This is a genomic window from Ruegeria sp. SATB027 (genome assembly GCF_059613825.1).
In genome coordinates, this window is the sequence record NZ_JBXWTH010000077.1 from 1 (window position 1) to 56306 (window position 56306).

The window sequence follows — 56306 nt, forward strand, 5'->3', positions numbered from 1 at the left end:
GTCGACCCGCTGGTCTCGATATTGGTTATGGCGTGGCCGGTCTGGCCGTCATTGTTCAGATCAACACCATAAAAGGCTTCGACATCCACGACATTGGCGATGCCGGTCCCGCTAACATATTGCCCCGAGGCATCCGTGGTCCATTCAGCATATGACCCGTTCACATTTTGCCACAGCACCTTGTAGCCACCGCCCGACGCTTCGGCCTGAAGCGCCTGCCAGCCCGGCAGGCTGTCTGGCCCAATTGTATTGCCATTATACGTCAGGTTGATGGTACCGTTGATCAGGTACTCACCGCGGGTTGAAGACGCGAGTGTGGTCGACCCGCTGGTCTCGATATTGGTTATGGCGTGGCCGGTCTGGCCGTCATTGTTCAGATCAACACCATAAAAGGCCTCGACATCCACAACATTGGCGATGCTAACACCGCCTTGGTATTGCCCCGAGGCATCCGTGGTCCATTCAGCATATGACCCGTTCGCATTTTGCCACAGCACCTTGTAGCCACCGCCCGAGGCTTCGGCCTGAAGCGCCTGCCAGCCCGTCAGGCTGTCTGGCCCAATTGTATTGCCATTGTACGTCAGGTTGATGGTACCGTTGATCAGATATTCACCGCGGGTTGAAGACGCGAGTGTGGTCGACCCGCTGGTCTCGATATTGGTTATGGCGTGGCCGGTCTGGCCATCATTGTTCAGATCAACACCATAAAAGGCCTCGACATCCACAACATTGGCAATGGTAACGCCGCCTTGGTATTGCCCCGAGGCATCCGTGGTCCATTCAGCATATGACCCGTTCGCATTTTGCCACAGCACCTTGTAGCCACCGCCCGAGGCTTCGGCCTGAAGCGCCTGCCAGCCCGCTAGCGAGTTCTGCCCAATAGACTGGCCACCATAAATCAACGCAATGTTCGAACTTCCACCATCCAGCACATAAAGCCCTTGGCTGGCATGTTGTAACGTCGTTCCCTGTGTATCAATATCTGAAAGCTGCATTGCAGACTTGATATTCGACCGGGTATACTGCTGTAACCCGTCAAGAAACTGGACCAACTCTACGTCGTCTGCAATCGTGAAGGTTGTACGCGTTATGACGTCCAAAAACTCATACAAGACGCCGTTTTCAAAGAATAAATAGTTACTTATCGCGCTGACAAATCTGACAGTGTCTGTGCCGGTTCCACCTGTAAACGTACCTGCGTTGCTCTGCACAACAGCCAGATCATTGCCCTGGTCCCCAAAGACCTGGTCAGCGCCGGTACCTTGGGCCACAAAAATGATATCGTTGCCTTGGCCGCCATAGATGGTGTTGTTATTGCTTCCGTTGGACAGCGAGTGAATGGTGTCGTTTCCGTCGTTCCCGCGCAAGACGTTCTGAGCGGTATTGCCGACAATAGTATCAGCACCCGATCCGCCAGACGCATTTTCAATCACAACACCATGCGCGATTGTGAAACCACCTTTTATTCCAGCCGCATGCGAAATCAGCCCACCTCCGGTGACGGAATAGTCCAATGTGGCGGCCCGGAGATCTATGTGTGCGTTCGAACTGCCAACATGTTGTATTGTGTCAATCCCGCCAGTATCCCAAATGGCCTGATACCCAGTTCCTGCGACGTTTGCAGAGGGAAGTGTGTAGGTATTGCCCCCGGAATTATATGAAGTATTCGCCCCATACATGGCCTGCAACGCGGCAATATCCAAAGCCCCAAGCCCCGTTGAACCACCGTACGTTGCGTTAAAGTGTAGCCCCCCGTTTTGTGAAGTCCATCCATCGTTATACGACATCACAGTGTAGACACCCTGATTGAGGCCCGCCGCCCCAAACGAGTCGAATGGCGACGTTACACCGCTCAACACGGTTGTACCCAATCCGGTGTCATGAGGATGCCCCAACCCAAGGGCGTGACCTAATTCATGGACCAAAGTAGTAAAGAAATACCCGCCCGGATCACCGTTTCCGTTGAAAGAAGCAGTCCAGTATGATGTGTTGAACGCGCCATAGGATGTCCCGCTCGATGGCGAATAATGAAATCCGAGAGTTCGCGGGTTTTCAAAGAATGAAGAAGGCGCGAGAACCTCAACCAAGTCAGCGAAACCAGAGGTGACTTCGACAAAAGTAATGTTTGCAACGGCTTCTATTGCGGCCAGCGCCGCACGGAACTCCGCCTTATACTCTGATGACCAAGCCTGCGTATCAGAGAAGTGCCCGAAACTGTAGGAAATCACCGTCGCGGTCGACGGATTCCCGTCACCATATGCATAGGTTCCCTGGATAGAGCTGAGCGGAGAACTTACAGACGGTCTGGGGATTGTTGTAACGGTGGCCATTTTTCTGTCTTAGAAATTAGGTGTTATTGATTGCGCTGAAACTGCTCGAACAAAGTGTTCTTTTTGGGGCAAACGCGTACTGGAGTGTCTCCTGCAAACTACAATATTAACGGCGATTCAAGAGTTACCTTCTAGAGGGACAGACCCATTTTTATTAAGCGCATACATGAATAAGAATATTTCCAAAAAACCGGTCGGATAGCGTGCATAGGCCGACTTAATACACGCAAAATTGATTTTCCTGGCGGTCCATACCTACGACAGTTTTGAGCACCTGTAGTGACAGAAGCAAAGACGTGCGGATCTTTTCTTTAGTCCCGAGTCGTAATTCTTCTCAGATCCCAAAAGTTTGGTTCGAACAAGGTGCCTTTCGTTCGGGACTTCGAACCCAAGCGCGCGCCTGCACAAAGGGCCCAATTACCCTGAGGGTAAGGCCCTAGCTGTGACGTCCAACACCGCCGCTCATGTGCGAAGCAAAGCCTTGCCATGGGTCAGACCATTCACCTTCTCCAGGATAGCGTCCGCGTCAATGCAATGGTGCCGATAGAGGTCGCCGATTGTCCCTGTCTGACCAAAATGTTCGACCCCCAATGGGATGGTCTGATGTCCCTGTACGGCACCCAGCCAAGACAATGTCGCGGGGTGGCCGTCAATCACGGTAACCAGCTTGCAGTGGCGCGGCAGACCGGACATCAAAGTTTCGATGTGGGACCGAGCCGCCTGATTGCCGCGCGATCGCGCCCGTTGCGCTGCCGTCCACCCGGCGTTTAGCCGGTCTGCCGAAGTCACCGCCAGCACTCCGATGTCTTTGCGTCCTTCGCCCATCACGCCAGCGGCTTTGATCGCTTCGGGTGCAACGGCCCCCTGATAGGCGATTACGACCTCGCAATTCGGCCCCGGTTTTCGCAACCAGTATGCGCCATCAATAGCACCTTGACGGAACTCATCGTCCACGCGTTTGCCAGGCTGTTCAATCGGGTTTGTCGTCAAGCGCAGATAAACCGAACCGCCTGTTTCGTCACGCAGCCAGGTGCGTTCGTCCGGTTGCCCTTCGCCATCACGCTGCAGGTAGTCAAAGGCCCACTCCATGATCACCGCCAGTTCATCAGCAAAGGCTGGCTCAAAGGCCGCCAGCCCGTCCTGGCTCATCCCGATCAAAGGTGTGGCAATGGATTGATGCGCGCCGCCTTCTGGGGCCAGCGTTATGCCCGAAGGCGTGCCGACCAGCATAAAGCGCGCATCCTGATAACAAGCATAATTGAGCGCATCGAGGCCACGGCTGACAAAGGGGTCATACACAGTACCGATCGGGATTAGCCGCTTGCCGAACAGGGAATGCGAAAGGCCCGCAGCGCCCAAAAGCAACATGAGGTTCATCTCGGCAATACCAAGCTCGATATGTTGCCCTTCGGGAGTAAATTCCCATTTTGCCGTCGAGGGGATACGATGCTCAATAAAAGCGTCGGCTTGCTCGGATCTGGCAAACAGTTTGCGCCGGTTTACCCACGGGCCAAGGTTTGTTGTGCCTGTGACATCAGGAGACGTCGTCAGGATGCGCTCGGCCAATTGGCTGTCGCCTTTCGACAAGTCATCCAAAATCTTGCCGAAAGCCATTTGGGTAGAAATTTCGCGGCTTGTGTCAATGTCAATGGATGGAACATCCAGCTTGTCATCGAAATAGCGTCGCGGACCTTTGGCAAAGAAGGGAACTTTCGACAGAAAGTCTTTCAGCGCCTCCGGGTCCTGCACTGCCGCAAGCGGCTCCCATTCCTCGCCGGCGGGCACGCCCATATGTTCTTGCCACGCGACGAACTGGCTGTTGTTCATCAGCCCGCCGTGGTTGTCCTTGTGGCCCGCAATTGGCGTGCCCCATCCCTTTACGGTATATGCAAGGAAACAGGTTGGGCGGTCATGTTCGATGGCGGCAAAAGTTTGGGCCATGGTCTCAACGCAGTTGCCGCCGAGGTTTTCCATCAATGCAGCGAGTTCGGCATCTGTGCGCCGTTCGATCAGCGCCGTCACATCCCCCTGATCCCCAAGATCGTCCATGAGGCGCTTTCGCCAAACCTCGCCACCCATGAACGTCAGGGCCGAGTATTCCTGGTTCGAGCAAGCATCAATCCAGTCTCGCAGCCGATCGCCGCCAGGTTCTTTGAAGGCCGCGCGCTGCAACACGCCGTGCTTCACGCGCACAACATCCCATCCGAAGGCATCAAAGATTTTTTCGATCCGTTCGAACAATCCTTCACGAACGATGCCGTCAAGCGACTGCCGATTGTAGTCGATAATCCACCACGTGTTGCGCAGGCCGTTTTTCCAGCCTTCCTGCAACGCTTCGTATACGTTGCCTTCATCCAGTTCAGCGTCGCCTACAAGCGCCACCATGCGCCCCATCGGGGCATCTGCCCCCCAATTTTTGGCCTTGACGTAGTCCTGAATGATCGAAGCAAACGAGGTGATCGCGACACCCAAACCTACCGAACCTGTCGAGAAGTCGACATCATCGATATCCTTTGTCCGGCTGGGATAACTTTGCACGCCGCCAAACCCGCGAAAGTTTTCCATCTTTTCGCGGGTCTGGTTGCCCATGAGGTACTGCATCGCGTGGAAAACCGGTGACGCATGCGGTTTGACCGCAACCCGATCTTCGGGACGCAAAGCCGAAAAGTATAGCGCAGTCATGATCGAAACCATCGACGCGGACGACGCTTGGTGACCACCAACCTTTATCCCATCAACCTTGGGCCGGATATGATTGGCATGGTGGATCATCCAATGCGACAACCACAGCAGACGCTGTTCAACGATTTTCAACAGCTTGGGATCATATGGCATGGTGGTCTCCGGGTTCATGCGGCACTGCGGGCAGGGTAGGGCAGAGCTTGCTCCAAGTCCGCAAGGATGTCATCAACGTCTTCCAACCCGACGGAAAGACGGATCAGACCGTCGCTGATCCCATGTTCTGCCCGTTCTTCCGCAGTATAAGTCGAATGAGTCATGGATGCCGGGTGCTGGATCAGGGTTTCTGCGTCCCCCAAGGACACGGCGCGCTGGATCATGTTCAGGCGGTTCATGAACTCGATGCCACCGGACAGGCCAGACTTGATTTCAAAGGCGATCATGGCGCCGGGCTGCGACATCTGCCGTTGTGCGACATCGTGCTGGGCAAAACTCTCAAGCCCCGGGAAATAAACCTCACTGACGGCCGGATGTGCCTGAAGGTAATCGGCAACCACCTTGGCGGACGCACAGTGGCGATCCAGTCGCAGGTTCAGTGTCTTCAGTCCACGCAGGATCAGCATTGCGTTGAAAGGTGCCATCACTGCGCCTGTCATGTCCTTCATGCCGACAAGCCGGATCTCAGAAATCTGCTCGACGGTTCCGACCACAAGACCCGCGACCACATCGCCATGCCCGCCCAGATATTTGGTGGCGGAGTGCAGGACGATATCCGCGCCGTGCTCGATCGGGCGGGTCAGATAGGGGCTGGCATATGTATTGTCGACCACAACCTGCGCACCAACAGAATGTGCAATCTCTGAACTGGCGGCGATATCCACCAAGCGCATGTTTGGATTGGCTGGGGTTTCAAAATAGACGACGCGGGTTTTTTCGGAAACAGCGGCTTTCAGGTTCGCAGGGTCCGTCATGTCTACATGGGTAATAGTGACACCCCATTTTGCCAGACCGTGGCGCATGAAAGCGAATGTGCAGCCGTAGAGCGTCTTGTCGACAATGACTTCGTCACCTGGCGACAGCAGGGTCCAAAGTACGGCGGTAATTGCGCCCATCCCGCTGGACAGTGCAAGCCCAGCCTCGGCACCTTCCAGCACGGCAATACGCTTTTCAAGAAGGTCACAAGTAGGGTTCGATATCCGACTATAGATATGACCTGCGCGCTCACCAGCAAACATTTCACCGCCGGCCTCTGCGGTTTCGAAGGAGAAGGTTGAGGTTAAGTGGAGGGGCGGGGTCAGCGCACCATCGTTTTCAAATGGGTTGTAGGCATGATGAATGGCGCGAGTGGCAAATCCGGTTGTGTGGGTCACGGTGAGCTCCTGATCTAAGTTGTTACCACTTTGCGCCTTTACTTTGAGCAATGGGTTGCAAAAAATGCCACATTAGTGGTTAATATTGGCATATTATGCTAAAACAGGAAAGAAAATGGACGCCAAAGACAGGCAGATCATTCGAGCATTGCAGCGGGACGGGCGTATGACGAACCAGGATCTTGCTGATGAGGTCAATCTGTCTCCTTCGCCGTGTCTGCGACGGGTCAAAAACCTTGAGGCCAGCGGTGTCATAAAAGGATACAGCGCCGATGTGGACGCTGCCGCATACGGGATGGCGATTACCGTCTTTGTCCGCATCCGGCTTGAGCGGCACAATGAAACAGATGTGCAGAAATTCGAAAAACGCGTTCGGATGATCGATGAAGTTCTAGAATGCCACGTGCTGACCGGCGCAATGGATTACCAGTTGCGGGTATTGGTATCAGACCTCGAAGCATACGAGGACTTTATTCGAAACCGAATTCACCCGATCGGCGGAATAGCTTCGATCGACACCAGCTTTGTTTATGGAACAGTCAAGAAAACATCGGTTTTTCCGGCCTGAGAAAGTTTGAATTCTCGAAAGTGACCCTTAATATTGAGTTCCAGATTGTTAAGATGCGGAAGAACCGGATTCGAGGTTCCGAAACTGTGAGAATTTGCCGTTAAGCGAAAACTGCCAACTGGATACATCCCCGTAAAAACAACATAATCATTGTTATGCGCGTTCGCCTGAGAGTTGTACCCGTCCTTTCTTGTTCATCCGCTCGTTATTCGTCCTTAATGACCGAAATTTTATATACTTTCAACCCCTCCTTCAGCTCGCGGATCTTGCGCCGGCCGTCAGCTGGTATCGGTATATAAGAAAAAAGCCGGAGCAATCGCCCCGGCTTCGTCATTCTCGGTCTGAGTTAACCCTCAGAAACGAATGCTGAATTTCTTTTCGGCTACGGACAGCGCCACGCCACCCAGCGCCATTGCGCCGCCTGTCACAGTTTGCCACGTGCTTTCATCAACGTAGCCATCTGCGATCAGATAACCGCCTGCAACGGTCATACCGTGGCGGATCAGTGACCCTACGGTCTGGCGAACCATCATTGATTGGACCAAAGCTTTCATCATGTCTGTTTACCTCCTGAGAATACATGATTTTCGAGATTTCCGATGCGCCGCCCGTGATCGTCATGACCACGGGAAAAGACGCCAAGTCGAAAGAATATGCCGGTCAACAGCCCTGTGTTTGCCAGAGCCGCCGCGACAAGAAGTCCGGTGCCTGCGTCGATCATTTCAACGCCCCCGACGATTTCAGGGCCAGATAGGACACGTACACCGCGCCGCCAGCCGCGCCCCATTTGGCCAGCTTGGCGGTGCTTTCCGCCGCATTTGACGCCTGACCGAGAACATAGCCCCCGGCCAGCAAGCCGCCGATCCAGATCAAAGGCGCGACCATTACGCCGCCCCCACAATGGCATTGAGAACCGCCGCCTGTGTTGTCCCGGCCCTATTCAAGCCATCGCCAGCGTAGTAACTTTGCCCGTTTGCCGGACGCCCGCGCTTATCTTTCGTGATGGCGGGCAAAGACGCCCATTCCTTGCTGAGGTTTTGAGCGAATTTGTACTTGTCGATCCGACCGGCCTTATAGGCGCTCAGGCCGCGACGGTCCATCAGGTGAACCGCAAGCCGATCCTGTGTCGCGGCATTGAATTTGGCGTTAGGATTGACAACGCCGCTCCGAACCATACCCCGCAAAGTATCTTCAAGAATTTGATAGCGGCCTGCCGCTTCCGAATTGTAGCGATGATCTATACTGTCCTGCCACGCCAAAACCTCCGCCACTGTCATGGACGTTAAGCGCTTTGGCGGTCGATCCTTCGCGCCAATACCACCCCAAACCTGATCGTATCCTTGCGGCGCTTCCAGCCGTCCAATCAGGTTCAGCAAGCGGCCTTCCAATCCGTTCGTCCTGGGCGCGCTGTGTGGCTGCGGCGAATACGCGGCTGGGATGATCGTTCCAGACGATTTGCCACCACTGGCGGGACTGTCATTGCCGCCACCAAACAACCCGCTTAGGAAGCCTTTGACGCGGCCCCCGTCGCCCTTTTCCGAACTATTCCAACGGTTCACGATTTCTTCCACTCCGAATTCCAACAGCGGGGCCCAAAGCGCCGCGTTCTTGTATCCCGGCTTTTCAGCCTCTGGCGGGGGTGGTGGAGGCAGTTGCGCCGCCGCCTTGTCCTTCTCAATTTCGAGATAGAGGTAAGCCGCCCCGGCCAATGCGCCGCCCGTCACCAATGCGCCGAACGCGCCCATCAGATGAACACCTCTTCAAGGATGGCGATATTCACCACGGTTCCGGTCGAATTTGAGACATAGACCGGGCCAGTTGTTTCAAGCGCGATCCGATCACCGCCATATATCGGCAAGCCGCCTTGCTGGACCGGATCACCCGTGACCTGTCCGCAGATATTGACAAAAACGGTATTTGCCGCGCCGACATACAGCCAAACACGCCGCCGTTTTGCGTTAGGTCCGACAACCAGCACTGTTGAGGATGCCGCTACGGTCACATAGCCATATGGCCCTTGCATTCCATCTGGAACTTTCGGCGCTACTGCAAGCTCGTTGCCAACGTCCACGGTGCCGCTCACCGTGACATTTCCCGATTGAACGGTTGTGACGATATCGCCAGACAAAACAAGCCGCGCATCGTCAATATCGCCCTTACCGAACCCGAGTTCTACCGTAAGAGGGTTTGCCGGGTCTGGGTTGATCACTTCAACCAGATTGAACACTTCGCGGAACTTCAAACCGGCCTGAAACTCGGAAGTTGCACCATCGCCAAAGCGCACCCGGAACTTGTGGCTTGCCGAGTAGCAAATCAGGAATTCAGCCGCGCGGTTGATCTGAACGGAACCGCTTGCCGGGATTGTCAGGGTTTGGGTTGAATATGTGGAACTCATTTTTTCAAAACGCTCGCTACTGCAAAGGCGATTGCCGCCGCTGGAATGCCGATCTTGATCAACTGTTCGGAAATCTGACCGGCTTCTGATTTCCCGTTCTGTTGAGCCGCCACAAGGGCGTCGGAAAGGGTCTTTCCGACCAGTTCCGTGTTCTTGTTCAGGGTGCCGACAACAAGCCCCGAGTTTTCGGACAAATGCTTGGCGAGTAACTCGCCGTTTTCATGCCCGAGCCGCGCGATATTGTCGGCGCTATCCAAGGCCCGCTGGATAGCGTCTTGCCCGAGTTCAAACGCCTCATCCGCAACCACGTTCAAATGCACGTCACCTTGCGAACTGATGCCGTAGGAACCGTTATCAGCGGCGACGCGGCCATCGGTGTTGTAGTTCGTGTTTGAACTGCTACTGCTGCTGCTACTGCCGCCCATTTAGTTCAATCTCCATTACATAGCGCTTGGTCGCGCCCATTTTTTCCAGCTTGCGCCGCATACCTTCGCGGACGGTCCAGCACCGAATGCAGCTTGCGCCGATCTGCCGCCCGATCATGCCGAAAGTGTCCGCAATGACCGCTGTCAGATTTAGGCCAGGTATCGCTTGGCAAGCCGCCGCGTTGATCACCACCGCGCACCCGTCGCCCTCTTGCTCAACCGTCCAGATGATGCACCCCTTGCGTTCCCCGCGGTGAAGAACATCAAGCAATTGAAACCGCCCTGCCCCGACCGCCTCCGCAAATATGCGGACGTCCGTTTGGTCCAGATCCGCAATCAGCGCCAAGTCACGTGCGGCCAGCATTGACCAACTGGCCGCACGAAAGGTTATTTCCGGCGAAAGATCAGCCATGCCACCGCGCCCATTGCCAGCAAAGGCAACGCCTGTTGCACAATGTTTGGCCCTGATTTGAAGCTGAAAGACCCGGTGTAGGTCCGATTGCGGCCACCCGTAGCCGTCGCATCCGACGCGCTGGGGCCACCGCTAAAGGACAGAGGTGGAAGGCCCGCCACGGTGCTTTCCTCCTCAAGACTTGGTGGCATAGTAAACCACCGCCCCGGCAAGACCGATCATTGCGACCATGCGCAAATCTACGCCGCCGGAACCGCCACCGTAGGACGCCGGAACCACCTGCGGCTGACCCTCCGGCTTGCCGCCGATAGACGAAAGCAGGTCGCGCCCAAAGTCTGAAAGCTTGTTCAGAAAGTCCGACGAACCGTCCACCTGTGCCGTGTTCACCGTAGGGGCTCCGCCCGTGTCCAGAACGCCAAGTTCATAGCCCTTTGCACCGCCGCCCTTCAATGACTCCCAGATGCTGGCAAGTCCGTAAGGCTGCTTAGATCGGTACTTTTCCGGCAACTGATAAGGCGAATTGTTGATTGCCCCCGGTCGCAATTGATAGCCATCTGGCAATTGCGAGTTTGGGTGTGCGAGTTTTGCTGTCAAAGTGAAGTCTCCCGATTTGGCGGGACGGGCCAAGGCCCGCCACGCTCATTCAGATCAACGCGCGATGGACTCGGCGTAGATCGTGTAATTGCCAATCGCGGTGAAATCGAGTTTCAGGCGGAAATCAGCAACGTTCATGGGCAAAGCTTCAACCGCGCGGTTCTCGGCTACAAAGTCCATATGCGTAAAGCCTGCCTGCTCTGTGCGGCCCGCAATCCGGTTGTGGGTGCGGCGAACGGATTTGCCGTAGTCCAGAACCTTGTTGTCATTGACCAGCACTTCAGCCCGGTCAATCGCATCCGTGTTCACGTGCATTGCCAGCATGTGATAGGCCGAGCGCGGAATGTCCGAAATCTCGGCAATGCCAACCAGTGATTGCGGATGCGTGTAACGACGAACACGCAGGTGAGTTCCCCAAGGGCGCGAAGGCGACTGTTTGGCGTACACCTGCAACGAATTGAACTGTTTGCCTGCCTTGAGGTCCATTTCAATTGTGAAGGTCGAAACCGTGTTTTCGCCAGTGCCGTAGGCTGTTTGATCCTCGCCATCCATTGTCCGCATCCACGGGCGCGACAGGAAGATAGGCAGGGTTCCGGCAATCATCGGCTGATTGTAGAACTTGTTCAGCGCAACAATGTCTGCCGCGTCCATCTGGTAGGTGACTTCACCGTCAACCAACAGGCGGATTTCACCGACATAATCGCCCCACTCAGCGACAGGAATGTCGCGCGGCGTGCTGTCAACGTTCAGTTCAATGTAGAACCGCTGATAGGTCAGGCCGATAGGCAGGGAAACGGTTGCCGTTTGACCGGGGCCAACGCCGCCCGGTGTTGGCATTTTCTTGACTTGCTGGGTCATGTGCGCGGCCTCAGTAGTCGAAGCCGTTGCGGGCTTCTTTGATGCCCGGAACGTCGCCAAACTGGCTCATCACCAGCCCCGCGCCGATCACGCCGATCACCATCAGACCGACAAGTTTCAGATCACCTTTTTTAAGCATAATACTCTCGCGTTTTGGCCTTCGTTGGAATGAAGGCGGTTTGTTGAGAGGGTGCCAAGTTGCGCATGATGACAGCGACTAGAACGCCGGACACAACGCCAGCGGCTACGGTTGTCAGAAAGGTTTTTCGCATGAAGGCTGGCCCTCTCGGTTTCGAACGAGGGCCAGCAATGAACCGCATTTGCGCGATCTCAAAACCTACATAAGGTAACGTTACCTTACATAGGAAAATTCAGGTCAGGCCGAAATAATCGCCCTGCCCCCTTTGAAGGTAATTTTACCCTTATGTACCGCGCCTTTGTTCTCGTGCAGGAATTCGAGATTTTGCAACCCGGTCACACGGGATTTGTCACCGCCTGTCTCTTGCGTGGCCGCGTCCACATCGCGCGGCCCTTTCTGCGCCAGAACAATCGTTTCCGTGCAGTTGTTACGGAATCGGGTTGCCACCTCGGCAATCCGCTGACTGATGCCGATCACTTCAATGCCGTAGTGCCGACCGCGCGAACAAATCTCTGCAAAGCCCGGACATTTCTCGACGCCGCCAGCGACCGGAAACGACAGGTTCATTTCCTCGACAACAAGCGTCATAGGCAGCGCCCCGGCCTGCCGATCCTTGAACGGCTGTTGTGCCGCCAAGAGCAACCGACAGAGCGCCGAAAGGGCGGCAGGTTCGCGGGCTGTTGGCGGGACATAAGCGACCCGAAACCCGGCCCAATTGGACACCATCTTTTTACGGACATCATCCAGCGCGGCGCGGTGATTGTGGCGCACGGTTGCCACGTGTGAAAGTTCGCCTTGGTACTCGTCCAGCGGGTCAAAAATCACCATGCGTTTCCGGTCACGGATCAGGGCCTTTACATAGGATGATTTACCCGATCCAGAGCGGCCCCAGACGCCTATGCGCCCTACGTTAGATAACGCGCTCATGCTGCTACCGGCTCCCGTTCATTTTGCGCCCATGCTGTGGGGTCAACCATGCCATCAGGCGGGGGTGCATCCGTATTGGCGGCGCGTGGCTCTGGCGCGCGCCTCTGCGCTACTGGCGGGGGTGCCATGCGGGCGCGTCGGCGCTCCATCAGGATCAATCGCAGGATCATGATTTTGCCAGCAATGAACGATCCGGCCACCATCAGGCGGGCGAAGTTATCGCCACCCGGCATCAGGGCTTTGGGATAGTAGATTTCAAGCAGTTCATAAGTTGCGTTTGAGGCTTCGCGGGCGGTCGATTCCTCCCCCGGCTGGATTGCCAATGGCTGCAAGTCCAGACTGACAAAACCCGGCGCCTGAAACGCGGTGCGAAATACCACGTAAAAGGCTTCCTTGCTCATCAGCTCAACCGCCTTGTCGACGTTCAGCGGCGTTCCGCCTTCGTCAACCTGCACAACCGCATCCTCGCCGCCTTCGCCCGTTTCCAGTTCAGGCGCGCGGATTGCAGACATGTGCGACAGGTCAAAATCGCCAGCGGGGCCGTTTTCCGGCCCGTCAGCGGGCTGAACGTCAATTTCGGGGGTGTCAGGCTGTAAGCTGTTCATAGAGGCTTCCACCGGGCTTATTTCCGTCTCTGGCTGTTTCTGGGGGTCGGTTGTCGTTTGCGGCGATGGCGTCGGCTGGGGCTTCGGTCTCTTTTGGCGCGGCATTGTCATTGGCTGGGCGTCCTTTCAGGAAGTCGCGTTGGAATTTTTGGCTGTGGGCTTTGCCCCAGCGCTCATGGTGGCTGCACGGGTGCCCCATTTCATCCGACCACGGACAGAAATAGTAGGCGTTGCCGTTCTTGTTCAGCAGGATATGGACGGTCTTTCCGCATCCACCACACGCCCCGTCCGCAACGTGGGTCTTAGCTGCTAGGTTCGGCATGACTTGGCCTTTCTCTTTTGATTTTGAATGCGCGTTTTCAGGTCGTTCAAACGCGCGCTCTTGCGCTTCTGGTTTGCGATGCCCCTAGCGATGCGAATTTCTTCCTTCGCATCCTGCCGCGTGGCATATCCCGGCGAAGGCGTGACCGTCATGCCACTTCGTCCACGTAGGGCGTCAGAGCGTCCAGCCGCTCACATACGGACACCAGCAGGTCGGCTGTGTCTTCAATCAGCTTCGGCCCCTCGGCAATCTGTTTCATAGTTCCAGCGGCTTTCAGTGCTTGCCCCCGGTCGCGCAACTGTTTGGCGAGTGGTGCCAGTTCTTTCGTACCCATCGTTTGTTCCTTTTGTATGTCGTATGTATATACGTAAGGTATACGTTGCAGACACACGGTTAGGTTGCAAGGCCATTAACTTCGGATGTGGCACTTTGGCCGATGTCAAAAATGACGCGCTTTTTGTCCATTTATGACATTTGACAGGGTTCAAGCATCGCAAACCCCCCTCCCCTGCCGTGCAAAAGGGCAGAGGAACCCCCCTGCCCTACTGAATTCGTTTCGAATCTGGAAACCTACAGATCCGATCGACTGCGCATTGTTTCCGATTGGCCCGAAAATCAGTGTAAAACGCGCGCTCTCGTCGCGTTCGTGGTCGCGGGCTGGGTCTTTGCCCGATCAAGTTGACGAGAAAGCGCCTTTTGCGCGGCTTCAAAGGCGCGGCGCTTCAATCTGCACTCCCCTGCCTCGACCTGTTTCCCGTTCACGCGGTCGCGGCGCGCGTCGATCACCGCCCAGGTATATCGGGATGGCGTGATCTGGATCACCCTAAGCAACCAATCGTCCACCTTGCGCACCCAGATGTTCCGATGTTCCCAATCCATATACTGCCTTTCCGATTTCCCTTTGGTTGACCTGAAGGACGAAATTTTCCGCCCTTCCACTATTCTCAGCGGGCCGAAGGCCCCCAAAACTCCGCACTCTCAGGCGGGCGCATCATCCCGCGCCAACCCCTCCCCACGCGGGCCGTGCGCCTGCCTCTACTGCGACCTCTCCGCCCCCGTGCGTATCGTCCGTGTGGCCCGACTAGGGCCACTCACCCTATCGACAGTTCACAGAACTGGCGTGGTGGTTTTCGTGGAAAACCATGGATGGGGGGTCCAATTTGCACCCCCTTTTTGGTCCAATTTGCACCCCCTTTTTGGTCCAAATTGCACCCCCTTTTTTGCGGTGTGAGAACTTATCCACAGGCTCACTCATCCGGCTCCCCCATCAGTTCCAGCGCCTTCACCGGGCCGTACTTGCCCTTTAGGAACTGCCACGCGGCCTCTCGCTTGCGCTTGGCTTCCATTACTTCAATTTGATTGTCTGCGGGTGTGGTGTTTGAACCCGGCACACAGAGCTTCCATGTAGTCGCTACACCACTTCCGCCTTGCCAGTTTTTTGCTGGGCGAATGCTGCCTTCTTCGCGTAGTTCCTTCAGGGCACGTTTGACGCTGCTTAAGCTACACGGTGCCTTTGCCATGATCTGCTCTTTGGTGATCGTCACGGTTGGCCGGTCGAACTCCGCCGCGCGCCACATAACTTGCAAGACCCTAGAGGCGCTATGATTGGCCTTCGATGCGGCCATAGCCGCCCGTTCAGTCTTCTTTGTTGCAGAACACGCGGCCCGATATTCGGCCTCGTTCTGGTAACCTTTTTTCTTCCATTTTGGGTCGCGATTTGAACTCATGGCCGATCTGCCTTGCGAATCGCTTCGGCTATTTCGTCAGCGATAAAGCAGAGGGGCAAATCACCTATGGTTCCATCGGCCTCCATTGCCTTTATGTGGTTGTAAACAACCATTTTACCACGCTTCAGAAAGCGGGCGATTGTCGGCGCTTTGTGGCCATTTGCTACACCGATGCGCATAACGTCGCGCTCGAAGTCGCTAATATACTTTGCTTTTGCCATCCCTACTTTACGGGCAGCTAATCAGGGTCTATATATGGAGATGCGGAGTCAGACCGCTTAGGCGTCGGTTCTGATCCCTTGTGGCCCTAACAGGTTCCGTCCCGATTTGATCACGGGAATGAGAAAACCTGTTATCCGCATCTTTAGAAAGCCCTTGCCCAGCAAGGGCTTTCTCTACTTCGCACATAGTCATTGTTACGCGCGCCTTCTGCAAGTCAACGCTGCCCATTCGCTCTGCCAAAAATACGCTTTACTTCAAAATCCTAAGGTCGGGTCACGACAAAGTCCGGCACGATCGCTGCTTGTTTGATCGCTTCCTCGACATCATGCCCGGCGAAGAACCCAAAATCCGAGACAAGTGCGGAAGCCACTCCGGCATGACGCGCGCCCAGAATGTCAGTATGCAGACTGTCACCTACCATCAGAACGCGGGATTTGTCGACGGGCCCAAGTCGCTGAAAGGCAAGATCATAGATATTGCCGAAAGGCTTTCCATAAAACTGCGGGGCTACACCCGTTCGGTCGGCCAAACGGTGCGCGAAAAGACCGGGCTCTTTGGAAAAGCCGTACTCGCGTGGGGCAACGATGTCCGGGTTGCCAACCAATACCGGGCGGGGGCGGCTTAACAATGCCGCCTCCAACATCGCTTGTCGGGCTTCAGTCCAGGCGGCTGACCCGATCATCAGAAAACCATCAACGGTTTCGTAGGGCTGCGGGTCATCCTCCAGATAGGTTAGTTTCAAATCTTCCAAATCGCGAAGACCGGCGCTGGGTGTCGCCATCAAACCCCAGTGCAGCCCACGTCTGCCATTCAGCCCGGACAGCAACGTAGCCCGACTGGTAATCACATCCTGCGGAGCGAAGTCGTATCCCAGCCTGGTGTATTTCTCCAACAGCGTGGCGTGGGGAAACCCGGCGGCATTCGACACCACCAGGACACGTTTGCCCGCAGCCGTTAGTGACTTGATCCGTTCAGGTGTTTCGGGGATTGCTGTTTCTCCGATATTGAGAACCCCGAACGCATCCAGAAGAAATACGTCAAACTCATCAATAATTTCGGAAAGGGTCTCGATACGACGATAACTCACGTCGTTCGGTTCAATATCTGGAAGGCGGTGCCGGACGGCTTCGTATGCCTTAAAAGCCTCCTGCGCTGAGAATCCGGTCAAATGATCGCTCCTCGTACTTTTGCCGAAACCCATTCGCTGATCATGACCGCAAAAAGAATTACAATCAGGATGAGGCTGACTTGCGGCCACGCCAGAACATTAAGCGAGGCCGAGAGCTGCAACCCGATGCCACCGGCACCAACCAGACCAAGCACTGTAGACTCGCGAATATTGATATCCCAACGAAAGACCGCAATTCCGGCAAAAGCTGGCAGGATTTGCGGAACGATCCCATATGCCATGACTTGCCACCGCGAAGCACCGGTGGCTGTGATCGCCTCGACCTGACCGTGATCAATCTCTTCAATCGCTTCATAAAGAAGTTTAGCGCAGAACCCGATTGAACGGATGGCGATTGCTATGACACCGGCGAACACACCCGGTCCGATGATAGCGATCAATAGCAGCGCCCATATCAGCGAGTTGATTGAGCGGGTCGAGACAATGACCAACAAGGCAATGGGGCGGATGAACAACGCCGACGGGGTAGTATTGCGGGCCGCCAAAAAGGCAACCGGCACGGCCATGAACAGAGCGATGATCGTCCCCAGTGTAGCGATGTTCAGTGTATCCCAGATCGGGCGACCCAGCTGGGTAATATAATCCCATTTCGGAGGTGTTGCGCGGGTCCAGATATCGTTGGCGATACGGGGTGCGTCCCAGACGAAAAACCAGGTTGTCGATTCCGAAATGAGCTGCCAACAGTAGACAAAAACCGCTACTCCCAGAAGCCATCCAAACCAGCGAACCAGGCTTTGGCCCGTCGTCCGCCTGCGCCAGATTCGTGTATCGTCGCGTTCAAGAACCGGCATTACTGAACCCTCGCTCGGATTATTCCGGAAAGGTATTCAAGGGCCATGACGATCCCGATGATAAGGATCAGAATGGCGGCTGCCGTATCATATTCATATCGATCAAACGCGGTGTTGAGTGTCGCGCCAATGCCGCCTGCCCCCACCAGCCCGAGAATAGCGCTTTCCCGGAAATTGATGTCGATCCGGTACATGGAAAGACCCACAAGCCTAGGCATGATCTGAGGCTGAACCCCGTAGTTGATCCATTGCAGCCATCGTGCACCAGAGGCCTGAATCGCCTCAGCCTGAACTTTGTCCATCGCCTCGATATCTTCTGCCAAAAGCTTGGAAAGAAACCCAATGGTTGCGAAAGACAGCGTCAAAAATCCTGCCAGCGGGCCAAAGCCAAAGATGGCCACAAGCAAAATGGCAACGATAATTTCCTGCAATGCCCGGCTTAACGCGACAATGCCGCGGCACATTATGTAGATTGGCAACGGGGCGATATTACGTGCAGCCCCCAATCCAATCGGGATCGAAATCAGGATACCGACAACCGACGCGGCCACGGTCATCACAATGCTTTCCAGAAGGCCGGCCCAGATATCTGACCACCGTGAAATGAAATCCGGGCTGGTAAAGGCAAGGACGAACGCCCATCCCCTGTCCAGTCCCTCATAGACCCTGCCCCAATCAACATCGATGGTCATGAAAGCCGCAATCAGGTAAGCGAAGAACCCAAGTATCAATGCCCTGCGCAGCAACGTGTTTTTAATAAAGGCCGGTTTGCGCCAACCTTTTCCCAGCATGTCGTCAAGTTCTCGATGGCTCATTCTGCAGCCTCGACATCTTCATCCTCATCCACTTTTTCGATGGTCGCTTCCCAATCTTCCTCACCGTAAATCTCGGTCAGCTTTTCCGGGGTGAGCCCTGTTGGAAGACCATCAAACACGATTTCTCCAAAGCGGAGGCCCACGACACGGGGAACGAACATCTGGGCTAGTGCCACGTCATGGATGTTGATGATGGCTGCCAGCCCGCGCTCCTGACACAGCTCGGTGATCAACCGCATGATCTGACGACTGGTCTTCGGATCCAGCGACGCGGTCGGTTCATCGACCAGCAACAACTTTGGGTCCTGGATCAGGGCGCGGCAGATGCCGACCCTTTGGCGTTGACCACCCGACAACTCGTCCGCGCGTTTGTCAGCCATATGCAACAGCCCCACCCGGTCCAGCAGGCGGAAAGCCTCGTCCACATCCGACTGCGGATACCGCCGTAGAAAACTGCGCCAGAATCCGACATACCCCAACCGACCGGACAATACGTTTTCCATCACGGTGAGGCGTTCGACCAGAGCATATTCCTGAAAGATCATACCCATTTCACGGCGTGCTTTCCGCAACGCACCCGACCCGAGTTTGGTCAGGTCCATGTCATCCAGAAGAACACCGCCACTTGTAGGCTCAACCAAACGGTTGATGCAGCGGATCATCGTCGATTTTCCCGCACCCGAGGGCCCGATCAGTGCAAGCACCTGCCCTTTGGGCACCTCAAGATCGATGGCCTTCAGTGCCTGATCTCCGGTCTTGTAGGTTTTCGTCAGCTTTTGAAGACGCAGCATAAAATGCCCCCGATTAGGGTGGATAGCGGGCCTTTTCAGGCCCGCCTGATTAAGCAAGGCTTATTGGCAGGCGTAGGAGACGCCGTTTGCCGCGTCAATTTTCCGAATGACGTCCCAGAATTCCTGGTAAGTCATCTCCAGAAATTGGCCTTCGTTCGACTTGGAAAACTCTGCTTCAAGCGTCGTCCCTTCCCACTCGAAGTTGAAGAAAGCATTGCGGATTTTCTCCTGCAATTCGGGCGTCAGGTTGTAGACAGTGCCAAATCCGGTGGTTGGGAAGGTCTGCGATTTGTAAATCGTAACAACATCTTCCTCCTTAATCACATCCCGCAAAATCATCCGTGCCTTTACCGAATTTGCAATCGATGCCGCTGGATAGTCCTTGTTCGCCACACCAAGGATCGAGTTGTCGTGCTTTCCCGAATAGACGGGTTCGAAGTCGCGATCGGGCAGAAGATCGAAGTCACTTTTCAGGATCGCCGACGGTGCTTTGAAGCCCGAGTTGGAAGTGGGTGACGTGAAGGCAAGTTGCTTACCTTTGATATCCTCAACCTTTTCGATGCCCGAGCCTGGGTAGGTGATGATCTCCATTTCATAACCGAAATTACCGTCTTTTGAGGCCATAATCGTAAACGGTCGGAACCCGGCACAGTTTACTGCCAGTGGGTTGGACCCGGTGTTGAAGCCCGCAATATGCAGGCGTCCCGACCGCATCGCCTCGATCTGGGCGGCGTTGTTTTGGACCGGAAAAAATACCACATCCTTGCCTGTCTCAGCCTTCAGATGCTCTAGAAAGTCTGACCATGCGGTTTTGTATACGGCTGGGTCTTCGACCGGTGTATAGGCAAAAATCAGGGTGTCAGGATCAATTAGCTGGGAAGAATCTGTGGGGATATCCGCAATCAAATCCCCATCGACGTCGCAAAACCGCTCGTCCAGATCACCCCTCGGGCAATCTTGCGCCGAAGCTGTCCCGGAAAGCGACATGAGCGCAATTGCCGATGCCCCAACCAATAATCTGATGTCTATCTTCATGTTTTCCTCCCAGTCATGCGCGGTCATTTTGCAGTCCGCTGTTCGTCATTCATTTCAGTGTTTACGGGGCGACGAGAACATCAACCTCGGCACCGTTGATCGCGTTAAGCAACTCTCCTGTTGGTTTCGTGTCGGAAACTATGGAATCCAGTTTGGTCAGGTCTCCGACCTGAGACAGGCCTTTACGACCAAATTTCCCTGAATCGATTAAAAGATGTCGATTTGCTGCGCGCGTCAGCATCATTCTTTTGACAGCCGCAAAGCCGCGCACGGTTTCTGAAGGGCCTTCGACCGAAAAACCTGACGAGCCGATCATGCATCTGTCGACATTGAACCGAGACAGGAATTCCAGCGTTTCGGTTCCGATCGTCGCAGATTCGGTTGCCAGATATTCTCCTGGACAAAGCAGAACCTCGGCAGCCCCATGGCCGAGGGTCATTGCCACCGGGATTGAATTCGTAATCACTGTGCAAGGAGTGCCGAGATAGGCCAATGCACGGGCCATTTCGATTGTGGTCGAACCGGAATCGATCATGACCGTTTCACCATCACGAACCAGTCCCGCCGCGCTGATACCTATGCGTTCGCGCTCCTCAATCCGCGCGTTGGCTCGCTCGTCCAGACCTGGATAATGCCCTTGTGCCGGGGCAGATGCCCCTCCGTGCGCGCGTGCGATCAGGCCGTCATTCGACAGGGCGTCAAAATCCCTGCGCACCGTCTCGTTAGAGACGTTGAAACGCTGAGCCAATTCATTGATGCGAACGTGCGGGCGAAGCTTCAACTCCAGCAGTATTTGCTGGCGCCGGTCGGATTTTTTTACCCTACCCCGTCCCTTTTCAATCGTTTTGGCACGTATTTTCGTTTTGGACATCCAACAACCCAATCAGGTTTCAAACCCCACTTTTGTGGGATTTCGGGCATAATGCAATAATTTTTGTTGCATAACCCTCAGTAGGTTGTGACAATTCAGAAGAGTCCAAAGCGCAAGGCAAGAATGTGTGAATTGCACCGTTTCAAAGTGAAAACCCAAGAACCACCGTTAACGACTGAAGGTTATTCTGGGTGCGCTATTGATACCGTGTCATTGAGGGCAGCATGAGCGACGGCAACATAACAGACCAGATTGCAGCACTTCCGATGCGCTGGGACAGGGATGGAAAACTACGCGTTCTGATGGTGACCTCGCGCGATACAGGGCGGTGGGTCATCCCAAAAGGTTGGTTGATGGAAGGAAAGAAACCTTGGCATGCCGCCGAAATTGAAGCCCTGGAAGAAGCAGGTGCAGTCGGGGCAATCTCGAAACAGCCGATTGGCCAATTTTTCTACGACAAGCGCTTTGAGGGCGCGAATAGCGTTCGCTGCCGCGTTACCCTCTATCCCATGGTCGTTGAAAAACTGAAGCGGCGTTGGAAAGAACGGGACGAACGGACGCGTCACTGGTTTTCACCGGGGAAAGCGGCAAAGCTGGTGGAAGAAAGATATCTGTCAAGTTTTCTGAGAAATCTGACGGGCAATCAGAACGCCCAGTCTGTCATTAACAAGCTACGAAAAGCTGGATGAGAAAGCGCCTGACAAAACAAAAGATACTGGTGCACGATAACCAAAGGGAGGAATGATAATGAAAAAACTTACATCCACGGCCGTCGGGTCGCTGATTGCAATAGCCGCATCTGTGTCGGCAGCGCAGGCAGACAAGCTGACACTCTATTGCTCTGCGCAGGAAGACTGGTGCCAACTCATGGCGCGCAGTTTCGAAGATGCAACGGGCATCGACGTCAACATGACGCGTAAGTCGTCAGGCGAAACCTTTGCCCAGATTCGTGCCGAAAGCTCGAACCCGAAAGGAGACGTGTGGTGGGGCGGCACGGGTGATCCGCATTTGCAGGCCGCCGAAGAGGGCCTGACAATGGAATACATGTCGCCAATGCGCGACCAGCTTCATGATTGGGCAATTTCCCAAGCCGAAAGTGCCGGAAACAGAACGATCGGCATTTATTCCGGCGCACTTGGGTATGGCTATAACGCAGACCTGCTGGCGGCCAATAACCTACCCGAACCCGTCTGTTGGAAAGACCTGCTAAAGCCTGAATACAAGGGTCACGTTCAGATGGCCAACCCTAACTCGTCTGGTACGGCCTATACAACGCTGGCCTCGATGGTGCAGATCTTTGGCGAGGATGAAGGTTTTGAGTTCATGAAAGGCCTGCATTCGAATATCAACCAGTATACAAAATCCGGATCTGCACCAATCAAAGCAGCCGGTCGAGGCGAGAACACGATTGGCATCGTCTTCATGCATGATGCGGTAAAGCAGGCTGTATCGGGTTTCCCGATCAAGGTAGTCGCGCCATGCGAGGGTACCGGATACGAAATTGGCTCGATGTCCATTATTGAAGGCGCCCGCAACGAGGAAGAGGCGAAGAAATTCTATGACTGGGCGCTGTCGCCCGAGGCGCAGAACCTTGCTCTTCAGGTCAGCGCGTTTCAGGTGCCATCGAACAAGAGCGCAGAAACGTCGGAAAGCGCGCCTGACATGAGTCAGATCAAGCTAATCGACTATGACTTCAAAAAGTATGGTTCCTCAGACGAACGGAAGCGTCTGTTGCAGAAATGGGACGAAGAGGTTTCGGTTCTGCCGCAGTAAATGGCCAACCATATTACAAAAAAGACCCGTCCGGTTCTGATCTTTTGGGTCATCGCCGGGTGGGTCGGGTTTTGCCTGCTGCCGTGGTATATGGTCGACGGAGGCCTGTGGTCATTCGAATGGCTTTTTGACGGCTACCCGTTTGACGAAGATTATGCCCCCGCTGCATTCCTGATCGCACAGGGTGAGAAGCTTTGGCTTGCCCCACTGTTGATCGCTCTGACCTTACCCCTTCTGGTGCTGAAGCGAGCCAAGTCTGACCCGCTCTATGCCCGGGTTCTGATCCTTTCCGGTGCGCTCGGCTTCGGCTGGTTGATCGCACAGGGATTCGGGATTGGCATCAGGGGTTTCAATTTCAATTGGTTGGAAGCCTATTTTGGTGAACTTGGTGATCGCCAATTCGGTATGGGCTATGGCGCAATGATTTGCGCTTCAAGCTTTCTGTTCCTGTTGACCCAAGGCATTGCGGCAAGAGGTGCCATCAACGGTGACGTCTTTGTTGTTAGTGCGATTGGCGGTGTGATTACCATCGTCACCGTCTTTGTCTTTTTTCCGATCGCCAAGATGCTGTTCGCTGCCTTCGTCACTGAAGATGGCGCATATTCCATTGCTGTCTTCTTTTCAAAGTTCTTTGATGCCCGGCTTTGGGGGTTGGGGTGTTTTTATGGTGCCAGGTGTGGCGCGGCATGGAACTCGCTGTTTCTTGCCATCCTGGTTGGCTTCGTCACGACTGCCCTGGGTTTGTGCTTTGCACTGGTCGTGACCCGCTCGGGCTTTCGCTACAAACGCGTGTTGCGGGCTTTGACTGTTCTTCCGATTATCACCCCGCCATTTGTGATAGGCCTCGCGCTGATCCTGCTTTTTGGCCTGTCAGGCTCAGTCACACGGTTCGTCGCCGAACTGTTCGGCACGCAGCCAACGCGCTGGCTGTACGGAATGCCAGGCATATTCATCGCACAGGCCCTTGCGTTCACACCCATTGCATTCCTCGTTCTTATCGGCGTGGTGGAAGGCGTCTCGCCATCTATGGAGGAAGCGGCCCAGACTCTCCGCGCCAGCAGATGGCAAACGTTCAGGACAGTGTCCCTGCCCCTGATGCGCCCCGGTCTTGCCAATGCATTTCTTTTGGGCTTCATCGAAAGTATGGCCGACTTCGGAAACCCGCTTGTTCTGGGTGGGAATTTCGACGTTCTATCGACCGAGATTTTCTTTGCCATCGTCGGGGCGCAATATGACCAAGGGCGGGCCGCCGTTCTGGCCATGGTATTGCTGTTTTTTACTCTTTCGGCCTTTTACGCACAGCGTGTTTGGCTGGGCAAGAAAAGCTATACCACCGTAACAGGCAAAGGCGACGCAGGCGTGCACCCTTTGATGCCTACGGGTCTTTCTGTTCCCGTGCTGGTAATCGCTCTTGGCTGGGCGGTGTTCACGATCATTGTCTATGCAATGATCATCTACGGCAGTGTGGTTGAGCTTTGGGGGGTCAATAACTCCCTGACCCTAAAACACTACGTCACGGCATTCTCTGTTCGATTTGAAGAAGAGGGCATTCGTTGGACCGGCGCCGCGTGGGACAGCTTCCGGACCACCATAACCATTGCGGCAATTGCTGCACCTCTGACGGCAGCGGTTGGGTTGGTCACGGCTTACCTGTTGACCCGGCAAAGCTTTGCGGGAAAGAACGCTTTCGAGTTTGGGACCATGCTGTCCTTTGCAATCCCCGGTACGGTGATTGGTGTCAGCTATATTCTTGCCTTCAACGTTCCGCCGATCGAAATAACCGGCACAGGCGTTATCCTTGTTATCAGCTTCATATTCCGCAACATGCCGGTTGGGGTCCGTGCGGGCATCGCCAGCATGTCGCAACTTGACCGCAGTCTCGATGAATCCTCGCTGACCCTTGGTGCAAACTCGTGGCAGACATTTCGTCGTGTCATTCTGCCGCTGCTACGCCCCGCGATACTGGCCGCGCTTGTTTACAGTTTTGTCCGCGCGATGACGGCGATCTCGGCTGTGATTTTTCTGGTCAGTGCCGAATACGACATGGCAACCAGCTATATCATCGGGCGGGTCGAGAATAACGACTATGGTCTCGCCATTGCGTATTCGACGACGCTGATCTTCGTGATGTTGGCAGCGGTCGGGTTTTTGCAATTTCTCGTCGGTCGGGTTCAGATTGGTCGGCGTACTCAGAACTCAACGGAGACACCCTCATGACCGACAACAAAATCGGTTCCAAGGCCGCCCCGGTATTATTTGAGAACGTGTCGAAAGTGTTCGGCAAAAACGTTGTGGCTGTTGATAACATTAACCTTCATGTCGAAGCGGGAAAACTGGTCACGCTGCTTGGTCCGTCAGGCTGTGGGAAAACAACGACGTTGCGCATGATTGCCGGTTTAGAGATGGCAAGCTCTGGCAAGATTATGATTGGCGACCGGGACGTCACCAAACTGCCCGCAACAGACCGCGACGTATCAATGGTGTTTCAATCATACGCGCTGTTTCCCCACATGAGCGTGCTGGAGAACGTGATGTACGGCCTCACATTCTCGGGCTTTGCCAAGGATGAGGCTCGCAGCCGCGCCTTGCATGGCTTGCAATTGGTAGGGCTCAAGGGGTTCGACAATCGCCTTCCCTCCGAACTCTCGGGTGGTCAGCAACAACGTGTCGCCGTCGCGCGAGCGCTGGTTCTTGAACCACAGGTTCTGCTGTTTGACGAGCCGCTATCCAACCTTGATGCCAAGCTGCGACGCCAGGTGCGCGAGGATATCCGGGCCATTCAGCAAGACCTTGGATTGACGGTTGTCTATGTCACCCACGATCAGGAAGAGGCCCTGGCCGTCTCGGACGAGATTGTTGTGATGCGGAACGCCGCGATCGCTCAGATGGGTACACCTCGCGAGCTTTATGATGCCCCGAATGACCGGTTTGTTGCCGATTTCATAGGCGAGGCAAACCTGCTCAACTGTCAAATCGTTGCAACTGACGGTGATACTGCAACGATCGAGATCGAAGGATACCGTTACACTCTGCCGCGTCGGGGTTTGACCAATGGGCCCGCGACCATCGCTGTACGACCCTCGCGCCTTGTGATTGGTTCTGATGACGGCATCGCCGCTACAGTGGCCAAGGCAACCTATGTTGGCGTGCGGATGGAATACACGCTGACCGGCGCATTTGGTCAGGTTTTTGCGGTCCACGATGATGTTGATGCACCGCTTGCACCGGGTACCGAAATCAGGATGGGGTTTGCGGGCAAAGGGCCGGTACTTCTGCCCGACTAGATGCCGAATTTACTGATCATCACTCACCCCGAGGTCGTTATTGATCCGGATACCCCCATTACGGAATGGGGTCTGAACGCGACAGGTCGCCGGCGCGCCGCATCCTTTGCCGCCAGTGAAGCTATGGCCAATGTCGGCCATATCTGGGCCAGCAGTGAACGAAAGGCTCGCGACACTGGTGAGATTCTGGCCGCGCCCTTGGGGTTGCCTCTAAATATCCACCCGGAGCTTGGCGAGAATGATCGGAGTACCACTGGTTTCCTTCCACGGGAAAAGTTCGAGGCAGCCGCGGACGCATTCTTTGCCCAGCCGGATATTAGCTTTCGCGGTTGGGAAACTGCGGCCGACGCGCAGAGGCGCATTCACCGGGCAGTCTTGGAAATCACTCGTGCCCATGGCACCGGAGACCTCGCCATCGTTACACATGGTGCGGTCGGGACATTGTTGTGGTGTGAGCTTTCCGGCAATCCGATTGACCGCCAGTACGATCAACCGTCACAAGGCCATTATTGGCAGGCAAGCCTGACAACTTTGCAACCTAATTCCACTTGGTTGCCAATGGCCTAGGCGTTAAGCCCCCCAAGCGTTCTCTGCGATTTCCAACAAACTTTCAAATACATCTGGTGTGCCGACGATCACGCGCCCACCGTCGCGGATCATCGCGTCGGCGTCTTGATCTTCGACAACACCGCCCGCTTCTGCAACCAACAATTGCCCAGCCAGACAATCCCAGGCGTTCATGTGTTCTTCCACATAACCCAGAAGTCGCCCGGCTGCGACATAGGCCAATGACAATGCCCCGCTGGCGTTTCTGTGAAACATGGAACCGCGCTCGATCAGTTCTGCGACCACCGGCACGACGTGGCGAGTTTCTATCCGGTTCGAATAGCCCACAGAAACCGTCCCATCCCGAAGAGCAACCCCAGAGGCCACGTGTATCGGTGAACCGTTCAGTGTCGCGCCCTCTCCGCGTGTTGCCACAAAGGTTTCATCCATATTAGGATCCCGGATCACACCCACCGCAGTGCGCCCTTCGGTGACACCGGCCAGAACAATCGTCCATACAGGTAAGCCATTGACGAAATTCGTAGTTCCATCAATTGGATCAATCACCCAGTCAAAACCGCTATTGCCTGTGGCAGCGCCGTGTTCTTCGCCAAATATCCCATCCTGCGGCCAAGCATCCATGATCTTTTGGCGAATGAAGGCTTCGACGTTTTTGTCCGCCTCGCTCACCCAGTCCTGAGCACCTTTTTGATCGATGACCAGATTACTCCTGTCCAAGAAGTATTTCTCGGCTATCACCCCAGCTTCTTCACAGACCGCGATGGCAAAATCTCTGCGTTCCGAAAGACGATTCATGGCCTGTCCTTTTGTGTTTGTGTATCTAAGGCCAACATTGCGGTCCAAGCGGAAGCCTTGCAATGACTGAGTTGCAGCACCGTTCAATTCAATTCATGTCGCCTCGAGGTTGCCGAGCAAAATGGACGTCATATAGGCGGTTATCACCCCGTCTATGGCAACAACATCCATTCCAGTCTGATAATCAACGTTGCTTTTTGTAACTCCCGACAAATCCGCATCTGAATCCAAAAAGACCCATTGAGGTTCATGCGCAGTGGTTTGCCCAACAGCCACCTGCAAAATCGCCAGTGCATCCAGGGCATTGATGGTTCCATCTTGATTGATATCCGCCGCGATCAGGTTTTCCGCATCGGCAGGCCCCCATGTCGGATCGAGGCCAACCGAAATGCGTAACACTTGCAAAGCATCCATCGCGTCGATCTCTTTGCTCGCCGTTGAATAATGTTTGACGATGTCCAGTCTTCCGGGGAAAGTGCCATCCGGAAGGTCCAAGTCAAATTGTCCCTGATCGTCAGCCGTGACAGATACCGTGCCACCGCCGATCGGAGTGAATCTAATCTCCGCATCCGACAATCCGGGATTTACAGATCGGCTGTCCACTGTGATTGGCCCAAGCACGCCATCCGAACTGTCCGGCTTCAAACCGCCGAAATCACCGAATTCAACCGGAATGTGATCGGGGCCTTCAAACCCGGCCCCGAAAATATCGGTACTGGTCAGCGTTCCGCCCGAAGCGGACTGAACCTGCACCACCTCGCCCCGATACTCTATCCGCGCCCCTTGGGTGGTGCTGGTGAATGTCAGTTGCTGAGGGGACCGCAACAGCAAATAGTCGAACATGTCCAGACGGTCCACACCCGGTTGAAAATCCGTGATCGTGGTCAGACCGCTGCCCGACTGCATCACGAAAATGTCGGCCCCTGCCCCACCTGACATGGTCGTAGCACCTGTTCCGGCTATTAGTATGTCGTCGCCATCGCCACCCATCAGGGTGGTATCCAGAATACTGCCGCTCAGCATGTCGTCTAAGGCCGTCCCCGATACTGTTCCAAACCCTTTGTTCACGACCCCAAGATCATCGACAGGAACCGAAATGACAGTGACTCCAGCGTCTTGTTGCGACGTAACCAGAATCTGCAACTCATTGCCGACGTGAGCAAGGCTCAGCGATTCGACATTCTGCAATCCACTACTCAAAGTGTCGGCGAAACTGTCCAGATAGACCAACTGGCCTTCCGGTGTCAGCGTGAACAATGTAAGCCCATCGTCGCCGCCACCCGCCACGACGAATACGCGCCCGTTGATGTTCACGACCTCAAGGTCCTGCACGGATTCAAAGCGGGTCGTGTGCGAATCCAGAATATGGTCTGTGGCGCTCAGGCTGCCGTCAGCTTTCAATTGAAGCACACTGAGCGAGTTGCTACCTGCGCCCGCCACGATCACCCAGGGCTTGCCGTAGGCATCAATCGTTTCGACGGCTGTCGGAGTCGAGATTCCAAGGGTTCCCATAGCTGAACTGTTGTCAATCTCGGTCAACTGACCGGAAATGCTGTCGATCCGATAAGTTGAGATTGTATTGCTGGCCGCATCACTTGAGATCAGGAAATGGTCTGTTCCTGCGCGCAGCGTCTGCATCGCGCCACCAGAGCCAGCAACAAGACCAGCAAGGCTCAGCGTTCCATCTGGATTAACAAGATATGTCCCGATTTGACCCGTTTCTTCATGAGCCATTGCCAGAACATCCATGGGTCCGATCGACACTTGAACAATCGCCGAGATATCTCCTCCTCCTGCCAGAGATCCGGTTTCCGTAAGGCTGTCCAGGGTGCCATCCACGTTCAGGTCATATCCGACCAACCCGACCGCCATATTCACATCCAGTACCAGTTGTTCGGATCCCGCCAGCGTTATCGGTGTGCCACTGCGACCAACGTGAAACGTGATTGTGCCGCTGTAATATTCCGTGTCGACCAATTGAGGCAACGCGCCCTCGACCAGCCTCCAGACCGCGACGCCGCCGCCCGGTCCGGTGACGGTATAAAGATAGGTGGTTCCGTTAAACGTTTTTAAAGCCGTATCGCCGATACCTGAATCGAGCGCCGCGCTCCCCGTTGCCACCACACCTTCGAATTGAAGCATCACAGCTACACCTCCATCGCCACCCCTGGCCTTGACCAAAAGATGATCTGATGCACGGACCGAAACAAAAGCGGAATTGTGGTGAAAACGAGAAGTTCGGTTTCAGATTAACTCAATTTTTCACTTTCGATCGCAACAGTAACCAGTGGGAAAGACAGATGAGCCAGCCGTTATCAGCGCGACCTGTCATCCATTTCGGTGATCGCGGAAACCACATGTGAGGGTAAGATGACCAAAGCACCAGAGTTCAACAAGCGTCCGGCGGCTGAACCTTCGGAAACGGACCGCAAGCAACACATTCGCCAGTGGATCGATGGAAAACTTGGCCGCTGGGCAGGGCGCGGCGCGGCCGGCGGGTTGATTTCAACTTTGATGGCCTTGCCCGCGTTATCACAAGCCACAATCGAAGAACTGTATGCTTTTCAGTTCGCGGAAACCATTCCAGGCGTTCGCTCGGTCAAGTTGATGAAGAATGGCGATGTTCTTCTAAAAATGGCCGATGGCCGGACAATGATCGTGGCAGCTGAAAACGTCCAGATCCTGGACAGCGGTGCAATCATGATCGCTGAGAACGCGGTTCAGGAGATTGCCCAGTTCAGCGCTGTGGAAGCAGGTGTTTCCGCGGGTGCGTCCGCAGGCGGAATCAGTGGTGCCGGCGCGGCGTTGGGCGGATTGGGCCTGGCAGGGGCGGCTGTGGCCGCAGGAGGTGGCGGCGGTGGCGGTGAAGACAGCCCCGTCGTATCCGAACCCACCCCGACTTACACAAGCCTCAACCTCGCCGAGCTGCAATCCACAGCACTGAACAACGTCAGCACCAACGCCATCGCTCCCGAAGGGACTGCGACCATCGAAGTCACAATAGGGTCACTGGTCAAAACCGTGACACCCAACCCCGATGGCAGCTGGAGCATCTCTCTGACAGCAGCCGAAGCCAGCGGGCTTCCACAGGGTGTGTCGACGGTGACCATCAGGAACCTGGATGGGTCGGGGGCCGAGCTGTCGACACAATCCGTTCAGTTTGACATCGATACTGTCCTGCCAAGCCTGTCGATCACCGGGTTTTCTGACGGGCCGGTACTCAACCTGGCAGAGCAGGCCACCGATCTGACGGTCACCGGTGTAACTGATGCTGAAGACGGGCAAATCGTAACGGTTTCACTGAACGGGCAAAGCTATTCCGGTACGGTTTCCGGAGGACAGTGGAGCGTAACCGTCCCGGCGGCTGACCTTAGCGCCTTGCCTGACGGCGCAATCGTAAATGTCACCGCAGACGTGACTGACGCGGCTGGAAACCCGGCCGCACAGGCCAGCGGAAGCTTTGATACGGATTTCACCGCGCCAAGTGTTTCTCTGGATCCTGTTGCGGGTGGATCAATTGACCTGATTGATGTGGTTGGTGACTTAACCTTAACGGGTTCCACCACGGCCGAGGACGGGCAAACCATCATCGTCACGTTCGACGGGCAGGTGTACACCGGCACTGCGACAGGCGGAAACTGGACTGTCACGATCCCCAATTCTGACCTCAGCGGTCTGTCGACCGGAACACCTGCTGCAATTGTTGTGGCGGTCGAGGATATCGCAGGCAACCCGGCCGTGCCGATTCTAGTTACTGTACCAGTAGACCTGGCTGGCCCCTCAATTTCGATATCTCCGCTTTCCGTCGGCGCAGTTCTCAACGCCGCTGAAGCAGCGGCAAACTTGGCTATAAGCGGGACAACCGCCAATGTCGAGGATGGCCAGCAAGTCACCGTCACACTGGATGGTCAAACATATACCTCGACAGTGACGGGCGGAACATGGACTGTAACAGTCCCAGCCGGTGATCTGGCATCTTTGGCCGACGGAGGCAGCTTTCAGATCACCGCAGATGTCAGCGACGCAAACGGGCTGACAGCGCCTCAGGCTGATGTGACACTTTTTAAAGACGTCACAGGACCGACCCTCAGCATCGACACGTTCTCGACCGGCGCATTCATGAATGCTGCCGAACAAGCGGTGGACCTGACAATATCGGGCGCAACGTCGGCCGAAGATGGCCAAGTCGTGACCGTCACTTTGAACGGTCAATTTTACACTGCTACAGCCACCGGAGGGTCATGGAGCACAGTTGTCCCCGCTGCCGACCTTGCGGCCCTCTCTGATGCTGCCACCGTGGCGGTAACGGCGGATGTCTCCGACGCCGCAGGAAATCCGGCGTCACAGGCCAGCAACAGTTTCACGACCGATTTCACACCCCCTACCCTGGGAATAACCAGTATTTCTGACGGCACTGTCATGAACGCTGCTGAGCAAGGTACCGACCTGATTGTCTCGGGAACCTCTGACGCTCAGGATGGAACGGTCATTACTGTGGAGATCGCGCGCGCAGACGGAACTGTAGATGTAAGCGGTACAGCAACGGTAACCGGTGGTGTCTGGACCTATACCGCAACAGTTGCCGAACTTTCAGGCCTCCAGGACGCAAGTACTTATAATGTCACGGCTTCTGTTTCAGACACTGCTGGGAATGGCAACCAAATCTCGACGAGTTTCACAACCGATTTTACAGCGCCAGCAATCACGATCGACAGTTTGCCGGTTGGCTCCGTATTGGATGTAATGGAACAAGCTACAGACCTGACAATTTCAGGCACGACAACCTCGGAAGATGGCCAAATAGTCTCTGTCACGTTTGGCGGGCAAACCTATACAGGTGTTGCATCGGGTGGAACCTGGGCGATAACTGTGCCAGCCAGCGACCTGGGTGCGCTTTCCGATGGAACAAACTACACCATCACCGCAACAGTTGACGATATCGCTGGCAACAGCGCAGTGGCGGCAAGCAGTTCGGTAACAACGGACTTTCGGCCAGTTCTGATGCTGGACGATGTCGGCGTGAACAACGCGGTGGCCCTTGCTGATGCCAAGGCGTCAGGCATTACTGTCAGCGGTTCCTCTGCCGGGCTTTCAAACGGCCAGATTGTAGATGTTTTGCTGAACGGCAGTTCCATCGGCAGCGCGACAGTAACCGCGGACGGATCCTGGACACTGGCTGTTGCGTCGTCAGATTTCGCCGCCATAGAAGCTGGGGATGCCCTGACTATATCAGCCCAGGCAACCGTTGCAGGGGGACCAGATCCCTTACCTGTATCGGATCAGGCGGTTGCTCATGAGCCAGCTGCCTACGTGGTCTCAGAGGTCGGGCGCAGTGGATCAACCGTTACATTTGCCATTTATGCTGATGCTAATCGTGACATCTCTGGTGGCTTGGCTTTTACAGCGGAGCTTGAGTTTGACTCATCTGTCGCCACTTTCGACATCGGATCAGACACGGAACACAGCGCGTTTGATTTGTTCCTGGCAAACCCAGGCACAGGTGACATCATCAACTTCGCTGGCGCGGCGACTGTTTTTTCCGATTTGTCTCAGCCTCTTGTCACCTTCACGATGACAGTACAGGACGCTGCTCAACCCATTGAGTTAACGATCAAAACACCTGAAGGTGGACCTGTTGCAGTTCAGTTTGGCACCAATGGCAATGACATCCTAACCGCGGCAAACACGGATACAATCATTCGTGGCGGTGGTGGCGATGACAGCATTGACATCACCGAAGCCGGGCGTGACGTCGTTGTCTTTGAAGCCGACCCGAACAACAATGGCGTAGACAGCATAACCGGTTTCACAATTGGGCCCGCAGCAGATGTAACCGACGCTCTGATGTTCAGCGGACTGAATGTCGCTACGCTCCGAGGTGATGGCACGGGTTTTGAGCTTCTTACTGTCGGTGACACATTGGGCACAGACACTGGATTTGTAGGCCTCGATACCGTTCTTGCAGACCTCAATGCCGTTACACTCGAAACGGCTGTAGAGAGCCTTGCCGGAGCAATTGCAGGTGACGCGCTCTATGTGATGGCAACGGACGGAACGGACAGTGTCCTGATCAAAGTTGATTTCGTGACACCTGGCGATGCCAACGTCGAGACCCTCGCCACTTTCCATGGACTCGCCGATCTCAGCGGCTTGACAGCCGACAACATCATACACACCGACCCAACCGGTGCGACGGCCTGAGCCAGCTCAGGAACAAATTGGCGTTCATCAGAAACACGAGGCAGTTATGGCACAGAATGGCTTAACCCCGGTCACACGAGTACGACATGGTCATCGGTTCTGGAAACGTTACACGTCGTTCGAATTCGCGCGCGATATGGTCGACTGCCCGGTGGCTGAGGCAGAGATCCTACAGGCAGCGGCCAATTTTCCGATCGCGTTCCGGAAATCCAAACGGGGATTTTACCCCGTGGCAATCTTATCGATGACACCAGACAAACCGACGCCATACGTGTCAGCAAAAGGGGAATGGCGTGCAAGCTATGTTCCCTCGGCACTACGGTGTGTGCCCTTTCAATCCCGACCACCTGAGCTTCTGGGCAAAACCGGAGAGGGGGAGTTTGACTTGCTTGTCAACGAAAGCCTGGAGCTGGTTACCGACAACCCTGACGATGAGCCATTCTTTGACCGAACCGGAGCGTTGGGGGCTGAACTGCGAAATGTCCAGGCGTTCTTTCGCACTCTTACAGCATCACTGGAGAACACATATCAGATGTGCCGTACGATAGGCGGTATGGGGCTTTTTTCCCCACTCGCCTGCGCACAAATGGACGAATGCCTCGACGGTTACTTTGGTGTCAAGCTGGGTGCCTTGCGGCAAGTTCCTTCAGCGCATCTGTCATTGCTCGCCATGAACGGAGGCCTGCGCCTCATACATGCCCACCAAGTTTCCTTGACTCATTGCGCGTGGCTCTTGCCAGCTCAAATGCGCGTCGAGCAATTGGAGAAAAAGTCGTCGACCGGCGTTAGGTCGGGTGCTTCAGAATTTTTGGAGGCGCTGGCAGCCGCCCAACGAAAGGAAAGCTTGCTGGACCATCGGTGGCAGGAGGGTCAGTATGCCATTTAGTAAGTATTCGCAGTATTTTGTCGCGCTCAGTCTGCTTCTGGCTTCGGTTTCCGCCTGCACGCGTCCACCCGATTTGACGCCTGTGACGATGTCCTTCGCAGCCCAAACAGCCGGTGCTGGGGCAACTAAACCATCAAAAACACTCAGTCACAGCGCCTTCGGGCAGCGGGTAAAAAAGGCGGTTGAGAACAGCCCAAACCTGGCGCAAGTCAAATCCAGAATGGGAATCGCGAAGGCCAAACAAAACGCGGCTGAAGGCGCTTTTCTCCCGGAGATTTCGCTGGGGCTAAACGCGCGATCTGAAAGGATTGCATCAGATATTGCGGATGTATCGCCGTATCTGAGGGTCTCACAATTGGTCTACGACGGCGGGGCGGCTTCAGGGGATCTGACCGCTGCGCGGGCACGTGTCTTGGAAAGCAGAGGCGATCAGATTCAAACGGCCTCATCCACTGCGCTCGCAGCTATCGAGACCTATGTACTTGTCCTCGATCAACGAAAGATTCAAAGCATCGCAGCACAGAATGTTTTGACCCATGAAGAGCTTGTTCGCCAGATAACCGACCGAACAGAAAACGGCGTCGGTTCAAGTGCCGACGTCCTGGCAGCCCGGTCACGCATGTCCGATGCGCGCACAAAGCTGGCTGATGCGTATGCGCGCACAGACCGCGCCGAAGCGCGATTCCGCGAAGTATTTGGGGATGAACCTGGCACTCTTTCTGCACCAGTTCCGGCACCTGGGCTGGAAAGAAGTGACATGCAGATCATAATGAACAGTCCTCAGGTTCGGCGGTCCGATGCAAGCCTTCTGGCCGCCAAGGCGGAATGGTCCGCAGCGCAAGCGCGCCGCAGCCCTGATGTCAGGGTCGCCGCATTCGCAAACCAGGATAACAATCGTGACGCGAATTTTGGAGTGGATCTTTCTTTCAATTACGAGTTGGACAGCACCGGCCAACGCCGCGCCGCAATAGCAGCGGCGGAATCGTTGGTCAAAGAGACAGAGTTTGCGCGCGAGCAGCTTATCCGAGAAATTACGCGAGAGTTGGGTTTTATCCGTTCGGATCAAAAAGCGGGTGCCGATCGGTTACGCGAAGCCCGGATTGCCGTAGAGGCTAACGCGGAAAGTGTCGCTGCATCCCGTGAACAATTTTCAATCGGCCGCCGTAGCCTCATTGAAATTCTGGATGCTCAGCGCGACTACGTAAATGCTCAGGAACGTTTGATCCTTGCGGAACAGAGCTACTTTCTAACCAATTATGCAGCCCTAAGCCTGACCGGAGACATACTCGACCTGCTTGGGGTTTCATTGGGCGACTGGGGCACTACACAATGAACGCATCCCACCCTGCCACCGATGCCTCGTTACTTACACCGTTTGAAGCCTGTCTGTTGAATATCTCGTCGGCACTTGAACGGCCATTGAGTCTCGCGGCGCTGCACGCGGCGCAAACTGGCGCAGATGGGGATTTGACAGTACGGGACATTCTCGCCCTCGCGCCAAAGGCGGGCATGCAGGCGGGGTATGGGGCAATGCGCCTTTCCGACTTGGATGACAATCTGACACCCACCCTGTTGCTGTTGGCAAAGGGTAAAGCCGTTGTCTTTCACGGACGGACGCAAGCTGGCGCCTTTTTGGTCTTCGACCCAGAGCTTGGCGAAGGTATCGGTGAAGTTTCCGAAGACAAGCTGGCAGCCTGTCATACCGGTTACGCAATCCTGTTCCGTCGCCATCACGACGGCGAAACATTGGACGGGCCCGGTTCACACGGCGGTCACTGGTTCTGGAACGCCCTGTCCGCCAGCCGGTGGTCATACGTTCAAGTCGCACTCGCTGCGGCGTTGGCAAACCTCCTTGGTTTGTCTACGTCCGTTTTCATCATGGTGGTCTATGACCGGGTATTGCCCAACGAAGCAACAGAGTCTCTGATCGCTTTGACCCTGGGTGTGGCGTTGGCACTGTGTTTTGACTTTGCCCTCAAGTTGCTGCGGGCGGGATTTATCGACAAGGCTGGGCAAAAAGCCGACTTGTTGATGGGCCGGCGCATTTTCGACCAGTTGCTGAACATCCAGATGAAATCGCGCACTGGGTCTACCGGTGCCATGACCAGCACCATTCGCGAGTTTGAAACTCTGCGAGAATTCTTTACATCCGCGACGCTGGTGGCCGTTGTTGACCTGCCTTTCATTGGGTTGTTCATCCTAGTGATCTATCTGGTTGGGGGACAACTGGCTTTGATCCCTGCACTGGCCGTACCGGTGGTGCTCCTGACAGGTTTGGCGGTGCAGCCAGTTTTATCAAGGATGGCGGAACGAAGCTTGTCCGATGGTCAGTCCAAGCAATCAGTTCTGGTCGAGGCTGTCTCGGGACTTGAAACCATTAAAACAACGGCAGCAGGCAGAAAAATGCGCGCACGATGGGAACAGGCCATCGAACAGCAGTCAGCGCATGGTGCACGAAGCCGAACCGTCACGCAATTTGCCCTGAACCTGACCGGATTCACCCAACAGGCCGCACAAGTGCTTGTCGTATTTCTTGGTGTTTTTCTGATCACAAACGGGCAAGCCAGCATGGGTGCGCTGGTGGCTTCGGTAATGTTGACCGGTCGGGCGCTGGCCCCTCTGGGTCAACTGGCGCAGACTTTGACCCGCATAAATCAGGCCAGGTGCGCCTATCGCAACCTCAATGCGCTAATGCATGCAGAAAGCGAACGCCCGGAGGGGCGCACATGGCTGACCCGATCTGATTTCAAAGGGGCAATTGCCTTCAATAACGTGCATTTCTCGTATTCTGACCAAAGCGAAGATACCCTGCATGGTGTCTCATTCACAATCAAGCCTGGCGAGAAAGTCGCAATTCTCGGTCAAATCGGATGCGGGAAAAGCACGATTGCGCGCCTGCTATTGGGGCTTTACACGCCGCGAGTGGGCTCGGTCATGATTGATGGATTAGACATACGTCAGATCGACCCGGGTGACTTGCGACGCAATATCGGATCCGTTCTGCAGGATGTCTGGCTTTTTTCGGGGTCTGTCAGGGACAATATCGCAAGTGGCGCAGTCCGGCCCAGAGATTGCGACATCGTCGAAGCCGGCCGTATTGCCGGTGTCGAAGAATTCGTGAACAGCTATCCTTCGGGCTATGACCTTCAACTCGCTGAACGCGGTGAGGGGCTTTCCGGTGGGCAACGGCAGGCAATCGCCCTGGCACGGGCACTTATCGGGCGACCTCCAGTTTTGCTTTTTGATGAACCAACCAGTGCGATGGACGTCAAAACCGAAGCCCAACTGGTTCAACGCCTGAGTGCGTCAACCTCCGGGTCAACCTTGGTCATTGTAACGCACAGAACCAGTCTGCTGGAGCTTGTGGACAGGGTTATCGTTCTGGAAAACGGAAAAATCGCAGCTGATGGACCCAAGAGCCTGCTGACGCAGCACATGCACCAGAAAGGGAGGCACCTGAATGTCGCAGCATCCTGATCTGGCGAAGTTGGCGCGCGAAATGCAGGGGCGGTCCCCCGTTCGTGGTTCATTGCTCTTGCTGTTGATCCTGTCGTGTATTGTCTCGGCCGGGTTGTGGGCGCATTTGACCGAGTTGGATGACGTAACGAGGGTCGATGGGCGGATCGTGCCTTCGGGAGACATACAGGTGATCGACGCCGCCGAGCCTGGCGTGCTGCGGTCGCTTCATGTGCGCGAAGGCCAGTTGGTCGACAAAGGGGCATTGTTGATGGAATTGGACGCCACACAAATCGACAGCCAACTTAGCCAGGAACAACAGCGCGCTTTCGGGCTGCAAGCCCGTGCACAACGTCTGCAGGCAGAAATAGATGGAACACAATTGAATTTCGATGCGCAGTTGATCGAAGGTGCGCCCAGTGTCGTGCGTTCGGAAACTGCACTGTATCAGGGTCGGCAAGCAGAGCTGGCGGCAGAAATCGCCATATTGGAACGACAACGTGAGCAAAAGCAGCGAGAACACGAAGAAGGTCTCGTGGATCAGGTAACAGCAGACGAAACCTTAAAAGTGCTTGGTGAGGAGCGTGCGATCATAGCTCCGCTTGTTGAGCGGCAAATGGAACCGGCAACGACATTGCTGGCGTTGCGGCGCAGCGAGGCTGAGTGGCGCGGCCGCAAAGTCCGTGCCGAAGCCGTGACCAGCAGGTTGCAAACCGGTTTGGATGAAATAGATGATCGGATTCAAGCTGCTCACAGCCGATTTCGAAGCGCGGCGCTTACTGAATTGGCCATTGCAACTGCGGAACTGGCGACCTTGCAACCCGCCTTGCCTGCCCTACGCGACCGCGCTGCACGAGCGCAGGTTCGCTCTCCGGTTCGCGGTATCGTCAACCGCATCCACCGAACCACCATTGGGGGTTTGGCGCGGAGTGGCGAAGATCTTGTCGAGATTGTTCCCCTGGACGACACACTATTGGTCGAAGCTTACGTAAAGCCCGAAGATATTGCATTCTTGCGTGCTGGACAGCCCGTAAAGGTAAAGATCACGGCTTATGATTTTGCGCGATACGGGGCGCTGGATGGTGAAATCGTACGGATTGGCGCCGATACCGTCACACGATCAGAGCGGAACGACGAAGAGGTGTTCGTTGTGGAAATTCGCACGAGCAACACCATGCTCGATGGAAATGGTGTCGCAGTGGAAATCATACCCGGCATGATCGCAGAGGTTGACATTTTGTCAGGTCGAAAATCCGTATTGGAGTATCTGCTGGAACCTGTCGTGAAGATAAAAGATCAAGCTTTGCGTGAGTGAGCGCAAAGACCAAAATATTCGTTCTTGCGACGCTTACTGTGTTTTCTATCTACACTGCCGGACGCAGAGGGGATCGAAAGAAATTCAGGTTCACACTCTAGCCAACAGAGCGTCGCTATTTCCAGTCGACATCCCCTAAAAATATATACCCGGCACCGTAAATTGTTTTGATCAGACGCGGATTCTTCGGATCTTCTCCAAGTTTCGTACGCAATCTGGAAATTCTGACATCCATAGCACGATCAAAACTGTCGCCGGCCGCACCGCCCAAGGACTCCTGCATCTGCCCCCTGCTGATCAGCCGCTTGGGGCTTTCCAGAAACAGACGCAAAACCTCGCCTTCTGCATGGCTGAAAGGTGTTTCAGCCCCTGACCGGTCTTCCAGAACATACCGATCAAAATGCGCAATCCAGCCGTTGAATTCCGCCCTGTCCGATTGTGATGTCCTACCGCGCGGCGCGCGCAACCTGGCCCGTACCCGGGCTACGACCTCGGTGGGGTCAAACGGCTTGGTAATATAGTCATCTGCGCCAAGCTCCAGTCCTGTCACACGGTCCTGAACCTGCGCCCGGCCAGAAATTATGATCACTGCTGCACCCTGTTCCAGCGCCAAGCGATGAACAAGCGCCAGCCCGTCGGTATCTGGTAAGGACAGGTCCACAAGGCAGACATCAGGGGTTACTCGATTAAGGGATGCTTCAAACTCTCTGGCACGGGAAAAACTCTGCGTTCTGAAACCGGCATCCTCCAGCGCATCCGTCAGAATGCGCCGAATTTCGGGTTCGTCGTCGAGAATGGTCACCATTGGTTGCGACATCAGGCGGCCTCGGCTTGGATGAGAGCGGACAATTGGGCCTGTGAGAACGGTTTACGCAAAACAGGTGCCAAAGCAAGGGCCCGTTGATGCAGCGGATCTGAATTTGGCAGAGATGTCATAAGGATAAGCGGCAACCCCGGTTTCAACTGTTCAAGGATATCCAAGCCAGTACCGTGTCCTTCCAAACGGATATCGGACAAGACCAGCGAAATGTCCTTCACACTTGATATCAAGGCCAGTGCTTCATCAACTGAATTTGCTTCAATGACAGTAAAGCCCAAATCCACCAGCATGTCCCGAAACTGCCCGCGTAGGTCTTCGCTGTCTTCAACCAACAGTACCAATCCGTCCTGCGCCGGAGGAGCGGGCCGAAAAGGCAAACGCATGACAACTGAGGCCCCAGATGGCGTATTTCTTAGATTCAGATCGCCACCAGCAAGCTTGACCGTATCATAAACCATCGGCAGCCCCAGACCCGAACCGTCGCTCCCTTTTGTTGTGAAAAACGGGTTCAGCGCCTTTTCAAGCGCCTCGGGTGAAAACCCCGGCCCAGTGTCGGAAACCGTGACTTCGATCCAGATCTCACCAATGGCATGTGCACTGATTGTGATCTGGCCCGTGCTCCCGCAGGCATCCCTGGCATTCAGAACCAAATTCAAAAGCGCATCCTGAACCATACCCGGATCAAGCATCAATGTCTGTTTTGGCAAGGTGTTTACGACGGACAGGCCCACACCGCGAGGCAGCGAGGGCGTCGCCAGAATCCTCAGGTCTTCCAACAATCCCCCGATGTCAGTGGCCTGCGGTTGCGGCGTTCGGTTTCCAGTCATGTCGGCGATCCGGTTCAACAGCTGCCCGCCCCGGCGCGCCGTTTGTTGAGTTGCGGCCACAAGTTCCTGCGCGCCATCCGGCAAATCCATCTTGTCGAGGCGGGACTGCATCCCAAGGATGATAGTGAGCAGATTGGAGAAGTCATGGGCAAGCCCGCTGGTCATCTGGGCTGCCATCGCCCGGCGGCGGGTTTGTTGTAATGCAACGCGTGCCTGCGTCTCTTCGGTGATGTCCACCGACATCACGTACACACCCCCTGCCCCATCTGGCGTAAACGAAACACGAATACGGCGGGAATCCTGATCTTCAGTGAACTCGAAAACCGACGGCTCTCCGCTATAGGCCTTAAGCAAATGGGCCTGAACCCGTTCAAAGGCGGCCGCACCCAGCGCTTCAGAAATGTGAAGCCCCAGAATATCGGACGGACGCCCGGGCATGACGGCGCTCAGGCGGCGGTTCGAGTAATCGTAACGGCCGTCGCTGTCCAAATGCGCGATATGAGCCGGCATCATCTCGGTCACCATACGAGTACGCGCTTCGATTTCGGTCAGTTCCCGCTTGGCCTCTTCAAGCGCCGCGATCGTGGCCGCAAGTTTGCGGTTGGTTGCGGATAGTTCTTCCGCGTGGCTCAGCAACTGTTCCGACAGTTCCTCTGACCGCGCCCGCAACAGGTTTTCCGCCCGCCGCGTGCCGGTAATATCCGTGTAGACCGCGACCCACCCGCCTTGGGGCAGCGGCGCGCCTTCAATTGAAACAACCTGCCCATTGGGGCGCACGCGCTCCATGTAGTGGGGCTCAAACGCCAAGGCTTGCTGGACACGCAGATTGACCATTTCCTCGACACTTTCATCGTCGCCATACTCACCGCGGCTGGCAAGAAAGTGGATCGTGTCGCGAAACAGAGCGCCCCTTTGAACCAGCTCATCCGGCAAACCGAACATTTCCTGGAAGCGGCGATTGCTGAGCACCAGTTGCAACTTGTTGTCATAAATGGAAAGCGCCTGACCGATCAGGTTCAGCCCAGCGGTCGTCATCGCCTTGATACGCTTTTCCGTTATGTCCAACTTCGTTTTCTCCACGGCTCATGCCTAGCATCAGAAATCATGCACGGGTAGTGGAATTGAGGGGAGGCGTTTCGGACTCTGCCTTCGTTCAAGTGCTTTTGCCAATCCGCGAATGCGCAAAGAGAAATACGTCGACACACCTGCCCGTGACCGAGTGCCCGGTATAGTTAGAATAGATGAACGTTGACAAAAAACCGCGTTCTAAGATGTGTATCTGGGGCGGGATTTTGCACCCTCAGATGTGATCGAATGCAAGGACAATGTGTGGTCCATATTTTTCATCCGGTGGCGCAACATCTGTCGGCTTAACCGTGCGAGGTCCGTTGCAAAATCTGGATTCTCCGCGACGTTCTCGAATTCGCCCTTACCTTGGTGGTCGAACAGGATCGGGGGCAGGTCGGCAGCGAACTCGACCAGTGTGAACCGTTCATCCCGCAATATTCCCAAACACGAGTCGCTGTTACCGGTCCCCAAGTCTTGCTGCCACAGCGTCGGGTTTTCAGGTTCTGAAAAGTCAAGTTCACTGAAAGAATAGTCGCGCCAATCGTCTGGGATATTACCGCGCAACAATGGCAGCAAGGACCGACCATCCATAGCGTTCGGAGCAGCCTGTCCAATCCAGTCCAGTATGGTCGGAGTGACATCCACGGACTCGGTTGGAACGGTGATCTTGCTTCCAGCTACAGCTTCGTTCCCGGGCAAACGGATCATCAGCGGTGTGTGATACGCTGCGTCGTAGACCGTCATTTTGCCCCAGCTGTGTCGATCCCCCAGCATTTCACCATGATCGGCGGTGATAACCAGCAATGTATCGTCGTATTGCCCGCTGTCCTTCAGGTACTGGACAACACGACCGATGTGGTGATCAACCTCGGTCGCCAGGCCCAGATATATAGCACGCAAGGTGCGAATGTTTTCGTCCGTAGGTTCAACGTCATCGAAACCGTGAACGAATTTTTTCGCGCTAAAGGTATCCAGCTTTGGTCCAAAGAACGGGTGCACTGCTTTTTCTGCTGCTGCGCTCGGCAAGCAGCGCGGCAGAGGGATATCCGCCGGGTCATACATGTCATTGTACGGGGCCGGTGCGACCAAGGGCGGATGCGGGCGGATATAGGTCAAATGGGCGAACCAACCCTTTCCACGATGCGGCGCGATCCCATCAAGAAAGGCATCTGTCAGAAAAGCTGTATCGCTGTCTTCCGCCCGATACAGCGCGGGATCATTCAGCCGCGGGTGTCCACCGTCGGGCGAAACGGGCTTGTAGACATCCCAGTACTTTTCGAACTGGTACCCCTTTTTCATCAGATGCGCTTGCCAAGGATATGATTCTTCAAGGCGCATTTCGACAACTTCAACAAACCCGGTCATCGACTGTTCGTAAGACTTGAGGTCAGGGTCATTGGGATCATGGACGCGCGGGTCGGCGGAGGTATCTGTGTACCCAAACAACATTGGCAAGTAACCAGCTTTGCGCATCTCCGTGGCGATGTTTGGGGTATCGTGCCGTAACGGCGTTCCGTTTCTTACCGACCGATGATTCATCGCATATTGGCCGGTCAGAATCGATGCGCGCGAGGGACCGCAGGGATTGGTGACCGAAAAATGACGGGTAAAGGTCACGGCCTCATCCATAAAAGCCCGCAAATTCGGAAGGTTCACATGGTCTGCCAAGGCCCCGGACAGGCAATCCGCTCTGAGTTGGTCGATGATGACAAACAAGACGTTCTTGGTCTGATGCATACCGACTTCTCCGATTCCGCGCCGTAATAACCAACGCGGAATGTGTATTGCTTCCCGCCACAGCGCAACCAATTTGTCGGTTAGGCAAAGGCGTGTTATCCCGACAAAGTTGCTGTGCGACAACCTCTGGCATGCACCTGTTCAGCATATCTCCAATGCGACGGTCGGCGTGACGTCAAGGCCATCCAGCGCGGCAAAAAGAAGTCCAATGGCACAAAGCCATTGCGGACATTGAATGTTTCAATTCACATGACCTCATGACGCAACCTTCGATAACCTCAGAACACGATTCCAGCGGTACTCGTGTACGCATATCCGGAGAGCTGCTCACGCAATCGCTGCAAACCGTTGAACAGGGTTTTGCCTCTGTCCGCGCAACCGGAGAAAGGGTCGTTCTGGATTTGTCCGAGGTCGAAGCCTTGGATACGGGCGGTGCCTGGCTGATCGCGGACCTTGGCAAACGCTTTACGTCGCAAGGTGCAACACTTGAATTTCAAGGGGTGAAACCGGCACATGCCACTCTGATAGATACTGTAACCCGTAGCATACCCGACGAACCCGGTGAGCTTGATAAACCGCGAAGTCTGTTAGATTTGATCGCACAAATGGGTCACATCACTGTAGGTGCTTGGCGGGATACGCTTTCCATCCTCGAATTTCTGGGTCTGACACTGCATCGGCTGTTTCGTACCATTGTCATGCCATGGCGACTTCGCAAGGCAGCGCTGGTCACACACATGGAAGAGACCGGGTTCAAGGCACTGCCAATCGTGGCCCTTATGGGGTTTCTGATCGGTGTCGTACTAGCATTTCAGGGCGCGACCCAACTGAAGCAATTTGGAGCCGAGATATTCGTGGTCGAGCTGATCTCGATCTCGGTTCTGCGTGAATTGGGCATATTGCTGACGGCTATAATCGTTGCCGGGCGCTCGGGTTCTGCATTCACCGCATCTATCGGCTCGATGAAAGTGCAAGAAGAAATTGACGCAATGCGAACGCTGGGTCTGGACCCGATCGAAGTTCTGGTCATTCCGCGCGTTTTGGCGTTGTTGATAATGCTACCCATATTGGGTTTTGTCGCCGATATGGCAGGCCTGTTTGGCGGCGCCTTGATGAGCTGGATCGACCTAGGTGTAAGCCCCGGAATGTTTCTTACCCGTTTGAAGGAAAACACCGACGTCTGGCAATTGGCAGTCGGTCTTATCAAAGCTCCGTTCTTTGCGCTCGTCATCGGCGTTATCGCCTGCTGGCAGGCAATGCAGGTCAAAGGGTCCGCCCAAAGTGTCGGTCAACGTACGACAGCATCAGTTGTTCAATCCATTTTCATGGTGATCGCAATCGACGCTTTGTTTTCGATCTTCTTCTCAGAGATCGGGATATGACATGACCGGGGATACACCACAGCCATCAGCTGCCGCGACTAAAGGTCGTGAGGCTGTCATTCGTGTACGCGGGCTCCGAACTCAGTTCGGTACGCAGGTGGTACATGAAGACCTGAATCTTGACGTCTGGCGAGGCGAAGTTTTGGGAATCGTCGGCGGGTCGGGCACCGGTAAATCCGTATTGCTCAGAACTATCGTAGGGCTGAACAAACCCGCAGCCGGAGAAATCGAAGTTCTGGGCGTCGATGTTCTGAATGGTCCAGAGGGTGATCGCCGCAGAATCGAACGCCACTGGGGCGTTGCCTTTCAGGACGGGGCACTGTTTTCGTCACTGACCGTGCTGCAAAACGTTATGGCACCGTTGCGGGAACATACAGGTCTCAGCGAGAAGCTGATGGAATCTCTGGGTGCATTGAAGATCAGCCTCGTGGGTCTGCCGCAGCTGAGTTGCGGCAAGTTTCCGTCAGAACTGTCGGGTGGCATGCGCAAACGCGCCGCGCTAGCACGAGCGCTTGCCCTTGACCCCGAGATCGTTTTTCTGGACGAACCAACCGCAGGATTGGACCCGATTGGCGCAGCCGCGTATGATGAACTGATCGGCGAGTTGCAGCAGGCACTTGGGTTGACTGTTTTCATGGTCACCCATGATCTGGACAGTCTTTACGCGATCTGCGACCGCGTTGCGGTGCTTGCAGAAAAGCGCGTGTTGGTTGAAGGTCCGATTGAGGACATGACCAAGGTCGATCATCCTTGGGTACAGGAATACTTCACAGGCCCCCGCGCCCGCGCGGCGCAGCAGAAGGGGCAAAACAGGTAAAAGCAATGGAAACCCGGGCGAACTATATTCTGATCGGCGCGTTTACCCTTGCGGGGTTGCTGGGCACATTCGGCTTTTTCATGTGGCTCGCCAAGTTTGAGATCACGCGCCAATACGCTTATTACGATGTACTATTTGACAATGTCGCAGGTCTGTCGGCAGCCGGCGGCGTGAACTTCAACGGCCTGCCGGTCGGGCAGGTCGTTTCCTTGCAACTGGATGAAAATGATCCGTCAAAGGTTCGGGTGCGGATCGAAGTGGACGCAGACATTCCGATAACCAATGAGACAATCGCGCAGCTTCAGTCACTTGGCGTGACCGGTGTTGGCTATGTTGAACTGACCGGCGGATCGGCTAACGCTGAACGATTGCCACAAAAGAGTGTTATCAAGAGCAAACGCAGCGCAATTCAATCCCTGTTCGAAGGCGCGCCAAAAGTACTGGATGAAGCCGTGACACTTTTGGAAAACCTGAACAAAGTCGTCGATGATAAAAACCGGGAAGCTGTGAGCGGTATTCTGGACAATCTTGCTTCGGCTACGGGTAAACTGGACAAGACACTGACAAGTTTTGAATCCGTCGCAAATGACATCGGCAGCGCTGCGCAGGATATTGGCGCGTTTTCAAAGCGGCTGGACCCGCTGATCGAAACTGCGCAAACAACGCTCAAGACCGGCACGGAAACATTGGAAGCCGTCAAAACGGCATCCGGGTCCGCCAAAACGGCGCTGGACGAAGCAAAAACAACCCTTCAGACGGCGGACCGCATTTTGCAGCAGGACGTGAAGCCTTTCATCGAGCGAGGCTCGCAACTGGCTGAACGATTGACCGTTCTGTCTGATGAAGGCAGCATCACCCTTGGAATTGTGAACGAAACCGTGATGAACGCCAATACGACGCTTGGTTCGATTACTACGGCGATGGAGTCCGCCAAGGGGGCGTTGGCTTCGGCAGAATCCGCTTTTGACTCTGCAAATCGTGTCATGGAGGAAGACGTGGCACCTGTTGCGGAAGATGTCCGGAAGGCGGCCAATCAGGTGACAGAAACCGTCGCAGGCATTACCGAAAAGATCGACCAGATCTCGGACGACGTCCTGAGTGCGTCAAATTCGGCGTCCGAATTGCTGGGAACCATCGACGGCATTGTTCAGAGCAACCGCCGACAAGTGTCAGACTTCCTGCGGGTCGGGTTGCCTCAGTTTGTTCGTTTCATCGAAGAATCCCAGCGTCTTGTTATCAGTCTGGATCGCCTCGTAGACAAAGTTGAACGCGATCCGGCACGTTTCCTTCTGGGCACCCAAGCATCGGAGTTCCGTCAATGATCAAGCCTGCACTTGCAATGTTGATGGTCGCGTTGTTTGGCGGCTGCGCTGGTCTGGGCACGTTGCAACAAGCGGCGAAACCAAATGATTTGTATCTGCTGACCCCAAAAAGCACGTTTTCCTCGGCGCTGCCCAGGATTGAAAAGCAGATCGTCGTTCAGGAACCCACGGCAACTGCCGCAGTGAACACGGACCAGATAGCCATTCAGCCTACCTCGTTGCAGGTTCAATATTTGCCCCGCGCCCGCTGGGTGGATCGCGCACCCTTGATCGTTCAAACCTTGTTGGTTGAAAGCTTTGAGAACTCGGGCAAAGTCGCAGCTGTTGGACGCTCAACCGTTGGCCTGCGGGCCGATTATGTAATAGCCCCGGACCTTCGAGAGTTTCAGGGGGTCGTGATCGAAGATTCCGAGAACGGAACCAAAATTCGCGTCGAAGTTCGTATTAACATTAAGGTGATCGACGAATACGAAGATAAAATCGTTGCATCCAGCTCGTTCCAGGAAAACGTCGTGGCGGCAAGCGATCAGACGCCGGATCTGATCAACGCGTTTGACCTGGCGTTGGGGCGCGCGATGAGAGATTCTGTTGAATGGAGCATTCGCAAGATCAACACCCACGTGGCAAACAACCCGCGATCCATTCCCAGATAACGAAAGTTGCATAAGACGGCGGAAAAAGCGGGCAATTACGGCCGCGCTTTCACATGACCAATCATCGCGCTACCTAATGTGGTTTTCAGAATTGTGCCGCCGAAGCTCGGTTCCAATCATCTGCAAATTCTTCGGGAATGTCGTCCTTTAACAAGGCACCGTCCTCCAGATAAATATAAAGCTCGGCATAGGTACGCTCATGCTCGTCCGCAGTTCGGCGCAGGATATCACGGGGATGTAACTCGGACGCTTTTTCCTTGCCCATCGCGCCCAAAAGCTCGCGGAAACTTTCCAGTGTGGCATCGTGATAGCGATGAACACGCCGGCGTTTCTGCGGCACATTCACAGCGCGCCCGCGGATGGGATCTTGTGTAGCCACCCCTGACGGACAACGGTTTGTGTTGCAATGCAATGCCTGGATGCAACCCACCGCAAACATCATCGCGCGCGCCGAGTTGCACATGTCGGCACCAAGCGCCAACTTCTCGACCATGTCATAACCGGTCGCCACTTTTCCGGAACAGATGATCCGAATCTTGTCGCGTACTCCGACACCGCGCAAACAGTTGCTGACAAAGATCAAGGCTTCGTTCAGGGGCATACCCAAACGGTTGGTGAATTCCACCGGGGCTGCGCCCGTGCCCCCTTCTGCCCCGTCAATTGTGATGAAATCCGGCAAGATACCCGTTTCAAGCATTGCTTTACAGATCGCCATGAATTCGGACGGCCTGCCGATGCACAGCTTGAACCCGACAGGTTTGCCGCCGGACATTTCTCGCAGGTGCTGGACAAAATGCATCAAACCTGTGGGCCCATCGAAGGCACTATGGGTGGGCGGAGAAATCACATCCTGATGTTCGGGCACTCCCCGTATCTCGGCAATCTCGGCATCGACTTTGGCAGCAGGTAGAACACCGCCATGGGCGGGCTTTGCACCTTGTGACAGCTTGATCTCAATAGCCTTGACCACGTCCCTTCCTGCCTTTTCGGCAAACTTGTCCTTGTCAAATCCACCAGCAGGGGTCCGGCACCCGAAGTAACCCGTCCCGATCTGCCAGATGATGTCCCCGCCTTCGGCCAGATGATGCGGTGACAGCCCACCCTCTCCGGTGTTATGCGCGAACCCCCCATCCTTGGCTCCTCCGTTCAGCGCGCGGATGGCATTGGCGCTGAGCGCGCCAAAGCTCATGGCAGACACATTAAGGCGTGAGGCGCTGTATGGTTGCGTACATTGCGGACCCCCCAGCATTATGCGTTCTTCACTTTTGTCTACATGTTTGGGGGCTAGTGAGTGGTTGGCGCGATGATACCCGGTTTCCGTAATGTCGTATTGTGTGCCGAACGCCTGTGTGTCCACCTGCCCCTTGGCCCGAGAATAAACCAGCCCTCGGACAATCCTGTTGAACGGACGTCCACTTTCGTTGGTTTCCACGAAATATTGGCGAATTTCCGGGCTTACAAATTCCAGCATGTACCGGAAATGCCCAAGAACCGGGTAATTGTTCAGGACGTTATGCCTGGTCGTCAGAACATCATAAAGACCGATGATCGCGTACGGCACCAAAATGATCAGAAGCCAAAGCGCATGAGACCAGAAGAACCCAAGGATCAGAACTAACGGCAGACAGACACAGCTCAGAAAAAAGAAAATTCTGCGTACAATCATGTTCCATACTCCTTGTGTTATTATCGGGCTGATGAGCCATGCTGTCAGAACTCAACGTGAAACAGATTGAAACTTTATTTCAAGTGCCCGCGGAAAAATGTCTGCTGAGGGACGCAAACGTGAAATCATGTTACGAACCGCCCAACTGTTGAACCCGGTGCAACCGGCGGATAAATCACGCTTAACGGACGACAAAGGGCCGATCCTTGGCAAACACACAATCCCACCTCTGGCGTGACCGAAAAAGCGTGATGTTTCTGTCCGTCTTCGCAGGCGGTGCGCTTGGGTCGTTGTTGCGTGAGGCGTTTGCACTAGAGATCCCAGGCCTAAGCTTTCTCACCTCGACTTTTGGCATCAACGTAGTCGCCTGTTTTGTTCTGGGCTGGCTATATTCCGTGCGCCATAAGGTGCACGCGCATGTTCTGCATCTTGGCGCCGTCGGGTTTTGCGGTGGATTGTCGACCTTTTCGTCTTTTGTCGCAGATCTTGAACGAATAGCCGACGGCGGCCTATGGGTAACGTCCCTGGCAATCGGGCTGGAAGTTTCATTTGGCCTTGCTGCCGCGCTGTTTGGTGAAAGACTTGGACGGCATTTTCATTCCGAAAAGACGCCGTCATGAGCGAAGTGTATCTTCATTCCATGTTCGCGTTGGGCGGAGGTCTGGGGGCTGTGATGCGCCATTGGCTGGCGCTGAGGATTCGGCACGACTTGCCACTAGCAACCTTGCTCGTAAATGTGTTGGGTAGCTTGCTGCTGGGGATCTGGGTTGGGTATTTGGGAGGTCCAGTAGACATTCCCGAGGACCAAAAACGCCTTGTTTTCGGGTTTTGCGGTGGTTTTACAACCTTCTCCAGCTTTGCCTACCAATCGCTCGAACTTCACCGCGAGCGCACATTGCTTTTGGCAGCAGGCAATATTCTGATCAGCCTTGCTCTGTGCTGGTTTTCTTTCTGGCTTGGCCTGTTGCTAGCGAGCTAAAGCGCATCAAGCTGGGCAACAAGTTTGAACGCTGACCTGCTTTTCTTTCCGGCCAATGTTGGGTCCCAAGCCACGCCAATAGTTCGACAAGTAAAGAGTTTGAAAAGACTTATCGCAGTAAGCTGAACTGCATCGAGTGTTCTGGTGTGTGAGCAATGGCCTGTGTCCCTGATCCGGATATGGGCCATTTCTTTCTTGGATCAGACCCCATACCGGGCAAGAAACATGTCCACGGCTTGTGTCGCTACTTCAGCGATTTCTTCTTTGCTGAATGAATTCTGAATTCCAAATGCAGCCCGGGTCCAGATCCGTACTTTGCAAAGCTCGGAAAACTGCTCAGCCGCTATTTGGACATTTTCAACTGCTAACTCACCTTTAGCCACGGCTTTTTCAAGGTATTCTGCCATTTGACGCTGGCCGTTTTGCGGCCCCGCTTCGTAAAATGCACGACCAAGTTCCGGAAACCGATCTCGTTCGGCAACACAAATGCGGAAAACCTGCTGCGCGAAATCTGAAACTAGAAACGCCGTCAACTGTGTGGCCGCGATCATCAAAACTTCTCGTGCGGGTTTGGTCTCGTCGATCATCGCGACGACCCGTTCGGCCATAAGACAGCATTCCGTTTGTGCAACTTCCATGAACAAAAGGCGCTTGTCCGGAAAATAGCTGTACAAGGTTGCTTTTGACACTCCAGCCGCGCGGGCAATGTCATCCACGCTTGCGCCCTCGAATCCGTCCGCCATGAAAACCTCTCGGGCCCCGCGCAAAACCTGATCAAACTTTCGGCCTGTGCGCAGGATGGTGGCGGTCTGGGTCATGTCATCTCCTCGATCAATACCTGTCACAGTTTATAAACCGTTCGGTTCAGGTACAAGGATTCTCGTATTCCCTTTAACGCTGACCTCGCCCAATTTGGGGAGTTGCGCTCTTGCGACGGTTCTAAACCGTGCTAGGACTTGGCCCATGGCCGATATCTTTTTGCGTACACTTCCCTTTTTTGCAATCATCGGCCTTGGCTATTGGGCTGGGCGCACACGGTTCTTTACGGCCGAAGCAACCGCATATCTGACCAAGTTCGTCTTCTTCTTCGCGCTGTCGGCAATGTTGTTTCGATTTGCCGCGACCCTGCCCTTTGCAGAGATTTTCAACGCAAGACTGATCTTCGGTTATCTCATAGGAACCGCTGCTGTTTATGGCATAGCAACTTGCATAGCGTGGATACGCGGCCTTAACGTGCCTACTTCGGCGGTTGAGGCACAATGCGCTGCTATTGGGAACGTTGGCTTTCTTGGCCTGCCGATGCTCGCGCTGCTGTTCACCGAAGCCGCTATTGGTCCGGTCATGCTGGTCCTGACCGTAGATCTGGTGGTATTCTCGTCTCTGATCGTGATCCTGATCAACGGTGGTCGCGACGGAAGGCTGACCCCAGCCACATTCAAACTGATTGGAATGGGTCTGCTCAAGAACCCGATGATTGTCTCGATCTCTGCCGGGCTCGTCTGGTCATCCCTGCAAATCCCGGTTCCCGATCCGCTGAACAACTTTCTGACCATCCTCGGTGGTGCCGCAACCCCCGGAGCGCTTTTTGCAATCGGTGCGTCCCTTGCTGGCAAATCCGCGGAAAGAATTCAGATCGCGGCCTGGTTGAGTTTCTGCAAGCTGGTGCTCCACCCGCTTTTCGTAGCAATCGCCCTGCTCTGGCTGATCCCGGTCGGAACATTTCCGGCAAGCGTTGCAATTGCAGCAGCAGCTCTGCCCGTGGCAGGAAATGTCTATATGCTGGCCGCGCATTACGGCATTGCCCCACAGCGCGCCTCGGCTGCTATTTTACTGTCGACGCTCGTCAGCATTGTCACCATACCGCTTGTAATTGCGGCTCAAGGAACTCTCTGACCTTCACCTTTTTAAAAATACTCACCCCAAAGGCACTCGGGCTTTACGCCGGGTCCGTGGATCGTTAGCCATGTTGCGACTCTAGAATAAGGACGATGCCTGATGGAAACCCTCTCGGAAAATGCCTGTTTCGGCGGAGTGCAAGGCGTGTATCGCCATGCTTCGTCGACATGCCAATGCGACATGACGTTTGGCCTTTTTCTTCCGGCCGAGGCGAAAGATGGCCCGGTTCCGATCTTGTGGTATCTGTCTGGTCTGACCTGCACCCATGAAAACGCGATGACAAAAGCCGGCGCACAAGCTTGGGCTGCGGAACAAGGCATTGCAGTGGTATTTCCCGACTCTTCGCCACGCGGTGAAAGTGTTGCGGACCATGACGACTACGATTTGGGTCAGGGCGCTGGGTTCTACGTGAACGCCACGCAGGAGCCCTGGGCACCGCATTTCCGGATGTGGGACTACATTGCCGACGAATTGCCCACACTGCTGTTCGAAAACTTTGCCATCGATAGCGAACGTCAGGCCATTACGGGTCATTCCATGGGCGGGCATGGTGCATTGACGTTGGCCATGAACCTTCCAGGACGGTACCGCTCGGTTTCGGCCTTCGCACCCATCGCGAACCCGACGGGCGCAGACTGGGGGCGCAAACAGCTGGGCGCGTATCTGGGGGATGATGAATCCCTTTGGGCCAAACACGATGCCTCCCTGTTGATGAAAGAAACCGGTTTCGACGGCCCCATCCTGATCGATACGGGCACCAATGATCAGTTTATGGACCTGCTGCGCCCAGAAGCGCTTGCCCAAGCCATCGCTGAGCGTCGCCAGCAAGCAACCTTCCGCCTCCAGCCGGGGTATGACCATTCGTATTTCTTCGTATCTACCTTCATGGAAGATCACATCGTTTTCCACGCCGAAGCGCTGTACGGAGACTGAGATATGAGCAAATACGACTATGATCTGGTCATCATCGGGTCCGGGCCTTCGGGGCGTTCTGCGGCCATTCAGGCTGGCAAGCTCAAGCGACGGGTTCTGGTGATTGACCGAAAAGACCGTTTTGGTGGGGTGTCCGTTCACACCGGAACTATCCCATCCAAGACATTGCGCGAAACGGTTCTGAACCTGTCGGGCTGGCGCGAGCGCAGCTTTTATGGCCGTTCCTATCGGGTCAAGGACCAGATCCGCGCCGATGATCTGAAAGCGCGCCTGCATATGACGCTCGATCACGAAGTCGACGTGCTGGAACATCAGTTCAACCGGAACCACGTCGATACTCTCGACGGTTTAGCCAAGTTTGTCGGACCACATGAAGTGGAAGTCGCCACTGATGCCGGAGAGACCACACGTGTAACGGCCGCCAAGTTTCTGATTGCAACGGGGACCAAGACCTATCGCCCCGACTATGTTCCATTCAACGGCAAGACCGTGGTCGATGGCGACGAGTTTCTGGAAATGGCAGAAATCCCGCGTTCACTGGTTGTTATCGGTGCCGGGGTCATTGGGGTCGAATACGCCACGATGTTCTCCGCACTGGACGTTCGGGTGACGCTGATCGAGCCGCGGGATACGTTTCTGGACTTCATCGATAGCCGATTGATTCATGATTTCACCCATCAGATCCGCGAAAACGGTGTTGATCTGCGTTTAGGGTCAGCTGTCGAAAAGATTGAAGATGCGGGCGAGCATGTGGAAGTGACCCTTGAAAACGGGCGTCACGTGCGGGCCGAAATGCTGCTGTTTGCAGCCGGGCGCATGGGCGCAACATCGAAACTCAATCTGGACTCAGTCGGACTGGAAACCGATCACCGTAACCGGATCAAGGTAGACCGCAAGACATATCAGACCGCGGTTCCGCATATCTACGCGACCGGGGATGTGATCGGTCACCCTTCGCTGGCCTCGACTTCATTGCAGCAAGGGCGTGTGGCTGCCTGCCATGCGCTCGAGACACCTACGCTGCCGGAAAGCCCATGGTACCCCTATGGCATCTACTCGGTTCCCGAAATTTCCACCTGCGGCATGTCCGAGGAAGAACTTCAGGAGCGTGGCATTCCCTATGAGGTTGGCGTGGCCCGATTCCGCGAGACCTCGCGCGGGCATATCATGGGGCTGGAACACGGCATGCTGAAGATGCTGTTTTCGCTTAAAACCCGCCGTGTCTTGGGCGTGCAGATTGTGGGCGAAGGTGCGACCGAACTGATCCACATCGCTCAGGCGGTGCTGAATCTAAAGGGAACTGTCGATTACTTCGTTCAGAACACGTTCAACTATCCAACTCTGGCCGAGGCTTACAAGATCGCCGGGCTGGATGCTTTCAACCGGATGCCGATCCCGGAGGAATTCAAGGTGCGGAAGAAACCTGCTGAACCAGAGAAAAAAGAGGCCAAAAAGGCGTGACAACGCTGTATGTCGATGGCGATGCCTGCCCTGTAAAGGCCGAGGCCGAACGGGTTGCAACACGACACAAGGTGCCTATGGCACTGGTGTCGAATGGCGGTCTTCGACCGTCAGCAAACCCGCTTGTACAGGTCATCGTGGTCTCGGAAGGTGCTGACGAAGCCGACAAATGGATTGCAGAACGCTGTGGCGCTGGGGATGTAGTTGTGACCTCTGATATCCCTCTGGCCGCGAAATGCGTCGAAACAGGTGCCCGAGTTTTGCGCCCCAACGGCGAGGCCTTTACGGCAGCCAACATTGGCCAGCAATTGGCGATGCGTGATTTGATGGCTGATCTGCGGGCCGCCAATCCATTGGGGGCCGGAGGCGGCGGTCGACCGTTCAGCAAAGCAGATCGTTCGAGGTTTCTGGATGCGTTAGAGCGGGAACTTCGCGCAGCGACCCGAGGGTAAGTGCAGTCACCGGCAAGCTAAAATGCCAGCCGGTAACCAGAAACGCCCGTTTACAAGCCCGCCGAAAGAACGCAGGCTGCGAAAGACTTCTGATCAGGCTATTCGCAAACGGAGACCGAATTATGAAAGTACAGGGTGCTCATTACCGGTCGATTTGGTGGGACAAATCGGCAGGTGAGGTTCGGGTTATCGACCAGCGTTGGCTGCCCCATGACTTTCGGGTGGTTACCCTGAAAACGCTGGATGAATTTGCGACAGCGATCCGCGACATGTGGGTCAGGGGTGCGCCACTGATTGGTGCAACAGCCGCGTTTGGAATTGCCGAACAGATGTCCCGTGACAGCTCTGACGCTTCGTTCGATGCCGCATATGACGTATTGCACGCGACCCGGCCAACGGCCATCAACCTGCGATGGGCATTGGACAGATGCCGCGACTCGCTGATGCCACTTGCCCCAAGTGATCGTGCTGAACGGGCCTGGGCACTGGCACAGGAGGTTGCAGACGAAGATGTTGAGATCAATGCCTCGATAGGTCGCCACGGGCTGCAACTGATCAAAGAAATTGCAGCCCGAAAGCCCGCAGGTGAACCGGTGCGGCTATTGACGCATTGCAATGCCGGTTGGCTGGCAACGGTGGATTGGGGAACGGCGACAAGCCCGATGTATCATGCGCATGACGCGGGCATTCCGCTTCATGTCTGGGTGGATGAGACCCGACCACGAAATCAGGGGGCGCTGACATCCTGGGAGCTTGGTGAACACGGCATTCCCCATCGTTACATCGTGGACAATGCAGGTGGTCACCTAATGCAACATGGTTTGGTTGACGCAGTCATCACCGGTACAGACCGGACCACGGCACAAGGCGATGTCTGCAATAAAATCGGCACCTACCTGAAAGCCTTGGCGGCGCGGGACAACGGGGTTCCGTTTTATGTCGCCCTGCCCT

Annotated in this window: 55 protein-coding genes (1 of these 55 running past the window's edge); 22 read left to right on the plus strand and 33 right to left on the minus strand. The window is 55.1% G+C overall.

Going from position 1 to position 56306, the window contains the following annotated elements; all coding sequences use genetic code 11:
• The 3 genes from AC2FPW_RS19155 to AC2FPW_RS19165 all read right to left on the minus strand — a co-directional run.
• The coding region (locus AC2FPW_RS19155; protein WP_496814974.1) for a M10 family metallopeptidase C-terminal domain-containing protein at positions 1 to 2330 on the minus strand (2330 nt) is incomplete at its 3' end.
• A 462-nt stretch (positions 2331 to 2792) separates the two neighbouring features.
• Positions 2793 to 5165 (minus strand): thiamine pyrophosphate-binding protein, encoded by a 2373-nt coding sequence (locus AC2FPW_RS19160; protein ID WP_496814975.1) that lies wholly within the window; start codon positions 5163 to 5165, stop codon positions 2793 to 2795.
• A 14-nt stretch (positions 5166 to 5179) separates the two neighbouring features.
• Positions 5180 to 6379: a methionine gamma-lyase gene (locus AC2FPW_RS19165; protein WP_496814976.1), complete on the minus strand. Its 1200-nt coding sequence runs from the start codon at positions 6377 to 6379 to the stop codon at positions 5180 to 5182.
• A 115-nt stretch (positions 6380 to 6494) separates the two neighbouring features.
• On the opposite strand from AC2FPW_RS19165, the gene AC2FPW_RS19170 reads away from it, so the two are divergent.
• Entirely contained in the window at positions 6495 to 6947 is a 453-nt protein-coding gene (locus AC2FPW_RS19170) for an Lrp/AsnC family transcriptional regulator (protein WP_480547002.1), read from the plus strand.
• Positions 6948 to 7300: 353 nt separating this feature from the next.
• Here AC2FPW_RS19170 and AC2FPW_RS19175 read toward each other — a convergent pair whose 3' ends face one another.
• From AC2FPW_RS19175 to AC2FPW_RS19285, 23 genes are all read right to left on the minus strand, one after another.
• Positions 7301 to 7504, minus strand: a complete 204-nt coding sequence (locus AC2FPW_RS19175; RefSeq protein WP_496814977.1) for a Pam3-gp28 family putative phage holin — start codon at positions 7502 to 7504, stop codon at positions 7301 to 7303.
• 160 nt (positions 7505 to 7664) lie between these two features.
• A complete protein-coding gene (locus tag AC2FPW_RS19180; protein ID WP_496814978.1) occupies positions 7665 to 7832 on the minus strand; it encodes a hypothetical protein in 168 nt (55 codons plus the stop codon).
• Positions 7832 to 8692, minus strand: coding sequence for a hypothetical protein (locus tag AC2FPW_RS19185; RefSeq protein WP_496814979.1), 861 nt, complete (start codon positions 8690 to 8692; stop codon positions 7832 to 7834). Before AC2FPW_RS19185 ends, AC2FPW_RS19180 begins: the two co-directional genes overlap by 1 nt.
• On the minus strand, positions 8692 to 9342 hold the full coding sequence (locus tag AC2FPW_RS19190; RefSeq protein ID WP_496814980.1) for a hypothetical protein: 651 nt from the start codon (positions 9340 to 9342) through the stop codon (positions 8692 to 8694). Before AC2FPW_RS19190 ends, AC2FPW_RS19185 begins: the two co-directional genes overlap by 1 nt.
• A complete protein-coding gene (locus AC2FPW_RS19195; protein WP_496814981.1) occupies positions 9339 to 9767 on the minus strand; it encodes a hypothetical protein in 429 nt (142 codons plus the stop codon). Before AC2FPW_RS19195 ends, AC2FPW_RS19190 begins: the two co-directional genes overlap by 4 nt.
• On the minus strand, positions 9754 to 10179 hold the full coding sequence (locus AC2FPW_RS19200; protein WP_496814982.1) for a hypothetical protein: 426 nt from the start codon (positions 10177 to 10179) through the stop codon (positions 9754 to 9756). Before AC2FPW_RS19200 ends, AC2FPW_RS19195 begins: the two co-directional genes overlap by 14 nt.
• The gene (locus tag AC2FPW_RS19205) at positions 10155 to 10370 is read right to left on the minus strand and encodes a hypothetical protein (protein WP_496814983.1); all 216 of its coding nucleotides are present in this window, start codon (positions 10368 to 10370) and stop codon (positions 10155 to 10157) included. Before AC2FPW_RS19205 ends, AC2FPW_RS19200 begins: the two co-directional genes overlap by 25 nt.
• Positions 10354 to 10773 (minus strand): hypothetical protein, encoded by a 420-nt coding sequence (locus AC2FPW_RS19210; protein ID WP_496814984.1) that lies wholly within the window; start codon positions 10771 to 10773, stop codon positions 10354 to 10356. The genes AC2FPW_RS19205 and AC2FPW_RS19210 overlap by 17 nt, the downstream gene beginning before the upstream one ends.
• A gap of 54 nt (positions 10774 to 10827) precedes the next feature.
• Complete coding sequence (locus AC2FPW_RS19215) at positions 10828 to 11631, minus strand: major capsid protein P2 (protein WP_496814985.1); 804 nt, start codon at positions 11629 to 11631, stop codon at positions 10828 to 10830.
• A gap of 10 nt (positions 11632 to 11641) precedes the next feature.
• Entirely contained in the window at positions 11642 to 11770 is a 129-nt protein-coding gene (locus tag AC2FPW_RS19220) for a hypothetical protein (protein ID WP_496814986.1), read from the minus strand.
• Between the two features lie 237 nt (positions 11771 to 12007).
• Positions 12008 to 12697 (minus strand): hypothetical protein, encoded by a 690-nt coding sequence (locus AC2FPW_RS19225; RefSeq protein WP_496814987.1) that lies wholly within the window; start codon positions 12695 to 12697, stop codon positions 12008 to 12010.
• Positions 12694 to 13302 (minus strand): hypothetical protein, encoded by a 609-nt coding sequence (locus tag AC2FPW_RS19230; RefSeq protein WP_496814988.1) that lies wholly within the window; start codon positions 13300 to 13302, stop codon positions 12694 to 12696. The genes AC2FPW_RS19225 and AC2FPW_RS19230 overlap by 4 nt, the downstream gene beginning before the upstream one ends.
• The gene (locus tag AC2FPW_RS19235) at positions 13283 to 13624 is read right to left on the minus strand and encodes a recombinase zinc ribbon domain-containing protein (protein WP_496814989.1); all 342 of its coding nucleotides are present in this window, start codon (positions 13622 to 13624) and stop codon (positions 13283 to 13285) included. Before AC2FPW_RS19235 ends, AC2FPW_RS19230 begins: the two co-directional genes overlap by 20 nt.
• A 148-nt stretch (positions 13625 to 13772) precedes the next feature.
• Complete coding sequence (locus tag AC2FPW_RS19240; protein WP_496814990.1) at positions 13773 to 13958, minus strand: hypothetical protein; 186 nt, start codon at positions 13956 to 13958, stop codon at positions 13773 to 13775.
• Positions 13959 to 14239: 281 nt separating this feature from the next.
• On the minus strand, positions 14240 to 14503 hold the full coding sequence (locus AC2FPW_RS19245) for a hypothetical protein (protein ID WP_496814991.1): 264 nt from the start codon (positions 14501 to 14503) through the stop codon (positions 14240 to 14242).
• A gap of 368 nt (positions 14504 to 14871) precedes the next feature.
• Positions 14872 to 15351, minus strand: coding sequence for a hypothetical protein (locus AC2FPW_RS19250; RefSeq protein ID WP_496814992.1), 480 nt, complete (start codon positions 15349 to 15351; stop codon positions 14872 to 14874).
• A complete protein-coding gene (locus tag AC2FPW_RS19255) occupies positions 15348 to 15572 on the minus strand; it encodes a hypothetical protein (protein ID WP_496814993.1) in 225 nt (74 codons plus the stop codon). Before AC2FPW_RS19255 ends, AC2FPW_RS19250 begins: the two co-directional genes overlap by 4 nt.
• A gap of 263 nt (positions 15573 to 15835) precedes the next feature.
• Positions 15836 to 16774 (minus strand): HAD-IIA family hydrolase, encoded by a 939-nt coding sequence (locus tag AC2FPW_RS19260; RefSeq protein ID WP_496814994.1) that lies wholly within the window; start codon positions 16772 to 16774, stop codon positions 15836 to 15838.
• Positions 16738 to 17553 carry a phosphonate ABC transporter, permease protein PhnE gene (phnE, locus tag AC2FPW_RS19265; RefSeq protein ID WP_480547005.1) on the minus strand — a complete coding sequence of 272 codons (816 nt, stop codon included), beginning with the start codon at positions 17551 to 17553 and terminating at the stop codon, positions 16738 to 16740. The genes AC2FPW_RS19260 and phnE (AC2FPW_RS19265) overlap by 37 nt, the downstream gene beginning before the upstream one ends.
• On the minus strand, positions 17553 to 18368 hold the full coding sequence (phnE, locus tag AC2FPW_RS19270) for a phosphonate ABC transporter, permease protein PhnE (protein WP_209507091.1): 816 nt from the start codon (positions 18366 to 18368) through the stop codon (positions 17553 to 17555). Before phnE (AC2FPW_RS19270) ends, phnE (AC2FPW_RS19265) begins: the two co-directional genes overlap by 1 nt.
• Complete coding sequence (gene phnC / locus AC2FPW_RS19275) at positions 18365 to 19159, minus strand: phosphonate ABC transporter ATP-binding protein (protein WP_480487503.1); 795 nt, start codon at positions 19157 to 19159, stop codon at positions 18365 to 18367. Before phnC ends, phnE (AC2FPW_RS19270) begins: the two co-directional genes overlap by 4 nt.
• Before the next feature lie 60 nt (positions 19160 to 19219).
• Positions 19220 to 20194, minus strand: a complete 975-nt coding sequence (gene phnD, locus AC2FPW_RS19280) for a phosphate/phosphite/phosphonate ABC transporter substrate-binding protein (protein WP_480483730.1) — start codon at positions 20192 to 20194, stop codon at positions 19220 to 19222.
• Between the two features lie 61 nt (positions 20195 to 20255).
• The gene (locus tag AC2FPW_RS19285) at positions 20256 to 21065 is read right to left on the minus strand and encodes a DeoR/GlpR family DNA-binding transcription regulator (RefSeq protein ID WP_480487502.1); all 810 of its coding nucleotides are present in this window, start codon (positions 21063 to 21065) and stop codon (positions 20256 to 20258) included.
• A gap of 224 nt (positions 21066 to 21289) precedes the next feature.
• On the opposite strand from AC2FPW_RS19285, the gene AC2FPW_RS19290 reads away from it, so the two are divergent.
• Genes AC2FPW_RS19290 through AC2FPW_RS19310 form a run of 5 tightly spaced genes read left to right on the plus strand, consistent with a single transcriptional unit; the run spans position 21290 to position 26689 of the window.
• Positions 21290 to 21754, plus strand: a complete 465-nt coding sequence (locus AC2FPW_RS19290) for an NUDIX hydrolase (protein WP_496814995.1) — start codon at positions 21290 to 21292, stop codon at positions 21752 to 21754.
• A gap of 58 nt (positions 21755 to 21812) precedes the next feature.
• The gene (locus AC2FPW_RS19295; protein WP_496814996.1) at positions 21813 to 22838 is read left to right on the plus strand and encodes an ABC transporter substrate-binding protein; all 1026 of its coding nucleotides are present in this window, start codon (positions 21813 to 21815) and stop codon (positions 22836 to 22838) included.
• Positions 22839 to 25055 (plus strand): ABC transporter permease, encoded by a 2217-nt coding sequence (locus AC2FPW_RS19300; protein ID WP_496814997.1) that lies wholly within the window; start codon positions 22839 to 22841, stop codon positions 25053 to 25055.
• Positions 25052 to 26122 carry an ABC transporter ATP-binding protein gene (locus AC2FPW_RS19305; RefSeq protein WP_496814998.1) on the plus strand — a complete coding sequence of 357 codons (1071 nt, stop codon included), beginning with the start codon at positions 25052 to 25054 and terminating at the stop codon, positions 26120 to 26122. The genes AC2FPW_RS19300 and AC2FPW_RS19305 overlap by 4 nt, the downstream gene beginning before the upstream one ends.
• The gene (locus AC2FPW_RS19310) at positions 26123 to 26689 is read left to right on the plus strand and encodes a histidine phosphatase family protein (RefSeq protein ID WP_496814999.1); all 567 of its coding nucleotides are present in this window, start codon (positions 26123 to 26125) and stop codon (positions 26687 to 26689) included.
• Between the two features lie 3 nt (positions 26690 to 26692).
• On the opposite strand, the gene AC2FPW_RS19315 is transcribed toward AC2FPW_RS19310, so the two are convergent.
• Together AC2FPW_RS19315 and AC2FPW_RS19320 are read right to left on the minus strand one after the other, a co-directional pair.
• Positions 26693 to 27484: an inositol monophosphatase family protein gene (locus AC2FPW_RS19315; RefSeq protein ID WP_496815000.1), complete on the minus strand. Its 792-nt coding sequence runs from the start codon at positions 27482 to 27484 to the stop codon at positions 26693 to 26695.
• A gap of 93 nt (positions 27485 to 27577) precedes the next feature.
• Positions 27578 to 29626 carry a dockerin type I domain-containing protein gene (locus tag AC2FPW_RS19320; RefSeq protein ID WP_496815001.1) on the minus strand — a complete coding sequence of 683 codons (2049 nt, stop codon included), beginning with the start codon at positions 29624 to 29626 and terminating at the stop codon, positions 27578 to 27580.
• Positions 29627 to 29854: 228 nt separating this feature from the next.
• On the opposite strand from AC2FPW_RS19320, the gene AC2FPW_RS19325 reads away from it, so the two are divergent.
• Genes AC2FPW_RS19325 through AC2FPW_RS19345 form a run of 5 tightly spaced genes read left to right on the plus strand, consistent with a single transcriptional unit; the run spans position 29855 to position 39342 of the window.
• Complete coding sequence (locus AC2FPW_RS19325; RefSeq protein WP_496815002.1) at positions 29855 to 33685, plus strand: beta strand repeat-containing protein; 3831 nt, start codon at positions 29855 to 29857, stop codon at positions 33683 to 33685.
• 46 nt (positions 33686 to 33731) lie between these two features.
• Positions 33732 to 34571 carry a SapC family protein gene (locus AC2FPW_RS19330; protein WP_496815003.1) on the plus strand — a complete coding sequence of 280 codons (840 nt, stop codon included), beginning with the start codon at positions 33732 to 33734 and terminating at the stop codon, positions 34569 to 34571.
• On the plus strand, positions 34561 to 35904 hold the full coding sequence (locus tag AC2FPW_RS19335) for a TolC family protein (protein WP_480899972.1): 1344 nt from the start codon (positions 34561 to 34563) through the stop codon (positions 35902 to 35904). Before AC2FPW_RS19330 ends, AC2FPW_RS19335 begins: the two co-directional genes overlap by 11 nt.
• The gene (locus tag AC2FPW_RS19340) at positions 35901 to 38048 is read left to right on the plus strand and encodes a type I secretion system permease/ATPase (RefSeq protein WP_496815004.1); all 2148 of its coding nucleotides are present in this window, start codon (positions 35901 to 35903) and stop codon (positions 38046 to 38048) included. Before AC2FPW_RS19335 ends, AC2FPW_RS19340 begins: the two co-directional genes overlap by 4 nt.
• Entirely contained in the window at positions 38032 to 39342 is a 1311-nt protein-coding gene (locus AC2FPW_RS19345) for an HlyD family type I secretion periplasmic adaptor subunit (protein ID WP_496815005.1), read from the plus strand. The genes AC2FPW_RS19340 and AC2FPW_RS19345 overlap by 17 nt, the downstream gene beginning before the upstream one ends.
• Before the next feature lie 115 nt (positions 39343 to 39457).
• Here the strand turns inward: AC2FPW_RS19345 and AC2FPW_RS19350 are convergent, their stop codons facing one another.
• The 3 genes from AC2FPW_RS19350 to AC2FPW_RS19360 all read right to left on the minus strand — a co-directional run bounded on the left by AC2FPW_RS19350 (position 39458) and on the right by AC2FPW_RS19360 (position 43794).
• Positions 39458 to 40159 (minus strand): response regulator transcription factor, encoded by a 702-nt coding sequence (locus AC2FPW_RS19350; RefSeq protein WP_496815006.1) that lies wholly within the window; start codon positions 40157 to 40159, stop codon positions 39458 to 39460.
• Positions 40159 to 42054: a PAS-domain containing protein gene (locus tag AC2FPW_RS19355; protein WP_480773699.1), complete on the minus strand. Its 1896-nt coding sequence runs from the start codon at positions 42052 to 42054 to the stop codon at positions 40159 to 40161. Before AC2FPW_RS19355 ends, AC2FPW_RS19350 begins: the two co-directional genes overlap by 1 nt.
• Before the next feature lie 201 nt (positions 42055 to 42255).
• The gene (locus AC2FPW_RS19360) at positions 42256 to 43794 is read right to left on the minus strand and encodes an alkaline phosphatase family protein (protein ID WP_496815007.1); all 1539 of its coding nucleotides are present in this window, start codon (positions 43792 to 43794) and stop codon (positions 42256 to 42258) included.
• A 257-nt stretch (positions 43795 to 44051) separates the two neighbouring features.
• Between AC2FPW_RS19360 and AC2FPW_RS19365 the strand changes: the two genes are divergently transcribed.
• Genes AC2FPW_RS19365 through AC2FPW_RS19380 form a run of 4 tightly spaced genes read left to right on the plus strand, consistent with a single transcriptional unit; the run spans position 44052 to position 47968 of the window.
• Positions 44052 to 45176 (plus strand): ABC transporter permease, encoded by a 1125-nt coding sequence (locus AC2FPW_RS19365; protein ID WP_496815008.1) that lies wholly within the window; start codon positions 44052 to 44054, stop codon positions 45174 to 45176.
• Position 45177: 1 nt separating this feature from the next.
• Entirely contained in the window at positions 45178 to 45993 is an 816-nt protein-coding gene (locus AC2FPW_RS19370) for an ABC transporter ATP-binding protein (protein WP_496815009.1), read from the plus strand.
• 5 nt (positions 45994 to 45998) lie between these two features.
• A complete protein-coding gene (locus tag AC2FPW_RS19375) occupies positions 45999 to 47315 on the plus strand; it encodes an MlaD family protein (RefSeq protein ID WP_496815010.1) in 1317 nt (438 codons plus the stop codon).
• Complete coding sequence (locus AC2FPW_RS19380) at positions 47312 to 47968, plus strand: ABC-type transport auxiliary lipoprotein family protein (protein WP_496815011.1); 657 nt, start codon at positions 47312 to 47314, stop codon at positions 47966 to 47968. The genes AC2FPW_RS19375 and AC2FPW_RS19380 overlap by 4 nt, the downstream gene beginning before the upstream one ends.
• An 85-nt stretch (positions 47969 to 48053) precedes the next feature.
• Here the strand turns inward: AC2FPW_RS19380 and AC2FPW_RS19385 are convergent, their stop codons facing one another.
• Positions 48054 to 49634, minus strand: a complete 1581-nt coding sequence (locus AC2FPW_RS19385; protein WP_496815012.1) for an FMN-binding glutamate synthase family protein — start codon at positions 49632 to 49634, stop codon at positions 48054 to 48056.
• Positions 49635 to 49885: 251 nt separating this feature from the next.
• Between AC2FPW_RS19385 and AC2FPW_RS19390 the strand changes: the two genes are divergently transcribed.
• Both AC2FPW_RS19390 and crcB read left to right on the plus strand, forming a co-directional pair.
• The gene (locus tag AC2FPW_RS19390; protein ID WP_480588669.1) at positions 49886 to 50254 is read left to right on the plus strand and encodes a fluoride efflux transporter FluC; all 369 of its coding nucleotides are present in this window, start codon (positions 49886 to 49888) and stop codon (positions 50252 to 50254) included.
• A complete protein-coding gene (crcB, locus tag AC2FPW_RS19395; protein ID WP_496815013.1) occupies positions 50251 to 50613 on the plus strand; it encodes a fluoride efflux transporter CrcB in 363 nt (120 codons plus the stop codon). The genes AC2FPW_RS19390 and crcB overlap by 4 nt, the downstream gene beginning before the upstream one ends.
• A 200-nt stretch (positions 50614 to 50813) precedes the next feature.
• Here the strand turns inward: crcB and AC2FPW_RS19400 are convergent, their stop codons facing one another.
• The gene (locus AC2FPW_RS19400) at positions 50814 to 51431 is read right to left on the minus strand and encodes a TetR/AcrR family transcriptional regulator (protein ID WP_480483707.1); all 618 of its coding nucleotides are present in this window, start codon (positions 51429 to 51431) and stop codon (positions 50814 to 50816) included.
• Between the two features lie 145 nt (positions 51432 to 51576).
• Between AC2FPW_RS19400 and AC2FPW_RS19405 the strand changes: the two genes are divergently transcribed.
• The 5 genes from AC2FPW_RS19405 to mtnA all read left to right on the plus strand — a co-directional run.
• Positions 51577 to 52506, plus strand: a complete 930-nt coding sequence (locus tag AC2FPW_RS19405) for an AEC family transporter (RefSeq protein WP_496815014.1) — start codon at positions 51577 to 51579, stop codon at positions 52504 to 52506.
• A 102-nt stretch (positions 52507 to 52608) separates the two neighbouring features.
• The gene (gene fghA, locus AC2FPW_RS19410; protein WP_496815015.1) at positions 52609 to 53442 is read left to right on the plus strand and encodes an S-formylglutathione hydrolase; all 834 of its coding nucleotides are present in this window, start codon (positions 52609 to 52611) and stop codon (positions 53440 to 53442) included.
• A gap of 3 nt (positions 53443 to 53445) precedes the next feature.
• Complete coding sequence (sthA, locus tag AC2FPW_RS19415) at positions 53446 to 54903, plus strand: Si-specific NAD(P)(+) transhydrogenase (RefSeq protein WP_480910913.1); 1458 nt, start codon at positions 53446 to 53448, stop codon at positions 54901 to 54903.
• The gene (locus AC2FPW_RS19420; protein WP_496754405.1) at positions 54900 to 55355 is read left to right on the plus strand and encodes a YaiI/YqxD family protein; all 456 of its coding nucleotides are present in this window, start codon (positions 54900 to 54902) and stop codon (positions 55353 to 55355) included. The genes sthA and AC2FPW_RS19420 overlap by 4 nt, the downstream gene beginning before the upstream one ends.
• A 122-nt stretch (positions 55356 to 55477) precedes the next feature.
• On the plus strand, positions 55478 to 56306 hold the 5' portion of the coding sequence (gene mtnA, locus AC2FPW_RS19425; protein WP_496815016.1) for an S-methyl-5-thioribose-1-phosphate isomerase. Its footprint extends 266 nt past the window's final position; only the first 829 of its 1095 coding nucleotides appear in the window; the start codon lies at positions 55478 to 55480; the stop codon falls past the right edge of the window.

What these genes read in the sequence shown, in the direction of transcription:
- AC2FPW_RS19340 (WP_496815004.1), top strand. Translation starts at nt 35,901, where the DNA reads ATGAACGCATCCCACCCTGCCACCGATGCCTCGTTACTTACACCGTTT.
- AC2FPW_RS19370 (WP_496815009.1), top strand. Translation starts at nt 45,178, where the DNA reads ATGACCGGGGATACACCACAGCCATCAGCTGCCGCGACTAAAGGTCGT.
- AC2FPW_RS19260 (WP_496814994.1), bottom strand. Translation starts at nt 16,774, where the DNA reads ATGGGTTTCGGCAAAAGTACGAGGAGCGATCATTTGACCGGATTCTCA.
- AC2FPW_RS19375 (WP_496815010.1), top strand. Translation starts at nt 45,999, where the DNA reads ATGGAAACCCGGGCGAACTATATTCTGATCGGCGCGTTTACCCTTGCG.
- AC2FPW_RS19195 (WP_496814981.1), bottom strand. Translation starts at nt 9,767, where the DNA reads ATGGGCGGCAGTAGCAGCAGCAGTAGCAGTTCAAACACGAACTACAAC.
- AC2FPW_RS19335 (WP_480899972.1), top strand. Translation starts at nt 34,561, where the DNA reads ATGCCATTTAGTAAGTATTCGCAGTATTTTGTCGCGCTCAGTCTGCTT.
- AC2FPW_RS19320 (WP_496815001.1), bottom strand. Translation starts at nt 29,626, where the DNA reads ATGCTTCAATTCGAAGGTGTGGTGGCAACGGGGAGCGCGGCGCTCGAT.
- AC2FPW_RS19235 (WP_496814989.1), bottom strand. Translation starts at nt 13,624, where the DNA reads ATGCCGAACCTAGCAGCTAAGACCCACGTTGCGGACGGGGCGTGTGGT.
- AC2FPW_RS19220 (WP_496814986.1), bottom strand. Translation starts at nt 11,770, where the DNA reads ATGCTTAAAAAAGGTGATCTGAAACTTGTCGGTCTGATGGTGATCGGC.
- AC2FPW_RS19245 (WP_496814991.1), bottom strand. Translation starts at nt 14,503, where the DNA reads ATGGATTGGGAACATCGGAACATCTGGGTGCGCAAGGTGGACGATTGG.
- AC2FPW_RS19160 (WP_496814975.1), bottom strand. Translation starts at nt 5,165, where the DNA reads ATGCCATATGATCCCAAGCTGTTGAAAATCGTTGAACAGCGTCTGCTG.
- AC2FPW_RS19200 (WP_496814982.1), bottom strand. Translation starts at nt 10,179, where the DNA reads ATGGCTGATCTTTCGCCGGAAATAACCTTTCGTGCGGCCAGTTGGTCA.
- fghA (WP_496815015.1), top strand. Translation starts at nt 52,609, where the DNA reads ATGGAAACCCTCTCGGAAAATGCCTGTTTCGGCGGAGTGCAAGGCGTG.
- AC2FPW_RS19325 (WP_496815002.1), top strand. Translation starts at nt 29,855, where the DNA reads ATGACCAAAGCACCAGAGTTCAACAAGCGTCCGGCGGCTGAACCTTCG.
- AC2FPW_RS19385 (WP_496815012.1), bottom strand. Translation starts at nt 49,634, where the DNA reads ATGATTGTACGCAGAATTTTCTTTTTTCTGAGCTGTGTCTGTCTGCCG.
- AC2FPW_RS19360 (WP_496815007.1), bottom strand. Translation starts at nt 43,794, where the DNA reads ATGCATCAGACCAAGAACGTCTTGTTTGTCATCATCGACCAACTCAGA.
- AC2FPW_RS19300 (WP_496814997.1), top strand. Translation starts at nt 22,839, where the DNA reads ATGGCCAACCATATTACAAAAAAGACCCGTCCGGTTCTGATCTTTTGG.
- phnD (WP_480483730.1), bottom strand. Translation starts at nt 20,194, where the DNA reads ATGAAGATAGACATCAGATTATTGGTTGGGGCATCGGCAATTGCGCTC.
- AC2FPW_RS19305 (WP_496814998.1), top strand. Translation starts at nt 25,052, where the DNA reads ATGACCGACAACAAAATCGGTTCCAAGGCCGCCCCGGTATTATTTGAG.
- AC2FPW_RS19295 (WP_496814996.1), top strand. Translation starts at nt 21,813, where the DNA reads ATGAAAAAACTTACATCCACGGCCGTCGGGTCGCTGATTGCAATAGCC.
- AC2FPW_RS19175 (WP_496814977.1), bottom strand. Translation starts at nt 7,504, where the DNA reads ATGATGAAAGCTTTGGTCCAATCAATGATGGTTCGCCAGACCGTAGGG.
- phnE (WP_209507091.1), bottom strand. Translation starts at nt 18,368, where the DNA reads ATGAGCCATCGAGAACTTGACGACATGCTGGGAAAAGGTTGGCGCAAA.
- AC2FPW_RS19330 (WP_496815003.1), top strand. Translation starts at nt 33,732, where the DNA reads ATGGCACAGAATGGCTTAACCCCGGTCACACGAGTACGACATGGTCAT.
- AC2FPW_RS19405 (WP_496815014.1), top strand. Translation starts at nt 51,577, where the DNA reads ATGGCCGATATCTTTTTGCGTACACTTCCCTTTTTTGCAATCATCGGC.
- AC2FPW_RS19225 (WP_496814987.1), bottom strand. Translation starts at nt 12,697, where the DNA reads ATGAGCGCGTTATCTAACGTAGGGCGCATAGGCGTCTGGGGCCGCTCT.
- AC2FPW_RS19350 (WP_496815006.1), bottom strand. Translation starts at nt 40,159, where the DNA reads ATGTCGCAACCAATGGTGACCATTCTCGACGACGAACCCGAAATTCGG.
- AC2FPW_RS19345 (WP_496815005.1), top strand. Translation starts at nt 38,032, where the DNA reads ATGTCGCAGCATCCTGATCTGGCGAAGTTGGCGCGCGAAATGCAGGGG.
- AC2FPW_RS19215 (WP_496814985.1), bottom strand. Translation starts at nt 11,631, where the DNA reads ATGACCCAGCAAGTCAAGAAAATGCCAACACCGGGCGGCGTTGGCCCC.
- AC2FPW_RS19290 (WP_496814995.1), top strand. Translation starts at nt 21,290, where the DNA reads ATGAGCGACGGCAACATAACAGACCAGATTGCAGCACTTCCGATGCGC.
- AC2FPW_RS19365 (WP_496815008.1), top strand. Translation starts at nt 44,052, where the DNA reads ATGACGCAACCTTCGATAACCTCAGAACACGATTCCAGCGGTACTCGT.
- AC2FPW_RS19180 (WP_496814978.1), bottom strand. Translation starts at nt 7,832, where the DNA reads ATGGTCGCGCCTTTGATCTGGATCGGCGGCTTGCTGGCCGGGGGCTAT.
- AC2FPW_RS19400 (WP_480483707.1), bottom strand. Translation starts at nt 51,431, where the DNA reads ATGACCCAGACCGCCACCATCCTGCGCACAGGCCGAAAGTTTGATCAG.
- AC2FPW_RS19190 (WP_496814980.1), bottom strand. Translation starts at nt 9,342, where the DNA reads ATGAGTTCCACATATTCAACCCAAACCCTGACAATCCCGGCAAGCGGT.
- sthA (WP_480910913.1), top strand. Translation starts at nt 53,446, where the DNA reads ATGAGCAAATACGACTATGATCTGGTCATCATCGGGTCCGGGCCTTCG.
- AC2FPW_RS19240 (WP_496814990.1), bottom strand. Translation starts at nt 13,958, where the DNA reads ATGGGTACGAAAGAACTGGCACCACTCGCCAAACAGTTGCGCGACCGG.
- AC2FPW_RS19185 (WP_496814979.1), bottom strand. Translation starts at nt 8,692, where the DNA reads ATGGGCGCGTTCGGCGCATTGGTGACGGGCGGCGCATTGGCCGGGGCG.
- AC2FPW_RS19315 (WP_496815000.1), bottom strand. Translation starts at nt 27,484, where the DNA reads ATGAATCGTCTTTCGGAACGCAGAGATTTTGCCATCGCGGTCTGTGAA.
- AC2FPW_RS19250 (WP_496814992.1), bottom strand. Translation starts at nt 15,351, where the DNA reads ATGAGTTCAAATCGCGACCCAAAATGGAAGAAAAAAGGTTACCAGAAC.
- phnC (WP_480487503.1), bottom strand. Translation starts at nt 19,159, where the DNA reads ATGCTGCGTCTTCAAAAGCTGACGAAAACCTACAAGACCGGAGATCAG.
- AC2FPW_RS19205 (WP_496814983.1), bottom strand. Translation starts at nt 10,370, where the DNA reads ATGCCACCAAGTCTTGAGGAGGAAAGCACCGTGGCGGGCCTTCCACCT.
- phnE (WP_480547005.1), bottom strand. Translation starts at nt 17,553, where the DNA reads ATGCCGGTTCTTGAACGCGACGATACACGAATCTGGCGCAGGCGGACG.
- crcB (WP_496815013.1), top strand. Translation starts at nt 50,251, where the DNA reads ATGAGCGAAGTGTATCTTCATTCCATGTTCGCGTTGGGCGGAGGTCTG.
- AC2FPW_RS19380 (WP_496815011.1), top strand. Translation starts at nt 47,312, where the DNA reads ATGATCAAGCCTGCACTTGCAATGTTGATGGTCGCGTTGTTTGGCGGC.
- AC2FPW_RS19285 (WP_480487502.1), bottom strand. Translation starts at nt 21,065, where the DNA reads ATGTCCAAAACGAAAATACGTGCCAAAACGATTGAAAAGGGACGGGGT.
- AC2FPW_RS19390 (WP_480588669.1), top strand. Translation starts at nt 49,886, where the DNA reads ATGTTTCTGTCCGTCTTCGCAGGCGGTGCGCTTGGGTCGTTGTTGCGT.
- AC2FPW_RS19170 (WP_480547002.1), top strand. Translation starts at nt 6,495, where the DNA reads ATGGACGCCAAAGACAGGCAGATCATTCGAGCATTGCAGCGGGACGGG.
- AC2FPW_RS19255 (WP_496814993.1), bottom strand. Translation starts at nt 15,572, where the DNA reads ATGGCAAAAGCAAAGTATATTAGCGACTTCGAGCGCGACGTTATGCGC.
- AC2FPW_RS19230 (WP_496814988.1), bottom strand. Translation starts at nt 13,302, where the DNA reads ATGAACAGCTTACAGCCTGACACCCCCGAAATTGACGTTCAGCCCGCT.
- AC2FPW_RS19310 (WP_496814999.1), top strand. Translation starts at nt 26,123, where the DNA reads ATGCCGAATTTACTGATCATCACTCACCCCGAGGTCGTTATTGATCCG.